This is a genomic window from Blastococcus sp. KM273129 (assembly GCF_021698995.1).
Lineage (GTDB): Bacteria > Actinomycetota > Actinomycetes > Mycobacteriales > Geodermatophilaceae > Blastococcus.
Genome location: NZ_SSXB01000012.1, coordinates 1 through 56,004, shown reverse-complemented (window position 1 = coordinate 56,004; position 56,004 = coordinate 1). Strand labels below are relative to the sequence as shown.

The following is a 56,004-nucleotide window of genomic DNA, read 5'->3' as shown; positions in this document are numbered from 1 at the left end:
ACCCTGGGGGCGGCGCTGGCCGGCAAGCTGGCCGCGCCGCTGGACGTCCGCCGGCTGACCCCGGTCCCGGCGGGGGAGCCGGGCAAGGGCGCTCTCTAGCCGCTCGCGCCCCTGCGGCAGGCGTGGTTGTGGTCGAGGTCGTCCTCGACCCACTGCACCATCGCCACCCGGCCGCCGGGGACCAGCGGGTCGGCGTCGCAGCGGTCCCGGGCGTCGGCCCGGTCGTCCGCGCCGGCGAGCCAGCTGTCGAGGTCGGCCAGGTTGCTCGCCGCGGGCACGTCGCCGACGATCCGGCCCCACTGGTAGCCCGTCGAGTACACGCCCACCCGGCCGTCCCGCTCGGTCAGGTACTCGGTCATCCCCTCCAGCGTCGCCCGGTTGCGCGCGCGGGCGTCGGCGGATCCCTGCTGCCAGGTGTTCATCGTCTCGACGTCGAGCCACCACGTGTAGTGCTCGGGGCGGCTGTCCAGCGGCACCGACCGCGCGGCGGGCCGGAAGAACCACTGGACGCTGGTGCGCGCCCGCTCCCAGCCGTACTGCCAGCTGCAGGCCATCGAGTTGGCGCCGTCGCACTCGCCGTAGGGGGTCTCGCCCGCGGAGGGCCAGGTGACGACCCGGTCGCGCACCTGGCCGGGGTTGGCGGTGTTGAGGTACAGCTGCAGCGGCGGCTGACCGGGCACCTCGCCCGACGAGCCGGCGCCCCACTCCAGCTGCTCGGCGAGGCAGGGGTTGGTGCGGGTGGCCAGCCCGCCGTTCACGCCGACGACGGCGAACGCCGCATCGTCGGGGAGGTCGTCGCCGCACTGCGGGTGGGAGACGTCGTAACCCGTGCTGATCCGCGGGGCCTCCCGCTCCACCGGCGCGGCCGAGGCCGCGGTGGGAAACCCGACCAGCCCGGCCACCGCGGTCACCGTGATCGCCCAGCGTGACCGACGTCTCATCCTCCTCGACGGTACACGCGCCGCCGGTGCCGGCCGGTGGGTTCAGGCGGCCTGGCAGACCGGGCACCAGTAGAGGTTGCGGCCGGCCATCACCTCGGTGCGGACAGGGGTGCCGCAGACCCGGCAGGGCAGCCCGGTGCGCCGGTAGACGTAGTGGGCGTCCTCCCGGGTCACCGCCCCGCTGCGGCGGGAGCGGTCCTCGAGGCGGGTGGTCACGATGCGGCCCATGCGGACCCCGGCCCGCATGAGGGTCACCAGGTCCCGCCACATGGCTGCCCACAGGTCGGCGCCGACGGCCTTGCCGGGGCGGAACGGCGAGACGCGGTGCCGGAACAGCAGTTCGGCGCGGTAGACGTTGCCGACGCCGGCGAGCACCGACTGGTCCATCAGCAGGGCACCCACCGCCGTGCGGCTGCCCGCGATCCGCCGGTGGGCGACCGCGCCGTCGGCACGCGGCCGCAACGGGTCGGGCCCCAGCCGGCCGAGGATCCGCTCGACCTCCGGGGTCGGGAGCACCTCGCACGCGGTCGGGCCGCGCAGGTCGGCCCACACCCCGGCGCCGTCGGGCCCGTCGGCCACCCAGCGCATCCGCAGCGCCCCCTTGGCCACCGGGGGCGTGCCGGTGCCGGTGAGGAAGGTGCCGTAGAGGCCCAGGTGCACGTGCAGGTGGTCGCCGCCGAAGCGGGCGAACAGGTGCTTGCCGTAGGAGAACACCTCGTCGAGCACCCGGCCGTCCAGCAGCGCGGCGCCGGCCGCGAACCGGCCCTGCGGGCTCGTCACGTGCACCGGGCGGCCGGCGAAGGGGAGCTGGAGGTGCCGCGCCAGGCGGAACAGCGTGTGGCCTTCGGGCACCCGGGCAGCCTAGGTGGCGCCCCGGACCGCCCGCCCGGCGGACGCCGGCTCAGCGCTCGGCGGGCTCCAGGCCGAAGTGCGGCCGGTCCTCGGCCGCGACGAGGTCGACCAGCTCGGGGTGCTGCTGGATGTAGTGGCGGACGAAGGAGCAGTAGGGGAGCACGGTCAGCCCGCGCTCGCGCGCCGCGTCGAGGACGCCGGCGACCAGCGCCGTGCCGATCCCCTGCCCGCCCACGGCAGGGTCCACCTCGGTGTGCGGGAGGGTCATCTGACCGTTGTCGACGTGGTAGCTGGCCAGTCCGACGACGCGCTCGCCCTGCCGGACCTCGAAGCGCCCCCGCTCGGGGACGTCGACCACCGTGGTCTCCATCGTTGCGACCCACCTTCCTGACCCCCGGCGACGCTGCCGGGGCTCGGCTCGTTCCCCAGCACCGTAACCCGCTGGAAGCGTCCGCTCTCTCTCCCGTACCGACGAGTCGGGTGCTGCGGTGGTTCCGCGGGGCCACCGGCTAGCCTCTGGGCGTCGGTCCGGCGCGGTGGTCCAGCGCGCCGTGGCCCCCGTAGCTCAGGGGATAGAGCATCGGTTTCCTAAACCGTGTGTCGCAGGTTCGAATCCTGCCGGGGGCACCGCGCGTCGCCGCCCGTTCCCGCGCCCCGCGTGACGTGGCAGTCTCGGTCGATGACGACGAGCCGGGAAGAGCACCCGCCCGGGCGCGGGCAGCCCTCGTCCCAGGGCACCGGCACGGCCGCGGGCGAGGGCGAGCTCGCCCGGCGGCTGGCCGATGCGGCACGCGACCTCCAGGAGCGGTCGGGCCCGCAGGAGGTGATGGACGAGATCGTGGCCCTGGCGGTGCGCATGGTGCCCGGCGCCGAGGAGTCGTCCATCAGCATGACGCGGAAGGCGCACGTCTACTCCGCGGCGGCCACGGGCGACCTGCCGCGGAGCTTCGACCGGCTGCAGGGGGAGACCGGCCAGGGGCCTTGCGTCGACGCCCTGCTGAGGGAGCGCACCGTCCGGGTCGACGACCTGGCCGGCGACGCGCGCTGGCCGTACCTCGCCGCTCGGGCGACCGACCTGGGCGTGCGCAGCCTGCTGTGCTTCCAATTGTTCGTGCACGGCGACAACCTGGGCGCGCTGAACCTCATGTCGGGCCGGGGAGCAGCGTTCGGCGACGAGTCCGAGCACGTCGGCCTGCTGCTGGCCAGCCACGCCGCGGTCGCCGTGGCCGATGCGCAGGAGCTCGAGCACGTGAGCGCGGCGCTGGTCCACCGGGACGTCATCGGGCAGGCCAAGGGCATCCTCATGGAGCGGTTCAAGATCACCGCGGACCAGGCGTTCGGCCTGCTCGCCAAGGTCAGCCAGGACAGCAACCGCAAGCTCCACGCGGTGGCCGAGGAGCTCACCCGCACCGGCACCCTGCGTCCCTGACCGGTGCGTACCGGGGGCGGGATCCCGGCAGGCCGCTCAAGCACCGCGTTCACCCGGCCGATGGAGTGCAGGTCAGGTCGTCGTCACCGAACGTGAGCGGAGCAACCAGCGTGTCCATCTCCACCGGCGTCACCCGGGTCCTCGTCCTCGCCGACGCGCCCGTCCTGCGTCGCGGCCTGGTCGGCATGATCGACGAGACCGCCGGCCTGCAGGTCGTCGGTGCGCCCGGCGAGCCGCGCCGAGCCCTCGTGCTCGCCGAGTCGGCCCGCCCCGACGCGGTGGTCGTCGAGCTCGGCTCCGGCCGCAGCGCCACGCTCACCGCCGTCCGCGACCTGCGCCGCCGCTTCCCGCGCACCGCCGTCGTCGCCGTGGCCACCTCGGAGGACCCGGCCGTGGTCAACGAGGCGCTCGCCGCCGGCATCCGCGGCTACCTGCTCATGAACACCTCCGCCACGCTGCTGGGGTGGGCCGTGCTGGCCGCCCGCGCCGGCCGCACCGTCGTCGACCCGCAGATCCGCCGGGTGGAGGCCGGGACGGCTGTGCCCGTCGCCCGCGAGCTCACCCCCGCGGTGCCGCTGACCCGCCGCGAGTCCGACGTGCTCGACGAGCTGGTCCAGGGGCAGTCGAACCGGCGGATCGGCGAGAACCTGTTCATCTCCGAGGACACGGTGAAGTCGCACGTCAAGGCGATCCTGCGCAAGCTCGGCGCCCGCGACCGCGCGCACGCCGTCTCGATGGTGCTGTCGGCCCGCAACGGCTGCACCTGCGGCTCGCACGACCTGACCGCCGCCCCGGTCGAGGTCTGACGGCAGGCCGCCGCCCGGCCCGCACGGGGTTACCGTGCTGGCATGGTCGGCCTCCTGACCGCGCTGCTGCTGGTCGTGCTGCTCGCCGGGATCGTCGTCTGGTGGGTCTCGGTGCCGCAGCCGGCCGGCCGGGCGCTGCCCGCGCGCGAGCGGGCGCTGCGGGAGCGGGCGGTCGCGGCCGCCCGCTGGCACGCCGCGCACGACGAGGTCGACGGCGTGACCCGGGTGCTGCTGCGGCGCAGCTGCCCCGGTCCGGACGGGCACCCGGAGGTGCTCGAGGAGCGGGTGTTCGAGACCTTCCCGGCGGACGACCCGCTCTGGGAGGCGCGCTTCACCGAGGCCATGGCCGGTGCCCGGTTCCGCTGCTCCTACCTCAACAACGAGGAGGGGCGGGCGTAGCCGCTCGGCCGGAGGGCAGGATGGGCGGCATGGGTCAGGTCGTCGCCACCACCGAACGTGTCCTGCGCGCCCCGGCGGACGTGGTCCGCGCCGCGCTCGCCGACTACGCCGTCACCCGGCCGAAGGTGCTCCCCGAGCAGTACAGCGAGTACCGCGTGGAGGCCGGCGGCCAGGGCGCCGGCACGAAGGTGCACTGGCGCCTGCAGGCCACCTCCAAGCGGGTGCGCGAGCAGGACGTCGTCGTCACCGAGACCCCGGACGGTGCGCTCGTGGAGACCGACACGAACTCCAGCATGGTGACCACCTGGACCGTCAGCCCCGCGGACGCCGGGGTGAGCACGGTGCGGGCGCGCACGACCTGGACCGGCGCGAGCGGCATCGGCGGGTTCTTCGAGCGCACCTTCGCCCCGAAGGGGCTGGCCCGCATCCAGGACGCGCTGCTCGACCGGCTCGAGCAGCAGGTCACCGCCGGCTGAGCCCGGAGGGCGTCAGGACGGCGAGCGCTCCCCGCCCGGCCAGCGGTAACCGGCCGCCTCGATCCGCCGGCACAGCTCGTCGCGCAGCCCGGCGCACTCCGCGGTGAGCGCGGCGAGCTGCCCGGTGTCGACCCGCAGCCCGGCCCGGCCGATGGCCCCGGGATCCAGGCCCGGCGCCGGACCGGCCTCCTCGCCCCCCGTCACGGGTGCGTGCTCGACGTACTGCTGGACGGCCGAGACCACCGAGCGGCGCAGGCCGGCCGGGAGCCGGTCGGCGGGGTCGGCCGCGGCCGAGAGGGCGAGGGTGGCGTCGAGCAGCACCGCGACCGCCGGTGCGGTGCCGAGATCGGCGTCCCGCGGGCGGTAGGCGTGCAGCAGCGGGTAGGCCCGGTGCTGCTGGCCCAGCGTCGACAGCGTCGACGACAGCGACGAGAGCGGCACCACCGCCGGGACCACCGAGCCCGGGGTGGTCAGGCCGGCGGCCATGTCCGCACCCGTCTGCCCGAAGCCGGTCACCTCCGCCGCGAAGCTGCGCTTGACGACCACCGCGGAGATCACCGAGGTCAGGTAGGAGACCCCGAGGGTGATCAGCAGCATCCCGCTCAGCGCGGCGGCCATCGTGGCCAGCTGGGAGCCGGCGCCGTCGGGCTGGTAGCCGCCGTTGCCCAGGGTGGCGATGCTGTACCCGGCGAAGTAGAAGCGCTCCCAGAGCGACGCCGGTGCCCCGGTCGAGGAGCCGACGACCGCGCGGCCGTCCCCGAGGAACACCAGCGACCAGCCGAGCCAGAGCAGGCTGAACCAGGCGCCGACCGTGAGCCCGACGAGGATGACGCCCGGGCCGCCCACGGCGCGCACCGCCGCGGCGTCGGCGACGGCAGGCCTCCGGGCCAGCCGCCACACCGCGCCGGTGACCAGCCGGGTCAGCGGACCGGGTCCGCTGGCGACGGCGAGCGTCGTCCGCACCTCGTCGACGACGGCGAAGGCCACGATCGCCAGCCCGAGGGCGTCCCACCACCACCCGCCGGTCACGTGGTTCCCCGGGATCGTGCGTGCGCGCGGCGGTCGATGGTCGGCCTCCTCGGGTGCGGGCGGGCGGTCCCGGGAGAGGGTGACCGGGGAGGCCGCGGGCTACACACGGCCGCCGGCGGCGCGCGCGCCGTCCGCCAGGGACGATGGGCGGGTGACCGCAGCGCCACCCGCCGTCGACGGGCTCTCCGGGCTGACCGACCTGCTCGCCGGGGGCGGGGCGCTCGTCCTCTCGGGTGCCGGGCTGTCCACCGACTCCGGCATCCCCGACTACCGGGGCGCCACCGGATCGCTCCGCCGGCACACGCCGATGACCTACCAGACGTTCACCCGCGACCCGCGGGGCCGGCACCGCTACTGGGCTCGCAGCTTCATCGGGTGGCGGCAGATCGCCGGGGCCCGGCCCAACGCCGGGCACCGGGCGGTCGCGGCCCTGCAGCGGGCCGGGGCGGTGGCCGAGGTCGTCACCCAGAACGTCGACGGGCTGCACCAGGCCGGCGGCGCGGTGGGCGTCCTGGAGCTGCACGGCGGCCTGGACCGGACCGTCTGCCTGGCCTGCGGTGACGTGGCCTCCCGGGCGGCGCTGGACCTCCGCCTGCGGGCGGCCAACCCGGGTTTCCGCCCGGAGCCGACCGACGAGGTCAACCCCGACGGCGACGTCAAGCTGCCCGAGGAGGCGCTCGACGGGTTCGTGATGGTCGACTGCCTCGCCTGCGGGGGCGGACCGCTCAAGCCCGACGTCGTCTTCTTCGGGGAGACCGTGCCCCGGGACCGGGTCGACGCCTGCTTCGCCCTGGTCGACGACGCCCGGGCGCTGCTGGTGCTCGGCTCGTCGTTGACCGTGATGAGCGGCTACCGGTTCGTCATCCACGCCGCCAAGCGGGGCATCCCGGTCGCCATCGTCAACTCCGGGGCCACCCGGGGCGACGCCAAGGCGTCGCTCAAGCTCGACGCGCCGCTGGGCGTCGTGCTGCCCGAGCTCGCCCGCCGGCTGGCGTGACGCGCGAGGTCGGGCGCACCGACGACGGCCGGTGGATCGTCGTCGACGGCCGCCGCTGGCGCGCCGCCGACCCCGCGCTGCCGGACGACGTCCGCGCCCGGCTGCTGCACCACCTCGGCGTGGCCCGCTCCGCCGTCCGGACCGGCCGGGGCGACGACGACGCGGTGGCCGCGGCCCGGGCCCGCGTGCAGCTGGCCAAGACGGGGCTGGGGGAGCGCGGCACCCCCTGGTGGGAGCAGGACGACGCCGCGCGGCGCGCGCGCTGGGAGGCGGCGCTGCGGGCGCTCGGGGGATGAGGCCCACCCGCGTCCGACGGTTCGCCCGCGCCGCGGCAGGGCAGGAAGCCCGGCGATGCAGACCTTCCTGCCGGTGGCGGACTTCGAGGAGAGCGCCCGGCTGCTGGACAACCCGCGCCTGGGCAAGCAGCGGGTCGAGACGCTCCAGATCCTGCGGGCCCTCGAGCTGCCCGACTACGGCTGGGCCAGCCACCCCGCCGTCCTGATGTGGAAGGGCCGGACGCCGGCCCTGGTGGCCTACGGGCTGGCGATGGCCCGGGTGTGGCGCGAGCGCGGCTTCGCCGACACCACCGAGGCCCAGATCGGGGAGTTCGCCCCCGAGGTCGTCGGCCGGTCGCAGGCGGAGCTGGCCGCGGCCGGCCTGCTGCCCTCCTGGGTGGGCGACGAGGAGCTGCACCGCTCGCACCGGTCCAACCTGGTCGCCAAGGACCCGGAGTTCTACCGCGGCCGGTTCACCGAGCTCTTCGGCCCCGAGCCCGACGACCTGCCCTACCTGTGGCCGGGGCCCGACGACGTCCCGCCCGCACCCGGGCCCGAGGGGGTGCCGGTGTGGGTGGTGCGGCCCCGGTCGCACAACGAGCTCGGCGCCTGCCTGGCTGCCGGCGTCGTGGGGCTGGGCACCCAGTCGGGCATCGACGTGGACGCGGGCGGGATGGCGCCGGCCGAGCTGCGGGCGCTGTCCCGGGAGATCTCCGGCCGCCGCCCCGCCAAGGACCTGCGCCAGCTCTCGGCCTTCCTCGACGATGTGCGACCCGGCGACCCGGTCGCCCTGCCGGTCGAGCACGGCGCCGGGCTGCTGCTGGGCGAGGTGGCGGGGGAGTACCTGTTCCAGGGGCGGGAGCTGCTGCCGCACCGCCGGCCGGCCCGCTGGGACCGGGTGGTGCCGCGGGCGGCCGCCCGGCCACCCGCGACCCTCCAGGACCCGCGCGCGCTGTTCCGGGTGACGCTGGACCCCGCCGTCCTGGGCTAGCCCGGCAACGGCACGTTCTGCAGCCGCACCTGCCCGCGGGCGACCAGCTTGCCGTCCTCCCGGGTGAGGGCCACCTGCCACAGCTGCTGGGTACGGCCCTGCTGCACCGGCTCGGCGACGACGTCGACCCGCCCCTCGGTGACGCTGCGGAGGAAGTCGGTGCTGTTGTTCACCCCGACGGCGAACTGGCCGCGGTCGCGCACCGCCAGGCTCGCCCCGATGCTCGCCGCGGACTCGACCACCGTGCAGTAGAGCCCGCCGTGCACCACCCCCCAGGGCGTGTGCTGCTCGGGGCCGAGCTGCACGTGCCCGGCCACGCGGGTGCCGGTGGCCTCGGTGACCTCGAACCCGGTCGCGGCGACGAACGCGCTCGCCGGGCGGTCGGGCCGGGTCACGCGTCCCACACCAGGCAGAAGGGGTGGCCCACCGGGTCGGCGTAGACGCGGAAGTCGCCCCCGCCGCCGGGCAGCTTCCGGGCGCCCAGCGCCAGCACCTTCGGCTCGGCCTCCTCGATGTCGGCGACCCGGATGTCGAGGTGGAACTGCTGCGGTCGGTCGGGGTCCGGCCAGTCCGGTGGCTGGAGATCCGGCGCCTGCTGGAAGGCCAGCCGGTAGCCGGCGCCGGTGACGACGACCCAGTCGTCGCCGGGCCCGCCCCGGCTGATCTCCATGCCGAGCAGGTCGGCGTAGAAACCGGCGAGGGCGTGCGCGTCGGGTGCGTCGAGCACGACGGAGTGGAGTTGACCGATCATGGCGCCATCCTGACGCGGTCCCCGGCCGGCCGACAGCCGGCTCACGGCCCCCGGTCGCGCGGATCCCGCCAGCAGGGCCGGTGGCCGCATACCGGAGGATCGGGGGCATGCCCGACCCCGCCGCGCCCGTCCTCGGTTCGCTGATCTGGTCGCCCGCCGCCGAGCGGCCCGAGCTGCTGGCCCCGCCGGTCGCCGCCGCGCTGCCGGTGCTGGCCGGCCCGGTGTGGGTCGCGGAGATCGCCGACGACCTCGCCGACACCGCCGCCTTCACCGAGGCCTACGGGGTGCCGCTGGCCGCGTCGGCCAACTGCGTCGTCGTCGCGGCCCGCCGGGGAGGGGAGACGACGCTGGCCGCCTGCCTGGTCCTCGCCACCACCCGGGCCGACGTCAACGGGCTGGTGCGGCGGCACCTGGGGGCCCGCAAGGCGTCGTTCGCCCCGCAGGACGTCGCCGTCGCCGGGAGCGGCATGGCCTACGGCGGCATCACCCCGGTCGGGCTGCCCGCCGCCTGGCCGGTGCTCGTCGACGCCGCCGTCGCCGATGCCGAGGTGGTCGTCATCGGCTCGGGCACCCGCGGCAGCAAGCTGGCCGTGCCCGGCGCGGTGCTGGCCGCGCTGCCCGCCGCGCAGGTGCTGGAGGGGCTGGGCCAGCCGCTGCCCCTCGAGGCGCCGCCGCCCGCGCAGCCGCTGCGGCTGGACCGGGCGCCGGACGACTCCGACGTCGGCTGGGGGGAGCGGCCCGCCGAGGGCTCCGACGACGACCGGCGCTACCACGAGGACCGGCCGCCGCACTGGGGCAGCGACTAACGGCCCTCGTGCAGGGTCCCGCCGCGAGCTTGCGAGTGGTGGGGGGCACGAGGGTCCTGCTGCTGCTGCGCACGGAGCAGGTCGCGGATCTCGACCAGCAGCTCGACCTGCGTGGGTGCCACCGGGCCGGGCTCCTCGCCCGTCGCGCGCCGTTCCAGCAGCCTCTTCATCGGGGTGACGACCACGAAGTAGACGACGGCCGCGGTCAGCACGAAGGTGATCACCTGGTTGACGAAGCTGCCCCAGGTGAACACCTGGCCGTCCACGGTGACGGTGCCCCCGTCCACCCCACCGCCGCCGACCAGGCCGATCAGCGGCTCGAGGAACGACTCGGTGAACGAGTTCACCACCGCGGTGAACGCGGCGCCGACGACGACGGCGACCGCGAGGTCGACGACGTTGCCGCGGAGCAGGAAGTCCTTGAATCCCTTGAGCATGGGGTTCATCCAACTCGCTCGCCCGGGCCTCCGGCGGGGGCCGCGCCGGGTCGTGGCGGCGGCAGGCTGACCGTCAGCGTGGCGCTGGCCGCTGCGGCGGCGAGCCGGGCCGCGGTGTCCCCGTCGACGGCGAGGACCAGCAGACCGGCGCCGTCGTCCCCGGCCGGGGCGGCCAGCACCAGCGCGCCGGCCGCCACCCGTTCGGCCGGCCCCGCGTCCGGGCCGGCCGCCAGCACGTCGACCCGGTCGCCGGCGCGCAGCAGCGCCGCGACCGCGAGATCGGCCAGCCGCACGGGAGCGGCGACCTGGCCCGCGGGCAGCAGGGCGGTCAGCCCCGCCCCGACCAGCCGCGCGTCGGTGAGCGGTTCGCCGCGGCGGACGTGCCCGGCGAGCACCCGCTCCGCCAGTTCCTCCGGGGTGGACGTCGCACCGTCGGGCACCGCCCCGGGCGGCAGCCGGACGAGCGCCAGGTGCTCGCTGCCCAGCGCGGTGCCGGCGGGCAGATCCGCGGCCGCCACGACGACCTCGGCACCGGGCGGTTCGGGGCCGCCGGTGGGGGCCGGTGCGGGACGCAGCGCCAGCCCGAGGGCGAGCGCGGCCAGCAGCGTGGCGCCCAGCCGGCGCGCGGTCAGCAGCGGGAAGCGGGGGCGGCGCGGGCGGAACACGCCTCCGACCCTGCCCGGCGCGGCCGGCGCGCGGAGCGATCGGGCGCGGGCTGTGGAACCGCGGTGGGGCTGTGGAAGGGCCCCACCGCCGTCGCGCTAGTTGGCGGCCTTGGCCGCGCTGCCGGAGGTCGCCGCCGGGGTCGCGGCGGGGGCGGGGGAGGAGCTCTCCTTGGCCGGCGTCGAGGAGGTGCCCGACGAGCCGTTGCTGCCCGCCTTCTCCGAGGTCTTGCCGGTGGAGCGGCTGTCGGTGCGGTAGAAGCCCGAGCCCTTGAAGACCACGCCGACCGAGCCGTAGACCTTGCGCACCGCGGCGCCGCACTCGGGGCACTCGGTCACCGGGGCGTCGGTGAAGGACTGCACGACCTCGAACTCGTGCTTGCCCTCGGCGTTGGCGCAGGCGTACTGGTACGTGGGCACGGCGTGGCTCTCCCTGGTCGAGCGGAGTGAGGGGTCCGGGTTGGCACTCGCACCCGGAGACTGCCAATGATGCGCCATGCGGTGACCCGTCGTCCACGTCTGCCGGCGAGCATCACGTCCGCGTCGCGCCGGCGGGGGCGACCGCGCCCACGGTCGTGCGGTCCGCGGCCCTGGCCGGCACGCGGCCGCGGTACCAGGCGGTGAAGAGGGCGATGGCCAGCAGCAGCTCGGCGACGTCCCCTCCGTGGTACATCCACCGGGCGGCCAGCTCGTCCCGCGACACGGCGTGCGCCGCCCCGGGCGGGAACAGCGCGGCGTGGGCGTAGAGGAGCTTGGCGAGGTAGCTGTGCGCGGCGGTGGACGCGAGCAGGGCGACCAGCCGCGTTCCCATGCCCGGCCGCCCCGGAGCCGGGTCGGGGCCCGCGATCGCCCAGACGAAGAGGCTGCCGGCGAGCACGAAGTGGACGTTCACCAGGGCGTGCAGCAGCGCGCTGCCCGTCGTCGCGGCGTAGAGGGGCGTGAGGTACAGCAGGTAGAGGGTGCCGGTGGCGAGCGCCGCCGCGGTGAACGGGTGGCCGAGCACGTGCAGGTACCGGCTGCCGAGGACCGTGCCGATGCGCCGGCGCACCGGTGTCGAGGACGCACCCAGCAGCAGCGTGACCGGCGCCGCCAGGACGAGCCCGAGCGGCGCGAACATGCCCAGCAGCAGGTGCTGCGCCATGTGCCCGGTCGGGTCCCGGTGCGCGAAGGCCGCCACGGGCGGGGAGACCGCGGCGGCGACGAGGCCGACGCCCGCCGTCCAGCCGGCGGTCCGCGCCGACGGCCACGGCCGCTGCAGCCGACGCTGCGCGCGGCCGGTCGCGGCCAGGTAGACCGCGACCGCCGCGCCCGCCAGGAGGATCGTGGCGATCCAGTGGCCGGTGGCGACGCCGGCCGCCGGGCGTGCTCGTGCGGCACGTCAGCCGGCCCGGCCGGCAGCTCCCGCGGTGCGCCCCTCGTCCCGGCTGCGGACGGCCAGCACGACGCCGACCAGGAGCAGCACGCCGCCGGCGGCGTTCCAGGCCAGGTCGTAGGGCAGCAGGTCGACGCCGTAGCGGACCTGGTGCACGCGCAGCACCTTGTGGTCGACCAGGCCGTCGAACAGCTGGAAGCCGCCGAGCCCCAGGAACAGCCCGGCCCAGGCGGAGCGCGGCGCGAGCGCGTGCCGTCGTCGCAGGTCGGCGAAGAGGAAGAAGCCGGCGACCAGCAGGACGAGCTCGGCGGCGTGCAGCAGCCCGTCGGACATCAGGGCCACGCTGCTGGTCGACCGGTCGTAGAAGTGGTGCCAGGCGAGCACCTGGTGGAAGACGATCTCGTCGACGGCGGCCATCAGGCCGATCCCGATGACCGCTGCCACGAGCAGCGACCGGCGACGGTCCGGGCGGGCCGCGTCCGTGCGGGTCCGGCCGGGGTCCGCTGCCATGCTGCCCGCCTCCCCGGATGCTCCTGCTGCCCGGACCCATCCTGTACCGCGCACGCGGCGCCCGCCTCCCCGCGGGACGGGCAGGCGCACCCCGGCCGCGTGCCGCCGCGCCTACCGGGTGGCGAGCCGGAGCCGGGTCAGCCGGTAGGCGGCGCCCACGGCGACCACGATCGCGCCGCCGACCACCGCCTCCACGGGCAGCGACACGACCAGCACCAGGCAGCCGACCACGCCGAGCACCTGCAACGGCCGGGGGAAGCGGCGGTGCGGGCGGTCCTGGGTGAAGGCGGCCGCGTTGGCGACGGAGTAGTACAGCAGGACGCCGAAGGAGGAGAAGCCGATCGCGCCGCGCAGGTCGACGGTGAGCACCAGGAGGCAGACGACCGCGGCCAGGGCGAGCTCGGCGTGGTGCGGCACGGAGGACCGCGGGTGCACCGCCGCCAGGAAGCGGGGGAGGTCGCCCTGCCGGGCCATCGCCAGGCCGGTGCGGCCGATGCCGGCGACCAGCGCCAGCAGCGCACCCAGCGAGGCGGCGGCGGCGCCGATCCGCACGACCGGCTCCGCCCACGTCCACCCGCCGCCGTCCACCGCCGCGGCCAGGGGCGCCGCGGTGGCGGCGACGCCGTCCGGACCGAGGGCCACCAGCACCGCCACGGCGACCACCGCGTAGACGGCGACGGCGATGCCCAGCGCCAGCGGGATGGCCCGCGGGATGGTCCGCGCCGGGTCGCGCACCTCCTCGCCCATCGTCGCGATCCGCGCGAAACCCGCGAAGGCGAAGAACAGCAGGCCGGCCGACTGCAGGACGCCGTGCACCCCGCCCTCGCCGAGCGTCCACCCGCTCAGCCCGTCCGTCGTCGCCCCGCCGCCGAGCAGGCTCGCGGTGACCGCGACCGCCAGCGCGAGCAGGACGACGCTGACGATGACGCGGGTCAGCCCCGCGGTGCGGGTGATGCCGCGGTAGTTGACCGCCGTCAGGCCCAGCACCGCGGCCACGGCGACCGGCCGCTCCCAGCCGGCCGGCGCCGCGTACGCGGCGAAGGTGAGCGCCATCGCCGCGCAGCTCGCGGTCTTGCCGACGACGAAGCCCCATCCGGCGAGGAACCCCCACCACGGGCCGAGCCGCTCGCGGCCGTAGACGTAGGTGCCGCCCGAGGTGGGGTACTGCGCGGCCAGCTGCGCCGACGCCGTGGCGTTGCAGTAGGCGACCACCGCCGCCAGCGCCAGCCCGATCAGCAGGCCGGCGCCGGCGGCCTGCGCGGCGGGGGAGAAGGCGGCGAACACCCCGGCGCCGACCATCGAGCCGAGCCCGATGACCACCGCGTCCGTGGTGCCCAGCCGCCGGACCAGGGCGGGACCTGTGCTCACGGTGCTCCTCGCTCGCGACGGCGTCGGCCGACGATAGCGGGGCGGTCAGCGGTGGGCGGCGGGCTCGTGGTGGGCGTGCGCGGCGGTCTCGAGCTGGAAGGTGGAGTGCTCGATGCTCAGCGGGAAGTGCTCGGCGAGGCAGGCCTGGAGCTGGTCGAGGACCTGCGGGGCGTGCCCGTCGTGGAAGCAGCCGTCCTCGACGACGACGTGCGCCGAGAGGACCGGCAGCCCGCTGGTGATCTGGGAGGCGTGCAGGTCGTGCACCCCGACCACGTGCGGCAGCGACAGCAGGTGGCTGCGCACGGCGTCGAGGTCCAGCCCCGGCGGGGTGCTCTCCAGCAGCACCGACACCGTCTCGCGGAGCAGCTTGATCGTGCGCGGCACGATCAGCGCGACGATCACCAGCGAGGCGACGGCGTCGGCCTGCAGCCACCCGGTCAGCGCGACGACGGCCGCCGCCACCAGCACCGCGACCGAGCCGAGCGCGTCGTTGACCACCTCGAGTAGCGCGGCCCGCATGTTCACGTTGCCGCCGTGCCCGCCGCGGGTGAGCACCGCGATGCCCGCGAGGTTGGCGGCCAGCCCGATGCCGCCGAACACCAGCACGGTGGTGGCGGCGACGGGCGGCGGGTCGGCCAGCCGGGCGAACGCCTCCACCGCGATGTAGCCGCCGACGGCCAGCAGCACGGCGGCCTGGAGCGTCGCGCCCAGCACCTCCGCGCGCCGGTAGCCCCACGTGCGCCGGGACGTGGCAGGCCGCGCGGCGAGGGTGGCCGCGACCAGCGCGATGACCAGCCCGGCGGCGTCGGTCGCGGCGTGCGCGGAGTCGGCGAGCAGCGCCAGCGAACCCGAGAGGAGCGCGCCGACCAGCTGGACGACGAGCACGCTCGCGGTCAGGGCGAGCACCACCGCCAGGCGCCGCCGGTTCCCGGCCGCGGCGGCGTGCCCGTGGTCGTGCGCGCCGCTCACCGCGATGTCCGCGCGGACGCACCGCAGCTGTCGCCCGAGGTCGCGCAGCAGGTGTCCACCCCGGCGCCCGGAGCCGGGCGGCCGGGCGCGCAGCAGCCCTCGCCGCGCCACGCCTCGACCGCCTCGCGCAGCGCGACGGCGGCGATGACCAGGCCCGCGACCGGGTCGGCCCAGCTCCAGCCCAGCCACGCGTTGAGCACCAGCCCGGCGAGGACGGCGGCGCTCAGGTAGGTGCAGAGCAGCGTCTGGGTGGAGTCCGCGACGACGGCGCCGGAGCCGAGCGCCCGGCCGGTGCGGCGCTGGGCCCAGGAGAGGAACGGCATGACGACCAGGGAGACCGCGGCGAGCGCGATGCCCACGGGCGAGGCGTCCGGGTCGCCGCCGGTGGCCAGCGCGCGCACCGACTCGAACGTCACGTAGGCGGCCAGGGCGAAGAAGGAGACGGCCATCAGCCGCAGCGCCTGCCGCTCCCGCGACTCCGGGAGGTGGTGCCGGAACTGCCACAGGATGATCAGCCCGCTGGACACCTCGACGACGGAGTCCAGCCCGAAGCCGATCAGCGCGACCGACCCGGCGGCCAGCCCGGCGGCGATGGCGATGACCGCCTCGACGACGTTGTAGGCGACGGCGGTGCCCGTGAGCAGCTGCGCGCGGCGGCCGAGGCGCGCGCGCTCCTCGGCGGCCGGGGGAGTGGTGGTCGCGGCGCTCACCGGGCCGGCTCCTCGCCGTAGGCCGGGCACAGCGTCACCGCATCGCCGGTGGCGGCGAGCAGCTGCTCGGCGGCGGCGAGCAGCCCGAGCACCTCCGGGGTCGCCGCCAGCGACCACAGCGACGCACGTCCCCGCGGACGGGAGGTGACCAGGCCGCAGTCCCGGAGGCACGCCAGGTGCGCCGAGACGGTGGACTGGGCGAGCCCGAGGTGGCGGGTCAGCTCCACCACCTTGTGCTCGCCGAGGGCGAGGTGGCGGACGATCGCCAGCCGGCTGGGGTCCCCGAGACTGCGGAACAGGCAGGCGGCGGCCGACAGCGCCGCCGCTTCGTCGACCGGTACGTCGGCGGGGCGGGCGGCCCGCGCGATCATCGTCACCCGGCGATGATAGCGCCGGACCCCGGCTGCTCAGCCGGCGACGTACTCGGCGAGGTGCTCCCCGGTGAGGGTGGACCGGGCGGCGACCAGATCGGCCGGGGCGCCCTCGAACACCACGCGGCCGCCCCGGGACCCCGCGCCGGGACCGAGGTCGACGATCCAGTCGGCGTGCGCCATGACCGCCTGGTGGTGCTCGATGACGATCACCGTCGTGCCCGAGTCGACCAGCCGGTCGAGCAGGCCCAGCAGGTTCTCCACGTCGGCCAGGTGCAGGCCGGTGGTCGGCTCGTCGAGGACGTAGACGCCGCCCTTCTCGGCCATGCGGGTGGCCAGCTTCAGCCGCTGGCGCTCGCCGCCGGAGAGGGTGGTGAGCGGCTGGCCCAGCGTCAGGTAGCCCAGCCCCACGTCGGCCATCCGGTCGAGGATGGCGTGCGCGGCTGGGGTGCGCGCCTCCCCGCCGCCGAAGAACCCCTCGGCCTCGGCCACGCTCATGGCCAGCACCTGGGCGATGTCCTTGCCGCCCAGCCGGTACTCGAGGACCGCGGCCTGGAAGCGCCTGCCCTCGCACTCCTCGCAGGTCGACTCCACCGTCGCCATGACGCCGAGGTCGGTGTAGATGACCCCGGCGCCGTTGCAGGTCGGGCAGGCGCCCTCGGAGTTGGCGCTGAAGAGCGCGGGCTTCACGCCGTTGGCCTTGGCGAACGCCTTGCGGATCGGCTCGAGCAGGCCGGTGTAGGTGGCGGGGTTGGACCGGCGGGACCCCCGGATCGCGGACTGGTCGACGACCACCACGCCCTCCCTGCCGGCGAGGTTGCCGTGGACCAGCGAGCTCTTGCCCGACCCGGCGACGCCGGTGACCACGGTCAGCACGCCGGTGGGGATGTCGACGTCGACGCCCTGCAGGTTGTTCTGCCGCGCCCCGCGGATCTGCAGCGCACCGGTGGCCTGCCGCACCTCCGCCTTGAGTGCGACGCGGTCGCCGAGGTGCCGGCCGGTGAGGGTGCCGCAGCGCCGCAGCTCCTCGACGCTGCCCTCGAACACGACCTCGCCGCCCTCGGTGCCGGCGCCCGGGCCGAGGTCGACGACGTGGTCGGCGATCGCGATCGCCTCCGGCTTGTGCTCGACGACCAGCACGGTGTTGCCCTTGTCGCGCAGCCGGAGGAGCAGGTCGTTCATCCGCTGGATGTCGTGCGGGTGCAGCCCGATGGTGGGCTCGTCGAAGACGTAGGTGACGTCGGTCAGCGACGAGCCGAGGTGGCGGATCATCTTGGTGCGCTGCGCCTCGCCGCCCGACAGCGTGCCCGCCGGGCGCTCCAGGGAGAGGTAGCCCAGCCCGATCTCGACGAAGGAGTCCAGGGTGTGCTGCAGCCCGGCCAGCAGCGGCGCCACCGAGGGGTCGTCGAGGTCGCGCAGCCAGGTGGCGAGGTCGCTGATCTGCATGCGGCACAGGTCGGCGATGTTCTTGCCCCGGATCCTCGACGACAGCGCCTCGGCGCTCAGCCGCGTGCCGTCGCAGTCCGGGCAGGTCGTGAAGGTGACCGCCCGCTCGACGAAGCGGCGGACGTGCGGCTGCATCGCCTCGACGTCCTTGCTGAGCATCGACTTCTGGATCTTCGGGATCAGCCCCTCGTAGGTGAGGTTGACCCCCTCGACCTTCACCTTGGTCGGGCCGGCGTGGAGCAGGGTGTGCAGTTCCTTCTTCGTGTACTTCGCGATGGGCTTGTCCATGGGCAGCCCGGCGCCGGCGAAGATGCGGCCGTACCAGCCGTCCATGCTGTAGCCGGGCACCGTCAGGGCGCCCTCGGCGAGCGACTTCGCGTCGTCGTAGAGCGCCGTCAGGTCGATGTCGTTGACCGAGCCCATGCCCTCGCAGCGCGGGCACATGCCGCCGAGGCGGGTGAACGTCACCTTCTCGGCCTTGGCGCCGGCGCCGCGCTCGACGGTGATCGCCCCGCTGGCCGAGATCGACGGCATGTTGAACGAGTAGGCGTTCGGCGAGCCGAGGGCGGGTTCCCCGCGCCGGCTGAACAGGATCCGCAGCATCGCGTTGACGTCGGTGGCGGTGCCCACGGTGGAGCGCGGGTTGGCCCCCATGCGCTCCTGGTCGACGATGATCGCCGTCGTCAGGCCCTCGAGGACGTCGACGTCGGGGCGCGCCAGGGAGGGCATGAAGCCCTGCACGAAGGCGCTGTAGGTCTCGTTGATCATCCGCTGCGACTCGGCGGCGATCGTGCCGAAGACCAGCGAGCTCTTGCCCGACCCGGAGACCCCCGTGAACGCGGTGAGCCGCCGCTTGGGGATCTCGACGGAGACGTCCTTCAGGTTGTTCTGCCGCGCCCCGACCACCCGGATCAGGTCGTGGGCGTCGGCGGCGTGCACCGAGATCGGCTCGGTCAGCGTGCTCATCGTCTCTCCGTCCGTCCGGGCCCCCGCCCGTGTGGCGAGGGCCCGGTGTCTACCAGGGGTGTCCGACAGGGATGACCGTCCGGGCGGCCGGATCTCAGCGCAGCTCCTGGATGCGGACGGTGTTGCCCGCGGGATCGCGGAACGCGCAGTCGCGCACCCCGTAGGGCTGGTCGGTCGGCTCCTGCATCACCTCCGCGCCGGTGGCCTGGATGCGGTCGAAGGCGGCGTCGACGTCCTTGGTGGCGAGGACGACGGAGGCGTAGGTGCCCTTGGCCATCATCTCGGCGATGGTGCGCTTCTCGTCCTCGGTGATCCCGGGGTCGGCGGCCGGCGGGTGCAGCACGATCGAGGTCGCCGAACCGTCGGCCGGGCCGACGGTGAGCCAGCGCATGCCCTCGTAGCCGACGTCGTTGCGCAGCTCGAAGCCGAGGGCGTCGCGGTAGAAGGCCAGCGAGGCCTCGGGGTCGTCGTGCGGGAGGAAGGTGTGGTGGATGGTGAGGTCCATGCCGGTCACGCTAGGGACGGCGCCGGTGCCGGCGCTTCTCGATTCCTGACCGGTCTGGTGACCTGCTTGGCGGTGCACGGGGGGATGCCCACCGTGGCCGCCGCGGCCTCCCGCCGGTAGGTGCTCGGCGGCACCCCGACCAGCTCGGTGAAGCGGGTGCTGAAGGTGCCCAGCGACGAGCAGCCCACCGCGAAGCAGACCTCGGTGACCGTCAGGTCGCCGCGCCGCAGCAGCGCCATCGCGCGCTCGATGCGCCGCGTCATCAGGTAGGCGTAGGGGGACTCGCCGTAGGCGCGCCTGAACTCCCGGCTCAGGTGCCCGGCCGACAGGTGGGCGCCCCGGGCGAGTGCTGCGACGTCCAGCGGCCGGGCGTACTCGCGGTCGATCCGGTCCTTGACGCGGCGCAGCCGCGCGAGGTCGCGCAGGTGCGGGTCGGCGGCGGCTCCGCTGGTCACGGGCAGGATGCTGCCACCCCGCCGCCCCGGCGTCAGCGGCCCTGGCGCTCCCGGTAACGGGCGGCCCGGCGGGCGGCGGCGACGCGCTTGCGCTCGCTCTCGGCCTGCTGGCCGGCCAGGCCGGCGCGCTCCCGGGCGGCGGTCGCGGTGCCGGCGGGGTAACCGGCCTTCACCACCCGGTTCTCGGTGGTCTCGGGCATGTAGGCCAGGGAGTAGATGAGCGCCAGGAAGATGCCGCCGCCCGCGACCGCCAGCCGCAGCTCCCACGAGGCGGGCAGGAAGGCCACGACCAGCGCGATGGGGATCGAGAGCTGGACCATCGTCCGGAGGAGGTGACGGGCCCACCAGGTGCCGGTCGTCGTGTCGTGCAGCACCCAGCCGCGGTGCCGCGCGGGCAGCCCGCCACCGAGCGCGTACCAGAACCACCGGTGCGGGGCCGGGCGCACCACGGGGTCCGGCGTCCGCTCCGCGTCGCTGTCCACCGGTCCATGGTCCCACTGCCGCCCGCCGTGGGGGTGTTCACCCCAGGTGGCGCAGGAAGGAGCCCGGATCGGTCAGGAACTGCTGCCAGTGGGCCGTCAGCTCGAGCTCCTCCCAGGTGGTCTCCCGCAGGCCCCACGGGCCGACCTCGAGCAGCCGGGCACCCGGCAGGGCGGCCAGCACGGGGGAGTGGGTGGCGACGACGACCTGCGCGCCCCGCGCGACCAGATCGCCGAGCCGGGCGACGAGGGAGAGCACGCCGGTGAAGGAGAGGGCGGCGTCGGGCTCGTCGAGCACGTACAGGCCCGGACCGCGGGCCCGGTCGCCGAAGAGGGACAGGAACGCCTCCCCGTGGGAGAGCTCGTGGAACGCCGTCTCGGCGCGCTGGGGGTTCCGGTTCTCCTCCAGGTAGCTGTAGAGGCCGTGCAGCGTCTCGTCCCGCAGGAAGTACGCCCAGCGGGGAGCCCCGGGGCTGCGCTCCACGACGAGGTCGAGACCGCCCGGCTCGCTGCTCCGGGTGCGGTGCCGGGCGGCGGCCGACCCGCCCTCGGAGTTGAGCCCCAGCGCCGCGGCCAGCACCTCCAGGACCGTCGACTTGCCCGAGCCGTTCTCGCCGACGAGCACCGTCGCGCCCGGCCCGAGCTCCAGCCCCTCGCAGAGGACCTGCGCGATGGCCGGCACGGTCGCCGGCCACGCGTCCACCGGGTGCGGCGGTGCGGCCGGGTCGGGCCTGAGCCGGCGCACGGGTCGGCGGTCCACGCGGCCATCCTGGCTCAGCTGGTGCGGTCCTGGCTCACCTTCCACCGTGAGCCAGGACCCCTGACGACCAGGACACCTGATCGTCCCGGCAGCTCAGCGGCCGAGGTGGCGGTAGCGGTGCAGCCGGGTGCGGAAGCGCTCGGTGTCGTCGCGGCCGAGCAGCCCGGCCAGCTCCTCGCCCAGCACCCGGCCCAGCCGCAGGCAGAACTCGGCCGGCTCGTCGGCTGCGTCGGGCCGCTCGGGGACCACCCGGTCGACGATCCCCGCCCGCCACAGGTCGGTGGCCCGCACGCCCTGGTGCGCGGCCATCTCGCCGGCCCGGTCGACGGTGCGGTGCACGATCGCGCTGGCGCCCTCCGGCGGCAGCGGGCCCAGCCACCCGTTCGCGGCGGCGAGGACGCGGTCGGCCGGCACCAGCGCCAGCGCGCCCCCGCCGGTGCCCTGGCCCAGCAGCACCGCGAGGGTCGGCGCCTTGAGCACGACCAGGTCGTGCAGGCAGCGGGCGATCTCGCCGGCCAGGCCGCCCTCCTCGGCCTCACGGGAGAGCGCCGCGCCGGGGGTGTCGATGAGCGTCACCAGCGGCAGCCGCAGCTGCTCGGCCAGGTGCATGCCGCGTCGCGCCTCGCGCAGCGCCGCCGGCCCCAGGGGCGCCGACAGCGACTGCCCGCGCCGGTCCTGCCCCAGCACCACGCACGGCGCCCCGCCGAAGCGGGCCAGCGCCAGCAGCAGCCCGGGGTCCTTCTCACCGGCGCCGGTGCCGGACAGCCCGACGACGTCGGTCGCCGCCGTCCGCAGCAGCCGCCGCACGCCGGGGCGGTCCTCCCGCCGCGACGCCGTGACGACCTGCCAGGCGCTGCGACCGTCCTCCGGGTCGTCCGTGTCCGTGCCGTCCTCCGCCGTCGGCCGTTCGGCGTCCCGGACGTCGAGGTGCCACGTCTGGCGGGCCGAGAGCACCCGCAGCGCGCGGTCGGCGACCTCCGCGATCTGCTCGGGCGGGACGACGGCGTCGATGAGGCCGTGCTCGGCCAGGTTCTCGGCGGTCTGCACGTCGGCCGGGAACGGCTCGCCGTACAGCGCCTCGAACACCCGCGGGCCGAGGAAGCCGATCGAGGCGCCGGGCTCGGCGATGGTCACGTGCCCGAGCGACCCCCACGAGGCGAGCACGCCGCCGAAGGTGGGGTGGCGCAGGTACACGAGGTAGGGCAGGCCCGCCTCCTTGTGCCGGGCGATGGCGGCGGTGATGCCGATCATCTGCAGGAAGGCGACGGTGCCCTCCTGCATCCGGGTGCCGCCCGAGACCGGCGCCGCCAGCAGCGGCAGCCCCTCCTCGGTGGCCCGTTCCACCGCCGCGATCAGCCGCTCGGCGGCGGCGACCCCGATCGACCCGGCGAGGAAGCCGAACTCCCCGGCCACGACGGCCACCCGGCGCCCGCGCAGCCGGCCCTCGCCGGTGATCACCGACTCGTCCTGCCGCGACCGCTCCGCCGCGCGGGCGAGGTCGGCGGCGTAGTCGGCCGGGACGTCGCGGGTCGGGACGGGGGAGTCCCAGGACTGCCACGACCCGGGGTCGAGGACCAGGTCGCGCAGGGTGCGGGCGTCCGGGCGGCCGCTCACGCGTCGGACCCGTCCAGCCAGGCGCGGATGGCGTCCCCGTCGGCGCCCAGCACCGGGGGAGCCGTGTGCTCGCGGCGGGTCGTCTCGGTCTCGCCGTCGGCACCCGGGGAGAAGAAGCGCAGCGGCGGCCCGGGCAGCTGCAGCCGGCCGAGGGTGGCGTGGTCGACGTCGACCAGCAGCCCCTGGGAGAGCGCCTGGTCCCACCCGTACACCTCGTCGATCGACCGCACCTTGCCCGAGGGGATGCCGACCTTCGCCAGCCGGGCCAGCAGCTCCTCGGCGGGGATGTCCGCGAACGCCCCCTCGAGCAGCGCGATGACCTCGGCGCGGTGCTCCACCCGGTCGCCGTTGGTCACCATGCCGGGGGCCTCGGGGTCGAAGCCGAACTCGGCGCACAGCTTCCGCCACAGCGAGTCGTTGGCGCAGGCGACCTGGACGCTGCCGCCCTGGCAGCGGAACAGCCCGTAGGGGGCGATCGAGGGGTGGTGGTTGCCCTGCGCGGCGCCGACCTCGCCGGCGACGGTCCACCGGGTGCCCTGGAAGGCGTGCACGCCGACGATCGCGGCGAGCAGCGAGGTGCGCACCACCTGGCCGCGGCCGGTCCGGTCCCGCTCGATCAGCGCGGCGAGCACGCCGTAGGCGCCGTACATGCCGGCCAGCAGGTCGCCGATCGGGACGCCGACCCGCTGGGGGTCCTCCGGCCCGGACCCGGTGAGCGACATCAGCCCGCCCTCGCCCTGGGCGATCTGGTCGTAGCCCGCGCGGCCGCCCTCGGGGCCGTCGTGCCCGAAGCCGCTGATCGCGAGGGTCACCAGCCGCGGGTTGAGCTCGGCCAGCACGTCGGTGCCGAAGCCCAGCCGGGCCAGCGTGCCGGGCCGGAAGTTCTCCATCAGCACGTCGGCGCGCTGCAGCAGGCGGGTCAGCACCGCCTTGTCGGCGTCGTCCTTGAGGTCGAGGGTGATCGACTCCTTGTTCCGGTTCGTCGAGAGGAAGTACGTCGACTCCCGGTCACCGCTGTCCGGCTGCACGAACGGCGGCCCCCAGCTGCGGGTGTCGTCGCCGGTTCCCGGCGTCTCCACCTTGATCACCCGCGCGCCCAGGTCGCCGAGCATCATGGCGGCGTGCGGCCCGGCGAGGGCGCGGGTCAGGTCGACGACGAGGACGCCGTCCAGCGGTCCGGGCATGGTTGCTCCCTCGGTCGGGGGGCGCGGCTCCGGTGGCTGCGCTCCGGAAGTGTCTCAGCGCTGAGGTATCTCTGGCCAGCCGGGTCACAGCCAGCCGGGGACGACGAACACCAGCCACGACAGCAGCGGTCCGACGGCGACCACGATCCCCGCGTAGGCCAGGATCTGCTTGTAGAACCGGTCCCGGTCGACGTCCTGCGCGTTGGCCAGGACCAGCGCGCCGTTGGTGGAGAACGGGCTCACGTCGACGATGGTCGAGGCGACCGAGAGGGCGACCACCACGCCGACGGCGCTGATCGAGCCCTCCTCGAGGAACGGCACCGCGAGCAGGATGGCGACCCCGATGATCGCCGTCGACGACGCGAAGGCGGACACGACGCCGCCGATGTAGGCCAGCAGCAGCGCGATCAGCAGCGGCACCCCGAGGCCGATGACGGCGTCGCCGACGTAGTCGATGGTGCCGGCCTCCTCGAGGACGAACACGAAGGTCAGCACGCCGGCGATGAGCAGGATCGTCGACCAGCTGATCTGGGTGACCGCGCCCTTGTGCTGCTGGGCGGAGAAGAGCGCCAGGACGACGGCGACGGTGATCGCGACGAACCCGATGTCCAGGTCGAAGGCGAGCGCCAGCACGGCGAGGACGAGCAGGCCGACGAGCGTGAGCACCTGCTCGAAGCGGACGGGCGCCGGGCGCTCGGGGTGGATGTGCTCGTCGTCGTCCCCGCCGACCGCGGGGCCGGGTGCCGCGCCGTGGCCGCGCACGAGCGTGCCGTGGGCGTGCTCGGTGCGGGCGAGGGGCTCCGCGGCAACCTTGCGGCCCAGCAGCTTGCGCCCGCCGAGGGCGAAGAACAGGACCAGCGCGATGGCGATGTTGAAGAACAGCGCCCCGAGGAAGACCGCCAGCGGGCTGCCGGGCAGGCCCTCGCGCTCGACGATCGAGTTGACGGTGACGCCGTAGACGCTGATGGGGGAGAAGCCCCCGCCCTGCGCGCCGTGGATGACCATCATCCCCATCAGCAGCGGGCTGATGTCGTGCCGGGCGGCGAAGGTGAGCGCGATCGGCGCGATGATCGCCACCGCCGCCGGGGAGAGCGCGCCGATGGCGGTGAGCACGGCCGTGACGGCGAACATGATCCACGGGATGGCGGCGACGTGGCCGCCGACCAGCCGGACCGCCCCCCGGACCAGCAGGTCCACCGTGCCGTTGTTCTGCGCGATCGCGAAGAGGTACGTGACCCCGATCAGCGTCAGCACCAGCCCGGCGGGGAAGCCGGCGATGATGTCGTCGGTCGAGAGCCCGACCGAGAGGGTGCCGACGACGAAGGCGGCGACGAAGGCCAGCGCACCCATGTTGATCGGCAGGACGGTCGCGATCGCGAAGATCACGACGAGGGCCACGATGGTGACGATCTCGGGTGACACGGTCACTCCACGGAGTCGGGGGCTGGGTGCGCCCACTGTGTCAGTGACCCGCCGGTAGCGCCTGCCAGCCGCCGGAAGGCGTCACCACGGCGGTCACCCGGACGTCGTGCGGCTCGGTGGGGAGCCGGTCCACCAGCTCGTCGTCGAACACCACGGCGACGAGCACCGCGCCGGCCGGGGCGTGCCGCAGGGCGCGGTCGTAGTAACCGCCGCCGCGGCCCAGCCGTGCGCCGTCCCGGGCGACCGCCGTGGCCGGCACGACGACGGCGCCGGCCGCGGCCAGCGCGCCGGGGCCCAGCCGCGGGCCGACCGGTTCGAGCAGCGCGAACCGGCCCGGGGTGAGCTCCCCGGTGTGCACCGCCCAGTCCAGCTCCCGGCCGCGGGCGGGCACCACCGGCAGCAGCACGCGGGCGCCCGTCCCGGCCAGGGCGCCCGGCAGGCGGCCGTGGCCCGCCTCGGTCGGATCGGGGACGAACGCGGCCACCGTCGGGATCCCGGCCAGCCGCGCGGCCAGGGTCGCGGCGACCGACCGGGCGGCCGCCGCCCGGTCCTCGCCGGGGCGTTCCGCGCGGCGGCGCAGCAGCTCGGCGCGGAGCGCGGCCTTGGCGGTGACCCCGTCGGGCGAGGTGCTCACCGGCGCAGCCTAGATAGGCTGCCCGGCATGTCGATGCCTCCCACCCGTCCGGCCCGGAAGGCGGTCATCCCCGTCGCAGGCATGGGCACCCGCTTCCTGCCGGCCACCAAGGCCGTCCCCAAGGAGCTGCTCCCGGTCGTCGACCGGCCCGCCCTCCAGTACATCGTCGAGGAGGCCGCCCGCGCCGGGCTGCCCGAGGTGCTCATGGTGACCGGTCGCGGCAAGGCGGCCATCGAGGACTTCTTCGACCGCACCCCCGAGCTCGAGACCGCCCTGGAGAAGAAGGGCGACGAGGGGCGGCTGTCCGCCGTGCACGAGTCCACCGACGTCGCGCAGGTGCACTTCGTGCGCCAGGGCGAGGCCCGGGGGCTGGGCCACGCCGTGCTGCAGGCGGCCGCCTTCGTCGGTGACGAGCCGTTCGCGGTGCTGCTGGGCGACGACCTGATCGACGCCCGCGACCACCTGCTGGAGCAGATGCTCGCCGTCCAGGCCGAGCACGGCGGCTCGGTGATCGCGCTGCTCGACGTCGGGCGGGAGAACATCGACAAGTACGGCGCCGTGGCGGTCGAGCCGACCGGCGACGGCAGCGACGTCGTGGCCGTCACCGGGCTGGTGGAGAAGCCCCCCGTCGACGAGGCGCCCAGCAGCCTGGCGATCATCGGCCGCTACGTGCTCGCGCCGGAGGTCTTCGACGTGCTGCGGGAGACCGCGCCCGGGCGCGGCGGGGAGATCCAGCTGACCGACGCGCTGGCCACCCTCGTCGAGCGCGGCGAGCCGGTCCACGGCGTCGTCTTCGGCGGCCGCCGCTACGACACCGGCGACAAGCTCGACTACCTCAAGGCCGTGATCCGGCTGGCCTCGGAGCGGGACGACCTCGGCCCGTCGCTGCGCGGCTGGCTGCGCGACTTCGTCACCGAGCTGCCCCCCGAGGGCGCGTCGCCGTCCTGACCGGCGGCCGCGAGGGCACGATCGCACCTGCGGCCCGGCGCCGGCCCCGTCCGGGGGCGGTGCCGCCGCGGGGTGCGGTGCCGGCCCACGGCACGGCGGGACGACGGTGGTGAGGATGCTCGGGCAGAGCGAGGACGGCAGCAACGGAGGCGAGTTCCGGGGGTACCGGGACACCGCCCAGGTCGACGTGCCCGCGGCCCCACCCCGGCGGACCGGCCCGGTCGGGGGCCTGCCGGCCTCCGCGTCCGGCCCGTCGCCGAACTCGGCACCCGGCCCGTCGGCGGCGCAGCGGGGGCTCACCGGCCCGGTGCCGCTGCCGGCCGACGGGCGCTCCGACGCCTCGCCGCTCGTGCGCACCGTGGAGCGGCACCTCGACGAGATCCTCGCCGCCGTGCCGCAGCCCGACCCGATCGAGCTCGCCGTCCTCGACGCCCAGGGGCTGCTCTGCGCCGAGGACGTCGTCAGCCAGCGGGCGCTGCCCGCGTTCGACCAGGCCGCCCTCGACGGCTACGCGGTGCGGGCGGAGGACGTCGAGGGGGCGACCGTCGCCGGCCCGGTGGAGCTGCCCGTCGTGGGCGAGAGCGTGGCCGGGGCCGGCGAGCCGTCGTCGATCGGCCCGGGGCTGGCGATGCGGGTCGCCACGGGGGCGATGCTGCCGGCCGGCGCCGACGTCGTCGTCCCGGCCGTGTGGACCGACGGCGGCGCCGCGCGGGTCGCCGTGCAGGCCGCGCCCCCGGTCGGCAGCTACCTGCGCCGGACCGGTGACGACGTCGCCCCGGGGCACCCGGCCGTGCAGGTCGGCACCCCGATCGGCCCCGCGCAGATCAGCCTGCTGGCCGCCGTCGGCCGCGACCGGGTCTCCGTCCGCCCCCGCCCGCGCGTGGCGGTGCTCAGCGCCGGAACCGAGCTGGTGGAGATCACCTCGCCGCCGGCGCCGGGCCAGGTGGTGGACGTGAACAGCTACGCGCTGGCCGCGGCCGCCCGGGACGCCGGGGCCGACGCCTACCGCTGGGGCATCCTCCCCGGCGACCAGCGGCGGCTGGCCGAGGTGCTCGAGAGCCAGTTGCTGCGCAGTGACCTGGTGCTGCTCTCCGGCACCTTCAGCGGCCCGGCCTTCGACATGGTGCAGGAGGCGCTGGCCGCGCTCGGGGGCATGCGCGTCAGCCAGGTCGCCATGCACCCCGGCCCCGCGCAGGGCTTCGGCCGGCTGGGGCGCGACGAGGTGCCGGTGATCTTCGTCCCGGGGGAGCCGGTCGCCGCCCTGGTCGCCTTCGAGGTGTTCGTCCGGCCGGCCATCCGCCTGATGCTCGGCAAGCGGCAGCTCTTCCGGCGCACGGTCCAGGCGATCTCCGGCCAGCACCTGCTCTCGCCGCTGGGGTACCGCCAGTACCTGCACGGCACGGTCATGCGCCACCCCGACGGTGGCTACGTCGTCGAGCCCGTGGGGGAGGCCACCGACGCCCTGCTGGCCCGGATGGCGCGGGCGAACTGCCTGATCGTCATCGACGAGGACGTCACCGAGGTGGCCGCCGGCGGGCTGGTCACCGTCATGCCGCTGCTGCTCGGCGGCTGACCGCGCTCGCCGTGACCGATCCGCTGCTGCACCCCGGCTGGCCCGCCCGGCTCGTCCGGGGACCGGTGGAGCTGCACCCGCTGCGCCGCCGGGACGCCGCGGAGTGGAGCCGGCTGCGGCTGGCCAACGAGGACTGGCTGCGGCCCTGGGAGCCCACGGCCGCCGTCTCCTGGCAGGCGCGGCACACCCCCGCGAGCTACCGGGCGATGCGCCGGGTCATGGCCCGCCGCGCCAGCCTGGGCACCTCCCTGCCGTTCGCGATCCGCGTCGACGGCCGCCTCGCCGGTCAGGTGACCGTGGACAACATCGTCCGCGGGGCCCTGCGCGCCGGCTACCTCGGCTACTGGATCGACCGCGCGGTGGCCGGGCGCGGGATCGCCTCCCTGGCCGTGGCGCTGGCGTGCGACCACGCCTTCGGCCCGGCCGGCCTGCACCGGCTCCAGGCCGACATCCGCCCGGAGAACGGGCCGAGCCGGCGGCTGGTCGAGCGGCTGGGCTTCCAGCGCGAGGGACTGCTGCGCCGCTACCTCGACATCGACGGCGACTGGCGCGACCACGTGAGCTACGCGCTGCTCGCCGAGGACCTGCCGGCCGGGGTGCTGGACCGCTGGGAGCGGTCGGCGCCGGGTCGACCCGTCGACTGACCGGCTCGTCGGCATAGCACGCACGGTGGCCGGCGGCGTGGCGGGCGCGGGGGACACGCCGTCTCCCGTCACACCGGTCCCACAACACATCGGCGACACGCCCGCGCGCCTCCCCGACGCCACCCCCCGCCGTGCATAACCTCGCCCGGCGAGTGACTGATGTGACAGGTGGTGTCGTATGGGATCGGGTGTGCTGCTGGCCGCTCTGGTCGTGCTGTGGTTCGTCGTGCTGGTGCCCATGGTGGTGACCCGCGGCGACGGGCAGGACGGCCGCGTCGAGGCCGCCGACTCGGGTCGGACCCTGCAGCGGCGGCGCGCGGTGGACCCGGTCCGGCACGCGGAGACCGAGCGGGTGTCGATCGACCGCGAGGTGCTGCGCAGCTCCGGCGAGCTCAAGGTGGACGTGCACGCGGTGCGCCGCCGGGTGCTGGGCGGCCTGGTGCTGCTCACCCTCGCCTCCCTGGCCGGCGCGCTGCTGCTCACCCCGTGGCTGTGGGCCCTCCAGGCGGTCGCCACGCTCGCGACCGTCGGCTACGTGCTGGTGCTGCGCAAGGTGGCCCGCCGCGAGCGGTTGGCCGCCCGGCGCGCCGCCCGCGCCGCGGCGCGCCAGGCCCTCCGCACGCCGGCCCGCCCGGCCGCCCGGCCCGCGCCGGCGCCCGCGCAGCGCACCGCCCCGGAGCTGCACGAGACCGTCGCCCAGGAGGCGCTGCCGCTGCTGTCGCACCCGAGCGTCCCGCTGGCGCCGGTGCACGCGCTGCGTCCCGGCCGCGTGGTCGCCGCGCGCACCCCGGCACCGGCCGGTTGGCAGAACAGCGCGGTCGTCGGGCTGGACGACGACGACATCGGCTTCGCCGACATCGACGAGTACCCGGCCGCCCGGGTGGTCAACGGCTGAGAGGACCACCCCTGCTCCCGCCGCTCGCGTGCTCGCGGCGGGCCACTGCAGGGGGTGCCCGCCCCGGTGGCGGGGCCGGAGGGTGCGGGCGGTAGTCTTCTCTCCGCACAAGGGGCTGTGGCGCAGACCGGTAGCGCACCTCGTTCGCATCGAGGGGGTCAGGGGTTCAAATCCCCTCAGCTCCACCACACGACGCACCGGCGCCGTCGGGGAACTCTCCCCGGCGGCGCCGTCGTCGTCTGCGGTGCCGGTCCGGCGGTCGGGCCCCCGCGGTCCGGTGGCACCCGGGCACGCATCCCCCTCACCCGGCCGGCGGTCACGCCCGGGCTGCACTCCGCCGTCCTCCACCGGTAGCCCCCTGAGCGAGCCGCCCGCCGCTCAGAACCAGGAGGGGAACCACATCCGCTGCACCCACTCGGCGTACGAGAGGGGCTGGCCGGTGAGGACCGGCCAGAAGAAGGCGAAGGTGGCCGCCACGATCGCCACGTACCCGCACGCGGCGACCAGCCCCGCTCGGCGGCGCCACTCACCGGCACCCGGCCGGCCGACGACGTCCTGGAGCAGCAGGGCGACCGCCAGCACGAAGAAGGGCAGCACCGGCGCCATGTAGAAGATGAACATGGTGCGCTCGGGGTTGAGGAACCAGGTCAGCCAGCCGGCCGCGATGCCGACCGCCACGGGGACCACGGCCGGGTCCCGCCGGGCGGCGATCCGCCAGACCAGCCAGATCGTGGCCGGGGCGAAGAGGAACCAGAGCGTCGGCGTCCCGACCATCAGGATGTAGCGGATGACCTGCTCGCCGTCGGCGTCGGTCAGGCCCTGGGGGTTCCACAGCAGGATCGGCCGGCCGGTGACCAGCCACGACCACGGCCCGGACTCCCACGGGTGCGGGCTGGACAGACTGCTGTGGAAGCGCAGCCACTCCGCGTGCTCGTGCCACAGCGAGCGCAGCGCGTCGGGTACCCACGGGAACGCCGTCTCCGGGTTCCGCTGGGCCCACGAGCGCCCCTGCGAGGTCTCGCCGAGGAACCAGCCGGTGAAGCTCGCCAGGTAGGTGAGCACCGGCACGGCGGCCAGCGCCCACAGCGCCCCGGGCAGCCCGCGCCGGGCCGCGGTCCGCGTCGGCCGGGGGACGCCGGCCGCGCGCCAGGCCGACCGGTCCCAGAACAGCGAGAGGACGGCGAAGAACGCGAGGAACCAGACGCCGCTCCACTTCACCGCGCAGGCGCAGCCGAACAGCACGCCGGCCGCGATCCGCCAGCCGCGCGGGCCGAGCCGGAACCCGGTCGCGCCGACGTCGCCGGCCGCCCGCACCCGGGCGCGCACCACGTCCCGGTCGACGACGAGGCAGGCGACGGCGGCCAGCACGAACACCTGGAGGAACACGTCGAGCAGGCCGATCCGCGACAGCGTGAACTGCAGGCCGTCGACGAGCAGCAGCACCCCGGCGAACAGGCCGACCAGCGTGGAGCCGGTCAGCCGCCGGGCCAGCCGGAACAGCAGGACGACGGCGATCGACCCGGCCACGGCCGAGGGGAAGCGCCAGCCGAAGGAGTTGTAGCCGAACAGCTGCTCGCCGACCGCGATCAGCCACTTGCCCAGCGGCGGGTGGACGATGAAGGAGTAGCCGCGGTTGTACTCGAAGCCCCAGGTCAGCAGCTCGCGGGCCTCGGGCGGGTAGTAGGCCTCGTCGAACACCAGGTCCCGCGGGTAGCCGATGCCCCAGAGCCGGAGGGTCAGCGCCAGGGCGCCCAGCGCCGCGGCGATCGTCCACGCCGTCCGCCGGTCGTCCGGCAGTGGCGGGACGACGTCGAGACGGCGGGCGGGGAACGGCGGGCGGCGTCGTCGGGGCACCGGCCGCCTCGGCACCCGCGGGTCGTGCTCCGCCCGCCCGGGTGCCAGCACCGCCATGCGGCCAGCGTAGTGAACGGGCCCGTCCGTCCCCGGCGCCCGCAGGCCCGCGCCGGGCCCCTGCAGGCAGGCCGCGGGGGCCGGCCGTGACAGGCTCGGCGGGTGAGCGGACGGCTGGTGCTGGGTGGGGCGCCCCTCGGGCAGCCCGGGGACGTCGGCCCGCGGCTGCGCGCCGCCATGGCCGGCGCCGACGTCCTGGCGTGCGAGGACACCCGCCGCCTGCACCGGCTGGCCGCCGACCTGGAGGTCACCCTGACCGGCCGGGTGGTCACCTTCCACGAGTCGGTGGAGCGGGCCCGGCTGCCCGGGCTGCTCGACGCGCTGCGCTCGGGTGCCACGGTGCTGCTGCTCACCGACGCGGGCATGCCCTCGGTGTCCGACCCCGGGTACTCGCTGGTGCGGGCGGCGATCGACGCGGGGATCGACGTCACCTCCGTGCCCGGGCCCTCGGCGGTGACGACGGCGCTGGCGGTCTCCGGCCTGCCGGTGGACCGCTTCTGCTTCGAGGGGTTCCTGCCGCGGAAGGCGGGGGAGCGGCGCTCGGTGTTCGCGGCGCTGGCCGGCGAGCGGCGGACGATGGTGTTCTTCGAGTCGCCGCACCGGCTGGCCGACGCGCTGGCCGACGCCGCGGCGGCGCTGGGGGCGGACCGGCCGGCCGCGGTGTGCCGCGAGCTGACCAAGACCTACGAGGAGATCCGGCGCGGCGGGCTGGCGGAGCTGGCTGCGTGGGCGGGCGAGGGCGTCAAGGGCGAGATCACGCTGGTCGTGGCCGGGGCGCCGGCGCGCGCGGTGGAGCTGACCGGGCCGGAGCTCGCCGCCGCCGTCGCCGACGAGGAGGCCGCGGGCGCCACCCGCAAGGACGCCATCCGGGCGGTCGTGGAGCGGACCGGGCTGCCCAAGCGGACCGTCTTCGACGCCGTCGTCGCCGCCAAGCACACCTGACGCCGCGGCGATTGCGGCCGAGAGCACCCTCGGGCGCCGGTGAGGCGTGCTCCGGCGCGCACTCGCCTCGGGGGCTGTGGACGGCGTCGGCGCAGGTGCGCCCGATGCGGCACGGTGCGGCGATGCCCACGGCCGCGCACGTCCCCTCCGGCACGCCGAGCCGGTCAGTTCGCACGGGACCGGCAGCGTCTCAACCGGCTGCGGGAGGCAGGCTGGACCGTCGTCCTCGTGACCGCGGCGGACCTCCGAGATCCGCTGGCGCTGGTCGGCCGCGTCGCCCGCGCCCTCGGCCGTGCGCGGTGAAGCACCCCTCGGGCGCCGGGAGGGGTGCCGCCGCGCGCAACTGACCGGCGAGGGCAGCGTCCGGGCCGGCTAGAGCCAGCCGTTGCGCTTGAAGCCGCGGTACAGCAGCGTGATCACCGTCGCGATGAGGAGCAGCACCGCCGGGTAGGCCCACCGCTCGTCGAGCTCGGGCATGTGCTCGAAGTTCATGCCGTAGATGCCGGCGATCGCGGTCGGGACGGCGATGATGCCGGCGTAGGCCGAGATCTTCCGCATGTCCTCGTTGTCGGCCATGGTCGTCCGGGCGAGCGAGGCCTGGAGGATCGAGGTCAGCAGCTCGTCCATCCCGCCGACCTGGTCCCGCACGCGGATGGCGTGGTCGAGCACGTCGCGGAAGTAGGAGCGCATCGCGTCCGGGACGACGTCGACCGGCCGCTCGGCCAGCTTCTGCAGCGGGACCTCCAGCGGGGAGACCGCCCGACGCAGCGCCATCAGCTCCCGCTTGAGCTGGTACAGCCGCCCGATGTCGTCGGTGCGCTCGGGGCTGAACACCGACGCCTCGAGCTCCTCGACGTCCTCCTCGACGGCCGCGGCGACCTCCACGAAGGTGTCGACGACGAGGTCGGCGACCGCGTACAGCACCGCCGCCGGGCCCAGGCACAGCAGGTCGCGCTGCTCCTCCAGCCGCTGGCGCAAACCGGTCAGCCCGCCGTGCTCGCCGTGCCGCACCGTGATCACGTACCGGGGGCCGAGGAAGACCATCACCTCGCCGGTGTCGACCACCTCGCTGGTGGCGGTCAGCTCCTCGTGCTCCACGTAGGTCGCGGTCTTCAGGACCATGAACAGCGCGTCGTCGTAGGGCTCCAGCTTCGGGCGCTGGTGGGCGAAGACGGCGTCCTCGACGGCGAGCGGGTGGAGGTCGTAGCGCTCGGCGATCTCGCCCAGCTCCGCCTCGCTGGGGGAGTAGAGCCCCAGCCACACGAAGCCGTCGCGCTCCTCGGCGAGGCGCAGCGCGTCGGCGGGAGCCACCGCCTCCTGCCGCTGCCCGTCGACGTAGACCGCGCAGTCGACGACGGCGCCCTCGGCGGGGCGGTGCGCGGCGCGGCGCTGCTGCGGGCCGGCCGGCTGCGGGCGCGGCGTCGGAGGCGTGCGCGGGCCGAGGGGCGCGGGCGGGGGCTCCTCCCGGGTGGTCATCGCGGGTGCCGCCTTCCTCGCGGGTCGTCGTCCGGGACCAGCAGCCTAGGCGTCCCGGGGGCACGCGGAGCCGTCCCACCCCATGGGGTGAGACCGCCCGGCGCGGTGCTCCAGCCGCCCGCCGGGCCGGCCGTCGGGACGGGAGACAACCCCCGACCGGTCAGGGAGAGACTCCTCGTGGCGAGCACCGTCCTCGACGTCCGCGGCACCGTCGAGGCGCCCGGCCTCCGTCCGGAGCACCCGGCCGCCCACGGGCCGCGCCGGGTCCCGGTGCCGGCGCTGGCCGCCGGCGTCATCTCCGTGCTGGAGGCCGTGGCGCTGCTGGCCCTCGGGCTGACCCGGGCCGACGTCGTGCTCGCCGCACCGGTGCGCCCGGCCGGCTGGGTCGTCGCCGTCTCGCTGCTCCTGCTCGCCGGGTGGGTGGTGCTCACCGCGGGTGCCGGTGCGGCGGTGGTCGACGGCTCCACCCGCACGCTGCTCGTGGTCACCTCGGCGGTGGAGCTGGGGGCGGTGTCGGTGCTCGGCGGCTTCGCCGTCCTGCTCCCGCTGCCGGCCGCGCTCACCGGCGGGCTGCCGCTGCCCCTGCTCTTCGCCGCCGCCGTCGCCCTGCCGATCGGCAAGCTGCTGCTGGTGGACGCGCCCTCCGCCCGCGCGTGGGTGCTGCAGGGGCCGCGGGTCCGCGAGCGCCGGCCCGACCCGGTGGCCACGCACCGGCCGCTGTGCGCGCTCACCCTCGGCGGGATCGCCCTCCTGCTCACCGGCTTCGCCGTGCTGAACCCGGTCCAGGGGGAGCCGGTCGGCCCGGTCGCCGGGGTGGTCTCCCAGCCGTAGGCGACCGGCCCGGCCCAGCGGCCTAGTCTCTCCACGTGAGTGATCGGCACATCCTGACCGCCGTCGCGTGGCCCTACGCCAACGGCCCGCGGCACATCGGCCACGTCTCCGGCTTCGGCGTCCCCTCCGACGTCTTCAGCCGCTACCACCGGATGGCCGGTGACCGGGTGCTCATGGTGAGCGGCACCGACGAGCACGGCACCCCGATCACGGTCGCGGCCGACGCCGAGGGCATCACGCCCCGGCAGATCGCCGACCGGAACAACCGGATCATCGTGGGCGACCTGCAGTCCCTCGGGCTCTCCTACGACCTGTTCACCCGGACGACGACGGCCAACCACGCGCAGATCAGCCAGGAGATCTTCCTCGGCCTGCTGAAGAACGGCTACGTCTTCCCGAAGACGACGCTCGGCGCGATCAGCCCGTCGACCGGCCGCACCCTGCCCGACCGCTACATCGAGGGCACCTGCCCGATCTGCGGCTACGACGGCGCCCGCGGCGACCAGTGCGACAACTGCGGCAACCAGCTGGACCCGGTCGACCTGATCAACCCGGTGAGCCGGATCAACGGCGAGACCCCGAAGTTCGTCGAGGAGGAGCACTACTTCCTCGACCTGCCCGCCTTCACCCGTGCGCTGGGCGACTGGCTGGCCACCCGCAAGAGCTGGCGGCCCAACGTCCTCAACTTCAGCGTCAACCTGCTCGAGGACCTCAAGCCGCGCAGCTACACCCGCGACATCGACTGGGGCGTGCCGGTGCCGCTGGACGGCTGGCGCGACCGGCCCGACAAGCGCATCTACGTCTGGTTCGACGCCGTCGTCGGCTACCTGTCGGCGTCGATCGAGTGGGCGCGCCGGTCCGGGGACCCGGAGGCCTGGCGGCAGTGGTGGCAGACGCCGGACGCCGACGCCTACTACTTCATGGGCAAGGACAACATCGTCTTCCACTCCGAGATCTGGCCGGCGCAGCTGCTCGGCTACAACGGCGAGGGCGACAAGGGCGGGACGCCGGGCCCGCTGGGCCGGCTGAACCTGCCGACCGAGGTGGTCTCCAGCGAGTTCCTGACCATGGAGGGCCGCAAGTTCTCCAGCAGCCGCCAGGTGGTCATCTACGTCCGCGACTTCCTGGCCCGGTACGACGCCGACGCGCTGCGCTACTTCATCGCCGTCGCCGGCCCGGAGAACCAGGACACCGACTTCACCTGGGCCGAGTTCCGCCGCCGCAACAACGACGAGCTCGTCGCCGGCTGGGGCAACCTGGTCAACCGCAGCGTCTCGATGGCGGCGAAGAACGTGGGCGCCGTGCCGACGCCGGGCGAGCTCACCGACGCCGACCGCGCCCTGCTGGCGACGACGGGGGACGCGTTCGGCCCCGTGGGCGAGCTGCTGTCGCGCAACCGCCAGAAGGCCGCCATCGCCGAGGCGATGCGGGTGGTCGGCGAGGCCAACAAGTACCTCTCGGACCAGGCGCCGTGGAAGCTCAAGGAGGACCCCGCCCGCCGGGACACCGTGCTGCACACCGCGCTGCAGGCCATCAAGGACTGCAACGGCCTGCTCACCCCGTTCCTCCCGCACTCGGCGCAGAAGGTGCACGAGCTGCTCGGTGGCGAGGGCGTGTGGTCGGTGGCGCCGGAGATCCAGGAGGTCACCGACCTCGACGACGGGTCGCCTTACCCGGTCATCACCGGCTCCTACGACCAGGGGCAGGCCGTCTGGGCGTCCACCCCGCTGGCCGCGCCGGGGACCCCGCTGGCCCCGCCCACGCCGATCTTCACCAAGCTCGACGAGTCGGTCGTCGCCGACGAGCTGCGGCGGCTGGAAGAGGGGGAATGAGCCGGAGCGCCGCGTCGCGCGCCAACCGGCGGGGGGAGCCGCCGCCGTCCCCGGAGCCGTTGCCGGCGCCGGCGGTCGACAGCCACACGCACCTCGACATCGTGCTCGACGGCTTCCGGCCCGAGGGCGGCCCGACGTCGACCGACGCCGACGTCGACGCGGAGATCGCCGCCGCGGTGGCCGTGACCGTGCCGCGGTTGGTGCAGGTGGGTGTCGACGTCGCCTCCTCCCGGTGGTCCGCGGAGCTCGCTGCCCGGCACGCCAACGTCCTGGCCGCGGTGGCCGTGCACCCCAACGAGGCCGGAGCGGGGGAGGCCGACGACGCCGCGCTCGCCGAGATCGACCGGCTGGCGGCGCTGCCGCGGGTGCGGGCGGTGGGGGAGACCGGGCTGGACCGGTACCGCACCGGCCCCGAGGGCTGGGCGGCGCAGGAGGCCTCGTTCCGCGAGCACATCCGCATCGCCAAGCGGCACGGGGTGGCGCTGGTCGTCCACGACCGGGACGCGCACGACGAGGTCCTGCGGGTCGTGGACGACGAGGGCGCGCCCGGGCACGTCGTCATGCACTGCTTCTCGGGCGACGCGGCGTTCGCCCGGGCCTGCGTGGAGCGCGGCTTCGTGCTCTCCTTCGCCGGCACGCTGACGTTCGGCAACGCCGGCTACCTGCGCGAGGCCGCGGCGCTGACCCCGCTGGACCAGCTGCTCGTGGAGACCGACTCGCCGTTCCTCACCCCCGCACCGCACCGCGGCCGGCCGAACGCCTCGCGGCTGGTGCCGCACACCGTGCGCGCCCTCGCCGAGGTCACCGGCACCGACCTCACCCGGCTCTGCGACGCCCTCACCACCACCGCCGAGCGCGTCTTCGGCCCCTGGCAGGAGTAGCCGAGCCCGGCTGATCGCGCCGAGCGGGGCCCGGAGGGCTCCCCGGGGAGGGGCGGGAAGGGCTCCGCGCAAATCGGGACGGCAATTGGTGGCGGTGTCGTCCGGTAGGACGACAATCAACACCGTGGGTCGTCTCATCGCCGTCGTGCTCTTCGTGGCTCTCCTCGTGCCGGGCGTGCTGCTGGCCCGTGCCTGGGGGCTGGCGGCGGGACGGCGGGCGGTCGCCGGGGCCGCGGTGGAGCTGGCCACCCCGACGCCGGAGGGGGCGGCGACGCTGCAGCGCCAGGCGCAGCACGGCCGGCGCTGGCGGTGGCTGGGCCTGCTGCTGGGCATCGCGGGGGTCGTGGCGAGCGTGGTCGCGCTCGCCGAGGCGTCGGTGTTCCTCTGGGTGCCGCTGCTCGCGCTCGGCTCCCTGGCGGGCGTGCTGCTCGCCGAGGTCACCCGGCCGCGGCCGCGCTGGCAGCTGAGCGCGCCGCCGCGCCGCCCGCGCCAGGGGGAGCAGATCTCGGGCTGGCTGGTGTGGTCCATGCGTGCCGTGGTCGCGGCCGAGCTGGTGCTCGCGGGGTGGTCGTGGTCCTCGGGTGACCTGGACGGGCCGGTGGCCTGGGCACTGGTGGTCGTGCCGCTGGTGGCGTGGCTGCTGGCCGAGGTGACGCTGCTGCGCGCCCTCGTCCGTCCGATGCCCGCCGACGGCGCCGACGTGCCCGTCGACGAGGCGCTGCGGACGTGGTCGGTGCACCTCGTCGTCGCGGCGGCGAGCGTGAGCGCCCTCCTCCCGCTGGGCTCGCTGCTGCTGCGGGTCGGGCTCGACCTCGGCGAGCGCGTCGGCGAGGGGTTCGACGTGCTGCCCGTCGCCTTCGTGGCCGGGGGGTTCTCCGCGCTGGCCGCAGGGGTCGCGGTGGCCGCGTTCCTGGTGCGCTGGCTGCGGCCGGTGCCCGCGAGCGCCCCGGCGCTGGCCGGCTGAGCGCTGCGGCGCCGTGCGGTTGGTCACGACCGGCCGCACCTGCCGGTGCCCCGCGCGAGGGACGGTCCCGGCGTGGCCATGACGCGACGTGTCGGCGAGTCGACACAGCGCAGCCGGCGGGCTCTGCTTCACTCGTGTGCGCCGTAGCCAAGCGCAGAGTGTTCGTTATCGTGTCGTGACCGACAGCCGGGGTGGAGCGACGACCCGGGTGACGCCGCGCCGGGGGAACCTGGCCGCAGCCGCCCGAGCCGCCGATGCGACCGGGCCGCTCCGGCGGTCCCGCCGCTCTCCTGCCCGGGTTCTGTGACCCCTGGAAGTGTCGTGCGCCGCTCCCTGCAGCTCAGCCTCTTCGCCCTCGTCCTGCTCGGACTGGTGGGCGGGACGCTGGCCTTCTTCCTCGCCGAGAAGTCCGTCTCGCTGACCGTGGACGGTCAGACGCGGGACGTCGGCACCTACGCCGGCACGGTCGCCGAGGTGCTCGAGGAGGAGGGGCTGGCCCTGGCGGCGCACGACGTCGTGCTGCCGGCGCCCGACCAGGCGGTGGCCGACGGCGACGCCGTCGTCCTCACCCGGGCGCGGCCGCTGGAGCTCACCGTCGACGGCGTCTCGCGCCAGGTGCAGGTGACGGCGCTCTCGGTCGAGGAGGCGCTGGAGCAGCTCGGCTTCCGCACCGACGGCCTGGTCGTCTCGGCCAGCCGCAGCGAGCGCCTGCCGCTGGAGGGCATGCGGCTGAGCATCACCACGCCCAAGGAGGTCGTGCTCCTCGCCGACGGCCAGGAGCGGGTGGTCACCACGACCGCCGCCACCGCCGGCGACCTGCTCGCCGAGCAGGGCATCGCGCTCAGCAGCACCGACCGCACGAGCCTCCGCCTGGAGCAGGCGCTGCTCAACCGGATGCGCCTGCAGGTCTTCCGGGTGCAGGTCTCGGAGGTCACCGAGACCACCCCGGTGCCGCACGGCCGCGTGGAGACGCAGGACCCCGAGGCGTTCCAGGGCGAGGAGACGGTCACCGTGGCGGGGGTCGACGGCGAGCAGGTCACCACCTACCGCGTGACGGTCGTCGACGGTGCCGAGACCAGCCGCGAGAAGCTGTCGACCTCGGTCACCCGCGAGCCGGTCGACGAGCAGGTCGCCGTGGGCACCCAGGCCCGCCCGGTGAACCGGCCGTCCGCCGACGGCCTGAACTGGGCGGCGCTGGCGGCGTGCGAGTCCGGCGGCCGCCCGACCGCGGTCAGCGGGACCGGCAAGTACCGCGGCATGTACCAGTTCTCGCAGGCGACCTGGAACTCCGTGGGCGGCAGCGGTGACCCCGCGGCCGCATCGGCCGACGAGCAGACCTACCGGGCCCAGCTGCTGTACCAGCGCTCCGGTGCCGGTCAGTGGCCGCACTGCGGCCCGCGCCTGTTCAGCTGATCCGCTGAGCACCGAACCCGAGCAGGCCGACGGGCTGCTGGGCCCGGCCGCCATCCGCGAGCTGGCCCAGCGGCTCGACCTGCGTCCCACCAAGACGCTCGGGCAGAACTTCCTGCACGACGCGAACACCATCCGGCGGATCGTCCGCACCGCCGGGGTGCGGCCGGACGACGTCGTGCTGGAGGTGGGCCCGGGGCTGGGGTCGCTCACCCTCGGGTTGCTGCCGGCCGCCGCGCGGGTGACGGCGGTGGAGATCGACCCGCGGCTGGCCGAGCTGCTGCCGGAGACGGTCGCCGCGCGCCGGCCGGACCTGGCCGACCGGCTGACCGTCGTCCGGGAGGACGCCCTCCGGGTCCGCGAGCTGCCGGGGTCGCCGCCCACCGCGCTGGTGGCCAACCTGCCCTACAACGTCGCCGTCCCGGTGCTGCTGCACCTGCTCGAGCTGCTGCCCACCCTGGACCGGGCGCTGGTGCTGGTGCAGGCCGAGGTGGCCGAGCGGCTGGCGGCCGCGCCGGGGACCCCCGCCTACGGTGTGCCGTCGGTCAAGGCCGCCTGGTACGGCGAGGTGCGCCGCGCCGGCAACGTCGGCCGCCGGGTCTTCTGGCCCGAGCCGAACGTCGACTCCGGCCTCGTTGCCCTCGTCCGCCGGCCGCCGCCGGAGGGGGACCGGCCGGCGACCTTCGCCGCCGTGGACGCCGCCTTCGGCATGCGCCGCAAGGGCCTGCGCGCGGCGCTGGCCCGCTGGGCGGGCAGCCCCGCCGCTGCCGAGCAGCGCCTCCGGGCCGCGGGCATCGACCCCACCGCCCGCGGCGAGCAGCTCTCGGTCACCGACTTCGCCCGGCTGGCCGCCACCGAGGCGGTGCAGCCGTGAGCGGTCGTGACGCGGTGGTGGTCCGCGCGCCGGCGAAGATCAACGTGCACCTGGGCGTCGGCCCGCTGCGCGCCGACGGGTTCCACGCGCTCACCACCGTCTACCTCGCGGTCTCGCTGCACGACACCGTGACGGCGCGGCCGGGCGAGGGCCTCTCCCTGCGGGTGACCGGTGAGGGCGCCGGCGCCGCCGCGGGGCCGGGCCTGGTGCCCGCCGACCGCACCAACCTGGTGTGGCGGGCCGCTGAGCTGCTCGCCGAGCACGCCGGCGTCCGCGCCGACGCCGACCTGGAGGTCGCCAAGAGCATCCCGGTGGCCGCCGGGCTGGCCGGGGGCAGCGCCGACGCCGCGGCGACCCTCGTCGCGCTGGACGCGCTGTGGGGCACCCGCGCCGCGCGCGAGGACCTGCTGCGGCTGGCCGCCGAGCTCGGCAGCGACGTCCCCTTCGGCCTGGTCGGCGGGGTCGCGCTGGGCACCGGCCGGGGCGAGCAGGTCTCCCCGGTGCTGGCGACCGGCCGGTGGCACTGGGTGCTCGGCATCGCCGGCGAGGGCCTCTCGACGCCCGCCGTCTACGGCGAGCTGGACCGGATGCGGGCCGACGGCCGGGTGCCGGACGTGACCGGGCCGACCCCGGCCGAGCCGGTGCTCGCCGCGCTGCGCGGCGGCTCGACCGCGGAGCTCGCCGCCGCCCTGTCCAACGACCTGCAGCCGGCCGCCCTGGCGCTGCGGCCCGACCTGCGCCGGGCGCTGCGCGCGGCCGGCGACGCCGGTGCCCGGGCCGCGCTGGTGAGCGGCTCGGGACCGACGGTGGCCGCGCTGGCCGACGACGAGCAGTCCGCCGTCCGGCTCGCGGCGGAGCTGGCCGGTGCCGGGGTCTTCCGCACGGTGCGGGCGGTCAGCGGCCCGGTGCCGGGGGCGCGGCCCGCCGGCTGACGCCGCCGGGCCCCGCCCGCGGTGGTCAGGCGGTGGTGGCCGCGGGCACGCGGCGCTTGGCGGCCAGGCGCACCGGGTCGGGCCACTTCACGCCCCAGGCCCAGCCGAGCTTCTCGAACACCCAGATCACCCGGGCGCTGATGTCGACCTGCCCGGGCAGCACGCCGTGGCGGGCGCAGGTCGGGTCGGCGTGGTGCAGGTTGTGCCAGGACTCGCCCGCGCTGAGGATCGCCAGCGGCCAGAAGTTGGTCGCCCGGTCGCGACCCGGGGAGACGAACGGGCGGTCGCCGACCACGTGGCAGACCGAGTTGATCGACCAGGTCACGTGGTGCAGCAGGGCGATGCGCACCAGGCCCGCCCAGAAGAAGGCCGACCAGGCCCCGGCCCAGCTGCCGGTGACCACCCCGCCGACCAGCGCGGGCAGGAAGACGCTGACCGCAGCCCAGACCACGAACAGCCGGCCGGTCATCACCAGGGCAGGGTCCTTGAGCAGGTCGGGCGCGTAGCGCTCGGCGTTGGTCTTGCGCCGCTCGAACAGCCAGCCGAGGTGGGCGTGGAACATGCCCTTGAGCAGGGCGCCGGCGCCGGTGCCGTAGCGCCACGGCGAGTGCGGGTCGCCCTCGCGGTCGGAGAAGGCGTGGTGCCGGCGGTGGTCGGCCACCCACTGCACGACCGGACCCTGGATGGCCATGGACCCGGCGACGGCGAGCGCGAGGCGCAGCGGCCGCTTGGCCTTGAACGAGCCGTGCGTGAAGTAGCGGTGGTACCCCACCGTCACGCCGAGCAGCGTGACGGAGTAGAAGCCGACCGCCAGGCCCACGTCCAGCCAGGAGAGCCCCCAGCCCCACACCGCCGGGACGACCGCGGCCAGGGCGAGGAACGGCACCACCACGAAGACGTAGAGGGTGACGATCTCCAGGGCGCTCTTCTGCCGGCCGATCGCGTTGGCCGGGAGCCCGGCGTGCGGGTCCGCGGGGCGCGGGGGGGCCATGGGCCGGGTGCGGGCAGGAGCGGACAAGGGGCCTCCGAGGGCGACCGGTGGGGGGAGAGGGCCGGTGCGCGCTGGGCCCGGCTGCTGCGCCGTAACGTACGCCACCCCCGGGGAGGCGGCGACCGGGCCGGGCTGGGCCCGGCGCCCGCGCGCGTGCTCCCGCGACGGCCGACGCCCTAGGCTCGCGGGGGGCGCCGCTCCACCCGGCGTCCCCCGGGCCGGTACCGGCCCGGGGATGGGGGATGGGGTAATCGGCAGCCCGCCGGCCTTTGGAGCCGGGAAGTCTCGGTTCGAGTCCGAGTCCCCCAGCGCAAGCAGCCATCGCCTCCCGAGGAGTTCCGTGACCCACGTGCAGCCGGTCAACGCCCCCGCCGCGCCGACGGTGGCCGCCGTCGTGGTCCTGGCCGCCGGGCAGGGCACGCGGATGCGCTCGTCCACGCCCAAGGTGCTGCACCCGCTGGGGGGCCGGAGCATGCTCGGGCACGTCCTCGCGGCGGCGGCGCCGCTGGGGGCGGGCCGGACGGTCGTCGTCGTCGGGTCCGGCCGGGAGCAGGTGGCCTCCCACCTCGCGGAGATCGCCCCCGACGCCCTCGCGGTGGTGCAGGAGGAGCAGCTCGGCTCGGGGCACGCGGCCGGGGTGGCCCTGGCCGCCGTGCCCGACCTCGAGGGCTCCGTCCTCGTGGTCAACGGCGACTCGCCGTTGCTGACCAGCCGGACGCTCACCGGGCTCGTGGCCGCGCACGACGCCGCGGGCAGCGTCTTCACCGTCCTCACCGCCGAGGTCGAGGACCCCACCGGCCTGGGTCGCATCGTCCGCGACGACCGCGGCGCGCCGCGGGCGATCGTGGAGGAGCGGGACGCCACCGACGAGCAGCGCGCCCTCCGCGAGGTGAACGCCGGCGTCTACGTCGCCCACGCCGCGACCCTGCGCCGGGTCCTGGCCGGCCTCGGGACGTCGAACGCGCAGGGCGAGCAGTACCTCACCGACGCGCTGGCGCCGCTCGTGGAGGGCGGGGCGCCGACGGCCGCCGTCCGGGCCGACGACCCCGACGACGTGCTGGGCTGCAACGACCGCGTGGAGCTCGCCGCCCGCCGCCGCACCCTCAACGACCGCGTGCTCGACGCGCTGATGCGCAGCGGCGTCACGGTCGTCGACCCGGCGACCACCTGGGTCGACGTCACCGCGTCGGTGGGGCGGGACGCCGTCCTGGAGCCCGGCACCCACCTCCGCGGGGCGACCTCGGTGGGTGACGCTGCCCACGTGGGCCCCGACACCACGCTCGAGGACACCGTGGTGGGGGAGGGGGCCACCGTGGTGCGGGCGCACGCGGTGGGGGCGCGGATCGGTGCGCGGGTCTCCGTCGGGCCCTACGCCTACCTGCGGCCGGGCACCGACCTGGCCGCCGGGGCGAAGGTCGGCACCTTCGTGGAGACGAAGAACGCGCAGGTCGGAGAGGGGGCGAAGATCCCGCACCTGTCCTACGTGGGCGACGCGACGATCGGTCGCGGCACCAACATCGGGGCGGCCACGGTGTTCGTCAACTACGACGGCGTGGCCAAGCACCGCACCACGATCGGCGAGCACGCGCGCACCGGCGCCGACAACATGTTCGTGGCGCCGGTCACCGTCGGGGACGGTGCGTACACCGCCGCGGGATCGGTGATCACCTCCGACGTGCCCCCCGGGGCCATGGCCGTCGCGCGGGCACCCCAGCGGAATGTGGCAGGCTGGGTCCGTCGCCGACGGTCCGGAACGCCCGCTGCGGAGGCCGCGGCAGCGGCCGAGGGCCGGACCCAGGCACCCGGGGCGGGCCCGTCCGCGCCCTCCCGTGCGGCCCACGACAGCTAGGGACACCGAGCCGATGAGTGCGATCCGGCAGACGACGAACAAGAGCATGATGCTCTTCTCCGGCCGGGCCTACCCCGCGCTGGCCGACGAGATCGCGGGGCACCTGGGCGTGACGCCGACCCCCACGGCCGCCTACGAGTTCGCCAACGGCGAGCTGTTCGTGCGGTTCGAGGAGTCGGTGCGCGGGTGCGACGCCTTCGTGGTGCAGAGCCACACCGCACCGATCAACACCTGGCTCATGGAGCAGCTGATCATGGTCGACGCGCTCAAGCGCGCCTCGGCCAAGCGGATCACCGTCGTCGCGCCCTTCTTCCCCTACGCCCGGCAGGACAAGAAGCACCGCGGCCGCGAGCCCATCTCGGCCCGCCTGGTCGCCGACATGTTCAAGACCGCGGGCGCCGACCGGCTGATGACCGTCGACCTGCACACCGCGCAGATCCAGGGCTTCTTCGACGGGCCGGTGGACCACCTCTTCGCCCTCGACCTGCTGGTCAACCACGTCTGCGAGCGCTGGGGCGACCGCGACATCACCGTCGTCTCGCCCGACTCCGGCCGCGTCCGGGTGTCCGAGCGGTGGAGCGACAAGTTGGGCGGCACCCCGCTGGCCTTCATCCACAAGACCCGCGACCCGCTGGTTGCCAACGAGGTCGTCGCCAACCGCGTCGTCGGCGAGGTCGAGGGCCGGGTCTGCATCCTGGTCGACGACATGATCGACACCGGCGGCACGATCGTGAAGGCCGCCGAGACGCTGTTCGACGCCGGCGCCGCGGACGTCATCGTCACCGCCACGCACGGCGTGCTGTCCGGGCCGGCCGTCGAGCGGCTGTCCAACAGCAAGATCAGCGAGGTCATCGTGACCAACACGCTGCCGATCGAGCCGGCCCGCCAGTTCGACAAGCTCACCGTCCTCTCGATCGCCCCGCTGCTCGCGCGGGCGATCAAGGAGGTCTTCGAGGACGGCTCGGTCACCAGCCTCTTCGACGGCGCCAGCTGACGTCCCGGCCCGCGCGGCCGGGCGCCTGCTGCGAGGATGACCGGCGTGCCGGCCAGATCCCGACTCGGTGACGCGCAGGTCGCCGCCGTCGCCCGTTACCACTTCGGCCTGGCCGACGCCGCGCCGGAACTGCCCCCGGCCGAGGAGTACGAGGACGCCCAGGGCGTGCTCGTGGCCACCTCGGACGGCGAGGACCTGACCATCGCGGAGGTCCCGCGCTGGGAGGCGCCGGCCGAGGTCGCCGCCGATCTGCGCGAGCGCGGCTGGGAGTTCCCGGCCGCCTGGTTCGGTGCGCCGCCGGCCGACGTCTCCGGCCTGCCCTCGCGGGTGCTCGCCCTGCTGCCCGCAGCCGGGCTGCCGCCGGACTCCGCCGCGCTGGCCCGGCGCGCCGCGGCGTGGGGCGCGGTGCGGGCCACCGGGCGGGAGGTCGCCGTCCTGCCCGTACCGGTGACGCCGGAGGCCCCCGAGGTGCCGGCCGCCGACCTCGCGGCCGCCTACGGCGCGGAACTGCTCGGCGGGGACCTCGGCGGTGGTCCGCTCGCGACCGGCGGGCGGGTCGTCTTCTGCACCGGGCTCTCGGGCGCCGGGAAGTCGACGATCGCCGCCCGCCTGGTGGAGCTCCTGGTCGAGGAGGGGCGCACCGTCACGCTGCTGGACGGCGACGAGGTCCGCCACCACCTGTCGGCCGGGCTGGGCTTCTCCCGCGCCGACCGCAACACCAACGTGCTGCGGATCGGCTGGGTCGCCGCGCAGATCGCCAAGCACGGGGGGACGGCGGTGTGCGCCCCGATCGCCCCCTACGCCGACGTGCGCGCGCACGTGCGCCGGGAGGTCGAGCGGCAGGCCGGGCCCGGCAGCTTCGTGCTGGTGCACGTGGCGACGTCGCTGGCCGAGTGCGAGGCGCGCGACCGCAAGGGCCTGTACGCCCGCGCCCGGCGGGGGGAGATCCCCGCCTTCACCGGGATCAGCGACCCCTACGAGGCGCCGGTCGACGCCGAGGTGACCGTGGAGACCAGCGGGCGGTCGGTCGACGAGTGCGCCCGGCAGGTCCTCGACGCGGTGCTCGGCCGCTGACCGGGCTGGGGTAGCCTGTTCGGCGTTGCCCGGCGAGGGAGACGGTCCACCCGTACTCCGTGATCGACGTGCGTGTGCCCCGTGGGGTGTGCCGCGCCCGGTCGCCGGCCCGCAGACCGATCCACTCCCGAGGAGCACACCACCGTGGCTGACTTCCGTCTCGAGGCCGAGACCCGTACCGAGTTCGGCAAGGGCAGCGCCCGCCGCACCCGGCGCGCCGGCCGCGTCCCCGCCGTCCTGTACGGGCACGGCCAGGACGTCGTCCACCTGTCCCTGCCGGCCCGCGAGTTCGCCGCGGCGCTGCGCAACGGCGGCAGCAACGTGCTGCTGACCGTCGTCCTGGAGGGCAAGGAGCAGCTCGCCCTCACCAAGGCCGTGCAGCGCGACCCGCTGACCCGCGTGCACGAGCACGTCGACCTGCTGGTCGTCCGCCGCGGCGAGAAGGTCACCGTCGACGTCCCGGTGCACGTCACCGGCGACGCCGCCCCCGAGACGCTGGTGAGCATCGAGCTCAACACGGTCTCGGTCGAGGTGCCCGCCACCGCGATCCCGGAGGCCGTCGAGGTCGACGTCACCGGCCGCGAGGCCGGCCAGGGCGTGCACGCGAACGAGCTGACCCTCCCGCGGGGCGCCACCCTGCTCACCGACGCCGAGGCGCTCGTCGTCAACGTGATGGCCGCCCCGACCGCCGAGGCCCTCGAGGCCGAGCTCGCCGAGGCCGAGGCCGAGGTCGGCATCGAGCGCGAGGAGTCCGCGGAGGCCGCCGAGGGCGCCGGCGAGGGCGACGTCGTGCCCGAGCCGCTCGACCAGGGCAGCGGCGAGTCGATGGACGCCGCCGAGAACAGCAAGAACGACTGAGGCTCCCGCTGAGCGAGAGCACCGACCGCAGGGGCGCCGGCACCGCCGGCGCCCCTGCGGCGTCCCCGCCGCCCGAGGGTCCCTTCCTGGTCGTCGGGCTGGGCAACCCCGGCCCGGCCTACGCCGGGAACCGGCACAACGTGGGCGCGATGGTCCTCGAGGAGCTGGCGCGCCGGGCCGGGATCCGGCTGGCCCCCGGCAAGGGTGCCCGGGCCCGGGCGGTCTCCGGCGAGGGGCGGCTGGCGGGACGGCGGGTGGTGCTGGCCCAGCCGACCACCTACATGAACGAGTCCGGCGGGCCGGTGCGCGGGCTGCTCGACTACCACAAGCTGCCGGCCGAGCAGCTCGTCGTCGTCCACGACGAGCTGGACATCGACTTCGGGGTCGTGCGGCTCAAGCGCGGCGGCGGGGAAGGCGGCCACAACGGCCTGCGCTCGATCACCCGCTCGACCGGGACCAAGGAGTACCTGCGCGTCCGCGTGGGCATCGGCCGCCCGCCCGGCCGGCAGGACCCGGCCGACTTCGTGCTCAGGGACTTCTCGGCGACCGAGCGCAAGGAGCTCGACCTCCTCCTCGTGGAGGCCGCGGACGCCACCGAGCTGCTGCTCACCGCGGGTCTGGAAGCCGCGCAGAACCAGGTGCACCCCCGCACCTGACGGGTCTCGCCCGCGGCCCTATCGGGTGACAGCGTGACGCTCCGTGTTGACGGTCCGGTCGGCCCGCTGTGAGTGTTGCCCAGGAATCGACACCGTCGCGCCCCGGTGGGCCGCTGCCCGGCCTCCGGCACCCGCGCTCGCGGTGTGCTGACCCGGCTACGGTGAGTGATGTCTGGGGGACGGATGCTGCTGGACCGCGACCAGGCGAGGGCCGGGGGGCTGACGCTGCCGGGAGCCGCCGGCGGATCCGCCGCGGCCGCCCCGCGAGCCCGGCTGCTCGCCCGGCGCGGCGCGCCCACCTGGGTGCGGACCTACACCCGGACGCTGGTCGTGGTGGAGACCGCGACGGCCGCCGCCGCGGGCACCACCGTGCTGGCGGCCCGCACCGAGCCGGCCGGCCCCGGCACCGCCCTCTTCTGGGCCGCGCTCGCCCTAGTGGTGGCCTGGCCGGTCCTGCTCGGGTGCACCGGCGCCTACTCCGAGCGGGTGTACGGCACCGGGAGCGACGAGTACCGCCGCGTCGGCCGCGCCGGCCTGCTCCTCCTGGGCATCACCAGCTTCCTGTCCTACGCCGCCGACCTCGAGCTGAGCCGCGCGCTGGTCGTCGTCGCCCTGCCGGCGCTCACCGTGGCCACCCTGCTGGGCCGCTACGCCGCGCGCACCCGCCTGCGCGGGCTGCGGGCGCAGGGGCGGTGCACGAAGAAGGTCGTGGTCGTGGGCCGCGGCGGGGCGGTGCTGGAGCTGGCCACCCGGCTGCAGCGGGAACGCTTCGGGGGCCTGGAGGTGGTCGCCGCCGCCGTCACGCCCGACGACCGGGTGCGGGTCGCCGAGCGGGCCGGCGTGCCGGTCGGCGGCCTCGACGACGTGCTGCTCCTCGCCGAGACCTACGACGCCGACACGATCGCCGTCACCTCCGCCAGCGAGACCGCTGCCCAGTACCTCCGCCGGCTGTCCTGGCAGCTCGAGGGCACCGGCATCGAGCTGCTCGTGGCGCCGGGGCTGATCGAGGTGGCCGGCCCGCGGCTGCACATCCGGCCTTTCGAGGGGCTGCCGCTGCTGGCCGTCGAGGAGCCCTGCTTCGAGGGGTGGCGGCGCGTCGTCAAGGGCGGCATGGACCGCGCGGTGGCGGCGCTGGCGCTGCTCGTCCTCGCGCCGCTGCTGCTCGCCATCGCCGTCGCCGTGCGGTGCACCAGCCCCGGGCCGGTGCTCTACCGCCAGGAGCGGGTGGGCCTGGGCGGGCGCACCTTCACGATGCTGAAGTTCCGCAGCATGGTCGTCGACGCCGACCGGCAGCTCGAGCAGCTGCGCGCGGACAACATCTCCGACGGCCCGCTGTTCAAGATCCGGGCCGACCCGCGGGTCACGCCGGTCGGGCGGCTGCTCCGCCGGCTCTCGCTCGACGAGCTGCCCCAGCTGCTCAACGTCCTCGGTGGCGGCATGTCGCTGGTGGGCCCGCGCCCGCCGCTGCCCGCGGAGGTGGCGCGCTACGACTCCTCGGTGAGCCGGCGGCTGCTGGTGAAGCCCGGCCTCACCGGCCTGTGGCAGATCTCCGGTCGCAGCGACCTCTCCTGGGAGGAGTCGGTGCGCCTGGACCTCCGCTACGTGGAGAACTGGTCGCTGGCGCTCGACGCGGTGATCCTCTGGAAGACCGGGCGTGCCGTGCTCTCCCGCTCCGGCGCCTACTGACCTCCCCCTCGCGCGCGTCACCCGCAGGGGTCACGCCTCCCCCCGGAACCGTCCACCACGGCCACCCGCTCGGCGAAGCTCCTGGTGAGGACATCGCGGCGGCACCGGCAGGTGGCCGGCCCGCGCACCCGGAGACGGACGGAGGGACCATGCGGATCGCCATGGTCGGCACGCGCGGGGTACCCGCCCGGTACGGCGGGTTCGAGACCGCCGTCGAGGAGGTCGGCCGCCGGCTCGCGGACCGGGGGCACCGCGTGGTCGTGTACTGCCGGACCACCCCCGGGCAGACCGAGCGCCCGGCCGAGCACCTCGGCATGGAGCTGGTCCACCTGCCCGCCGCCCGGAAGCGGGCGCTGGAGACGCTGAGCCACTCCGCCCTCTCCGTGGCGCACCTCGTCGCGCACCGCACGGATGCGGCCTTCGTCTTCAACGCGGCCAACGCCCCGCTGCTCCCGGCGCTGCGCGCGGCCCGCGTCCCGGTCGCCACGCACGTGGACGGGCTGGAGTGGAAGCGGGCCAAGTGGGGGCCGGTCGGGCAGCGCTACTACCGGCTGGCCGAGGCGCTCGCCGTCCGCTGGTCCGACGCCCTCATCGCCGACGCCCAGGGCATCGCCGACTACTACCGCTCGGAGTTCGGGGTGCCCACCACCCTGCTCACCTACGGCGCCCCGATCATCGAGCCGGGCACCGGAAAGCTCGCCGAGCTCGGCCTCACCCCGGGCGGTTACCACCTGGCCGTCGCCCGCTTCGAGCCGGAGAACCACGTCGACGTCATCGTCGACGGCTACCGGCGCAGCGGGGCGCGCAAGCCGCTGGTGGTCGTCGGCTCGGCCCCGTACTCGGACGGGTACACCGCCCGCGTGCACCGGCTGGCCGACGAGCGGGTGCGCTTCCTCGGGGGAGTCTGGGACCAGGAGCAGCTCGACCAGCTCTACGCCCACGCCTACACCTACCTGCACGGTCACTCGGTGGGCGGCACGAACCCCTCGTTGCTGCGCGCCATCGGCGCCGGTACCGCGGTCCTCGCCTACGACGTGGACTTCAACCGCGAGGTGGTCGAGGACTCCGGCCGGTTCTTCTCCAGCCCGGCGGACGTCGCCGCGCTCGTCGACGCCGCTGAGGCCGGTCCGGTCGCGGTCCGGCGGGCCGGGGCGCGGGCCCGCGAGCTCGCCCGCGGCTACGACTGGGACGTGGTCGCCACCGGCTACGAGCAGCTCGCCCACCGGCTGGCCCGGCGGCAGGTGCCGAGCCGGCGGCCCTCCGGCCGCAGGTTCCCGGCCCTGGAGAGCGGTCCCGCGCCGCTGCCCTTCCCGCGGCCGGCAGCGGAGTCGGGGGCGGACGTGCCACGGTCGATCGCTTCCGGCTCGGACGTCGTCCGGTTCCGGGGGGCCCAGCAGTGAACGGCGGGAGCGACCGCATCGGAGGACCCCGGACGGGGCCCGGAGAAGGAGGCACCGTGGAGGTCCGGGAGCGCACAGCGCCTGCGCCGGCGAGGTCACGCCCGTGGCAGGTCGTCGCGGGAGCGGCGCTGCTGGTGGCACTGGCGGCTCTCGTGGCGATCCTGCTGACCCGCGGCGGGGGCGGGGGCGGTGCGGCCGCCGCGGACGAGCCGGCGGCTGCGCAGACGTCTGCCGCAGCGGACGAGACGATCGCCCCTCTCCCGCCCACGCCCACCCCTACCGGGCCGACCGAGGACGTCGACGAACCGCCGCCGTCGCTCCCGGAGGTCGCGCTCGATGCGCCGGCCGCCGTCGGCAACGGGGTCGTCGCCACCGTCGCCTCCGTGGAGGCGATCGAGGGCACGGGGGTCGGCCCGGGCAACATCGCCGGGCCGGCGCTACGGGTGACGGTCCGCATCGAGAACGGCACGCCCGAGGCGGTGTCGCTCGACGGTGTGGCGGTCAACCTGGCCTACGGCGACGACCGCACGCCGGCGTCCCCGCTGGACGACCCGTCGCGGCGACCGTTCACCGGGATGGTCGAGCCCGGCGGGTCGGGGGAGGGCGTCTACGTCTTCAGCGTGCCGACAGACGTCCGGGAGCTGGTCACCGTCGAGGTCGGCTACCAGGCCGGCGCGCCACTCCTGCTGTTCACCGGCTCGGCGGCCTGACCCCCGCCGGGTCCCCGCCCCGACGACCCGCCACCGCACCGCGGTGGCGGGTCGTCGTGCGTCCGGGACCGGGGTGGCTACCGGTCGGGGCAGCCGATCGCCGCCCGCGCCTTCTGGTCGAGGGGCTCGCCTGGTCGCCGAGGTGCAGGTGCCCCATCACCCGCTGTGACGGTCTGTCACCGTCACGGGTGAAGCCGCCCGTCCAACCACCTGATCAGGTGGCGACGCGCCCCTTGTCCCGCCTCCTGCGGTCACGCAGAGTATCCAGCGCTCGGCCTAAGCGGACGGGTGCGTACTGGAACTGGAGCGGGGGGCTCTCGTGGGATCTGCGGGAACGGGCGTGCGCACGCGCGCCGTGGCGGCGATGCTGGCCATGGTGGTTGCAGCCGGTAGCTGGGCGCTGGCCGCGCCAGGAGCTGCTCGGGCGGACTCGGCCCCGGCGACCGTGACGGCCACGGACCCCGTGACGGTGTCGGCCGACGCGCTGCCCACGGTGCAGATCGACGGCGTGGCGTGGTCGCAGGTCGTCGTCGGCACCACGGTGTACGTCGCCGGCTCCTTCACGCGCGCCCGTCCCGCCGGCGCGTCGGCCGGCACCGGCGAGACCGTGCGCAACAACCTGCTCGCCTACGACATCCGGACCGGTGAGCTCATCACCTCGTTCGCGCCGAGCCTCAACGCCCAGGCCCGGGCGGTGGCGGCGTCCCCGGACGGCACCCGGCTGTACGTCGGCGGTGACTTCACCGTCGCCGACGGGCAGCCCCGCAACCGGATCGCCGCGTACGACACCCGCACGGGCGGGCTGGTCGGCACGTTCCGGCCCAGCGTGAACGGCACGGTCCGCGCGCTGGCCGCCACCGACACGACCGTCTACCTGGGTGGCAGCCTGAGCGCGGTCGGCGGCGTGAGCCGTACCCGCCTGGCGGCGGTGCGCGCGTCCGACGGCGGCCTGCTGCCCTGGGCGCCGGCACCGGGGGCCGGGCCCACGACCGGCAACTGGCTGCCCCTCTTCGACGCGGCCGGCAAGCCGATCGCGGGTACGCGCGACGCCGCGCGCAACGCGCAGACCTCGGTCGACGTCACCTCGCTGGTCCTGACCGGGCAGGGCGCCCAGGTGGTGGCCGGTGGCCGCTTCCACTCGATGAACGGGGCCAAGGCCACCGGGGTCGCGGCACTCGACCCGGTCAGTGCCGCCAACCGGCCGTTCGCGATCAACCAGATCGTCACGAACCAGGGCGTGAACTCCGCCATCTGGAGCCTGTCCACGGACGGGACCACGGTGTACGGCACCGGCTACGACTACTACGGTCCCGGCAACCTCGAGGGCTCCTTCGCCGCGACGGCCGACGGTGGGCAGGTGAGGTGGATCGGCGACTGCCGGGGGGACACCTACAGCAGCTTCGCGACGGGTGGCGCCGTGTACCTCGCGTCGCACGCCCACTCGTGCATCAACATCGGCGGCTTCCCGGAGCAGAGCCCGCAGGTGTGGAAGTTCGCGACCGCCCTGAGCGGTGCCCCCAACGGCCGGGTCGGCACGGCGACGCAGGCCAACGCCAACTTCGCCGGGCAGCCGGCGCCGGCGCTGCTCAACTGGTTCCCGGCCTTCTCCCAGGGGGCCGTCACCGGCCAGTACCAGGCGGGATGGAGCGTCACGGGCAACGAGCAGTACGTTGTCTACGGCGGTGAGTTCCCGCGGGTCAACGGTCAGGCGCAGCAAGGGCTCGTCCGCTTCTCGAGGCCCGCTGCGGCGCAGAACGCAGTGGGCCCGGCCGTGACCCCCGGAGTCACGGTGGCCGCGACCAGTGGCGGGCTCCGCGTCAGCTGGCAGGGCAGCACGGACCAGGACAACCGGGTGCTCACCTACCGGGTCTACCGGGACAACGGTGCCCAGCCGGTGATCGCGTTCAGCCGGTCGTCGCTGTGGTGGCAGGCGGCCCCTGTCGCCTGGACCGATCGCACGGCGGTAGCAGGTCCGCACACCTACCGGGTCACGGTGAGCGACCCCTTCGGCAACGAGTCCGTCATCGGCACCGCGACGGGTACCTCGCCCGGCCCGGCACCGGCGCGGACGTACGCCCAGGCAGTGCATGCCGACGGTGCGACCGGTCACTGGTCGCTCGGCGAGCGCACGGGGACGGCCGCCTCCGACCTGTCCGGTGTCAGCGACATGGTCGGCAGCGGTGGACTCCGCCGCGGCTGGGCCGGTGCCCTGCGAGGTGATGCGGACGCGTCCACGTGGTTCGACGGGGTGGGTGGCTACTTCTCGACCCAGACCCCGAGCCGCGGGCTGCACACCTTCACCGTCGAAGCCTGGTTCGAGACCCGCAGCACGGCAGGCGGGAAGATCCTCGGCTTCGGTGACCAGCGCACCGGGTTGAGCAGCAACCACGACCGCCAGCTGTGGCTCGACCCGTCGGGCAAGCTGCACTTCGCGGTGTTCCCCGGCTTCGGCGCCCAGCTCAGCACGCCGGCGACGTACAACAACGGGCAGTGGCACCACGTCGTGGCGTCGGTCGGCTCGACCGGCATGCACCTGTACGTCGACGGCCGCCTGGCGGCGAGCCGGTCCGACGTGGTGATGGCCCAGGAGATCACCGGTTACTGGCGCATCGGCGGGGACCGCACGTGGTCCGGGGCGCCCTACTTCAACGGTCTCATCGACGAGGTGGCCGTGTACCCGACCGTGCTCAGCGCCGAGCAGGTGGCGCGCCACCACGCCATCGGCACGACCGGTACGGGGCCGAACCCCGCTCCTGCGGCATCGTTCGCGTTCGAAACCCAGGGCCTGACCGCCTCCTTCGACGGTCGGCTCTCCGTGGACCCGGACGGGGGATCCATCAGCCGGTACGTGTGGGACTTCGGTGACGGGACCACCGGCACCGGTGCCACCGCGACGCACACCTACGGCCGGACGGGCACCTTCACCGTCCGGCTCACCGTGACCGACGCCTCCGGGGCGACGGCGAGCACGGTGCGCGAGGTCGCCGTCGTGGCTCCGGCCAACCAGCCGCCGACCGCGTCGTTCTCCGCGTCGTCCTCGGGCCTGGTGGCGTCGGTGGACGCGGGCGCCTCGGCCGACGCCGACGGCCGCGTCGCCTCCTACACCTGGGTGTGGGGTGACTCGACACCGGACGGCTCGGGGGCCACGGCCGGGCACACCTATGCCGAGCCCGGCACCTACCAGGTGACGCTCACGGTGACCGACGACGACGGCGCGACGGCATCGGTGACGCGCGCGGTCGCGGTGACCGCACCCGGGGCGGCGCAGCCGGTGGCCCGTGACGGTTTCGAGCGATCGGTCACCGGTGGGCTCGGGACGGCGGACCTCGGCGGCCCGTGGAAGGTTGCGGTGGGGGCCACCCGGCAGGCGGTGAGCGGCGGGGCGGCGGTGCTCAGCGTGGGGCCGGGCAACAACGCCGGTTCCTACCTGGGTGAGGTCGCTGCCGGCGACGTGGAGGTCCGCACCACGGTGGCGTTCTCGCGGACGCCGGCCAACGGCACCGGGGCCTACGCCTTCGTGACCGGTCGCCGTGTCGGCACCGCGGTGTACAACGCGCGCATCCGCGTGCTGCCCGGTGGCGACGTCGGGGTGTCGCTCGTCCGGCAGGTGGACGGGGTGGAGACCACCCTGAGCTCCGCGACCCTCGCCGGGGTCACGTACACCGACGGCGCACCCCTGAAGGTCCATCTCCGCGTAACCGGTACGGGGACGACCGAGCTGCAGCTGTCCGTGTGGCCGGCCGGGTCCACCGAGCCGACCACACCCATGCTGGTCCGCACCGACACCACTGCGGCGCTGCAGGCCCCCGGTGCTGTCGGCCTGGCCGCCTACCTCTCCGGCAGCTCGTCGAGCCCGGTCACTGTCCGCTTCGACGACCTGGCCGTCACCACGCCGGGTGCCGAGCCGGAGCCGGCGCCCGAGCCCGAGCCGGAGCCGGAGCCCGCGGTGAACCAGCCGCCGGCGGCGTCCTTCACCGCGCAGGTGGCGGGTCTGTCGGTGGCGGTGGACGGCAGCGGCTCGACCGATTCCGACGGTGCCGTCGCCGGGCACGCCTGG

General features: G+C 75.5%; 57 protein-coding genes and 3 tRNA genes (1 of these 60 only partly in view). 33 read left to right on the top strand and 27 right to left on the bottom strand.

Going from position 1 to position 56,004, the window contains the following annotated elements; all coding sequences use genetic code 11:
* On the top strand, window positions 1–99 hold the 3' portion of the coding sequence (locus E9565_RS05640) for an antibiotic biosynthesis monooxygenase family protein (protein ID WP_236824839.1). The gene continues 210 nt to the left of window position 1, outside the view; the window shows 99 of its 309 coding nt (coding positions 211–309); the start codon falls outside the window, past its left edge; the stop codon is at window positions 97–99.
* Here the strand turns inward: E9565_RS05640 and E9565_RS05635 are convergent.
* The 3 genes from E9565_RS05635 to E9565_RS05625 are packed head-to-tail and all read right to left on the bottom strand — an operon-like array spanning window position 96 to window position 2,163.
* Window positions 96–941, bottom strand: a complete 846-nt coding sequence (locus E9565_RS05635) for a hypothetical protein (RefSeq protein ID WP_236834296.1) — start codon at window positions 939–941, stop codon at window positions 96–98. The genes E9565_RS05640 and E9565_RS05635 overlap by 4 nt on opposite strands.
* A gap of 42 nt (window positions 942–983) precedes the next feature.
* Window positions 984–1,793: a zinc finger domain-containing protein gene (locus E9565_RS05630; RefSeq protein ID WP_236824837.1), complete on the bottom strand. Its 810-nt coding sequence runs from the start codon at window positions 1,791–1,793 to the stop codon at window positions 984–986.
* Between the two features lie 49 nt (window positions 1,794–1,842).
* Window positions 1,843–2,163, bottom strand: a complete 321-nt coding sequence (locus E9565_RS05625; RefSeq protein ID WP_236824836.1) for a GNAT family N-acetyltransferase — start codon at window positions 2,161–2,163, stop codon at window positions 1,843–1,845.
* A 184-nt stretch (window positions 2,164–2,347) separates the two neighbouring features.
* Here E9565_RS05625 and E9565_RS05620 point away from each other — a divergent pair.
* The 5 genes from E9565_RS05620 to E9565_RS05600 all read left to right on the top strand — a co-directional run bounded on the left by E9565_RS05620 (window position 2,348) and on the right by E9565_RS05600 (window position 4,903).
* A tRNA-Arg gene (locus tag E9565_RS05620) sits at window positions 2,348–2,420 on the top strand.
* 52 nt (window positions 2,421–2,472) lie between these two features.
* Window positions 2,473–3,222 (top strand): GAF and ANTAR domain-containing protein, encoded by a 750-nt coding sequence (locus tag E9565_RS05615; protein WP_236834295.1) that lies wholly within the window; start codon window positions 2,473–2,475, stop codon window positions 3,220–3,222.
* A gap of 110 nt (window positions 3,223–3,332) precedes the next feature.
* Window positions 3,333–4,028, top strand: coding sequence for a response regulator transcription factor (locus tag E9565_RS05610; protein ID WP_236824828.1), 696 nt, complete (start codon window positions 3,333–3,335; stop codon window positions 4,026–4,028).
* Window positions 4,029–4,070: 42 nt separating this feature from the next.
* A complete protein-coding gene (locus tag E9565_RS05605) occupies window positions 4,071–4,427 on the top strand; it encodes a hypothetical protein (protein ID WP_236824827.1) in 357 nt (118 codons plus the stop codon).
* A gap of 29 nt (window positions 4,428–4,456) precedes the next feature.
* Complete coding sequence (locus tag E9565_RS05600; protein WP_236824826.1) at window positions 4,457–4,903, top strand: SRPBCC family protein; 447 nt, start codon at window positions 4,457–4,459, stop codon at window positions 4,901–4,903.
* Window positions 4,904–4,915: 12 nt separating this feature from the next.
* Here E9565_RS05600 and E9565_RS05595 read toward each other — a convergent pair whose 3' ends face one another.
* A complete protein-coding gene (locus E9565_RS05595) occupies window positions 4,916–5,932 on the bottom strand; it encodes a potassium channel family protein (RefSeq protein ID WP_236824825.1) in 1,017 nt (338 codons plus the stop codon).
* A gap of 151 nt (window positions 5,933–6,083) precedes the next feature.
* On the opposite strand from E9565_RS05595, the gene E9565_RS05590 reads away from it, so the two are divergent.
* From E9565_RS05590 to E9565_RS05580, 3 genes are read left to right on the top strand one after another with little or no spacing between them, the layout of a single operon-like run.
* Window positions 6,084–6,929, top strand: a complete 846-nt coding sequence (locus E9565_RS05590; RefSeq protein ID WP_236834294.1) for an NAD-dependent protein deacetylase — start codon at window positions 6,084–6,086, stop codon at window positions 6,927–6,929.
* Window positions 6,926–7,225, top strand: coding sequence for a biopolymer transporter Tol (locus tag E9565_RS05585; protein WP_236834293.1), 300 nt, complete (start codon window positions 6,926–6,928; stop codon window positions 7,223–7,225). The genes E9565_RS05590 and E9565_RS05585 overlap by 4 nt, the downstream gene beginning before the upstream one ends.
* Before the next feature lie 55 nt (window positions 7,226–7,280).
* A complete protein-coding gene (locus E9565_RS05580; protein WP_236834292.1) occupies window positions 7,281–8,195 on the top strand; it encodes an MSMEG_6728 family protein in 915 nt (304 codons plus the stop codon).
* Here E9565_RS05580 and E9565_RS05575 read toward each other — a convergent pair.
* Together E9565_RS05575 and E9565_RS05570 are read right to left on the bottom strand one after the other, a co-directional pair.
* Window positions 8,192–8,590 carry a PaaI family thioesterase gene (locus E9565_RS05575; RefSeq protein WP_236834291.1) on the bottom strand — a complete coding sequence of 133 codons (399 nt, stop codon included), beginning with the start codon at window positions 8,588–8,590 and terminating at the stop codon, window positions 8,192–8,194. The genes E9565_RS05580 and E9565_RS05575 overlap by 4 nt on opposite strands.
* Window positions 8,587–8,946 (bottom strand): VOC family protein, encoded by a 360-nt coding sequence (locus E9565_RS05570; RefSeq protein ID WP_236824820.1) that lies wholly within the window; start codon window positions 8,944–8,946, stop codon window positions 8,587–8,589. Before E9565_RS05570 ends, E9565_RS05575 begins: the two co-directional genes overlap by 4 nt.
* 107 nt (window positions 8,947–9,053) lie before the next feature.
* Between E9565_RS05570 and E9565_RS05565 the strand changes: the two genes are divergently transcribed.
* A complete protein-coding gene (locus tag E9565_RS05565; RefSeq protein WP_236834290.1) occupies window positions 9,054–9,752 on the top strand; it encodes a YbaK/EbsC family protein in 699 nt (232 codons plus the stop codon).
* On the opposite strand, the gene mscL is transcribed toward E9565_RS05565, so the two are convergent.
* The 18 genes from mscL to E9565_RS05475 all read right to left on the bottom strand — a co-directional run bounded on the left by mscL (window position 9,749) and on the right by E9565_RS05475 (window position 25,616).
* Window positions 9,749–10,189, bottom strand: a complete 441-nt coding sequence (gene mscL / locus E9565_RS05560) for a large conductance mechanosensitive channel protein MscL (RefSeq protein ID WP_236824818.1) — start codon at window positions 10,187–10,189, stop codon at window positions 9,749–9,751. The genes E9565_RS05565 and mscL overlap by 4 nt on opposite strands.
* 5 nt (window positions 10,190–10,194) lie before the next feature.
* Window positions 10,195–10,854, bottom strand: coding sequence for a Flp pilus assembly protein CpaB (cpaB, locus tag E9565_RS05555; protein ID WP_236824817.1), 660 nt, complete (start codon window positions 10,852–10,854; stop codon window positions 10,195–10,197).
* A 96-nt stretch (window positions 10,855–10,950) separates the two neighbouring features.
* Window positions 10,951–11,271: an FmdB family zinc ribbon protein gene (locus E9565_RS05550; protein ID WP_236824816.1), complete on the bottom strand. Its 321-nt coding sequence runs from the start codon at window positions 11,269–11,271 to the stop codon at window positions 10,951–10,953.
* Between the two features lie 112 nt (window positions 11,272–11,383).
* Window positions 11,384–12,139: a cytochrome c oxidase assembly protein gene (locus E9565_RS05545; protein ID WP_255714364.1), complete on the bottom strand. Its 756-nt coding sequence runs from the start codon at window positions 12,137–12,139 to the stop codon at window positions 11,384–11,386.
* Between the two features lie 90 nt (window positions 12,140–12,229).
* Window positions 12,230–12,733 (bottom strand): DUF2243 domain-containing protein, encoded by a 504-nt coding sequence (locus E9565_RS05540; protein ID WP_236834289.1) that lies wholly within the window; start codon window positions 12,731–12,733, stop codon window positions 12,230–12,232.
* A 111-nt stretch (window positions 12,734–12,844) separates the two neighbouring features.
* Complete coding sequence (locus tag E9565_RS05535; protein ID WP_236824813.1) at window positions 12,845–14,101, bottom strand: APC family permease; 1,257 nt, start codon at window positions 14,099–14,101, stop codon at window positions 12,845–12,847.
* Between the two features lie 45 nt (window positions 14,102–14,146).
* Entirely contained in the window at window positions 14,147–15,070 is a 924-nt protein-coding gene (locus E9565_RS05530) for a cation diffusion facilitator family transporter (protein WP_236834288.1), read from the bottom strand.
* Window positions 15,067–15,780 (bottom strand): cation diffusion facilitator family transporter, encoded by a 714-nt coding sequence (locus E9565_RS23130; protein WP_236824811.1) that lies wholly within the window; start codon window positions 15,778–15,780, stop codon window positions 15,067–15,069. Before E9565_RS23130 ends, E9565_RS05530 begins: the two co-directional genes overlap by 4 nt.
* Window positions 15,777–16,151 carry a helix-turn-helix transcriptional regulator gene (locus E9565_RS05520; protein ID WP_236824966.1) on the bottom strand — a complete coding sequence of 125 codons (375 nt, stop codon included), beginning with the start codon at window positions 16,149–16,151 and terminating at the stop codon, window positions 15,777–15,779. The genes E9565_RS23130 and E9565_RS05520 overlap by 4 nt, the downstream gene beginning before the upstream one ends.
* Window positions 16,152–16,187: 36 nt before the next feature.
* Window positions 16,188–18,563 (bottom strand): excinuclease ABC subunit UvrA, encoded by a 2,376-nt coding sequence (locus tag E9565_RS05515; RefSeq protein WP_236834287.1) that lies wholly within the window; start codon window positions 18,561–18,563, stop codon window positions 16,188–16,190.
* Between the two features lie 94 nt (window positions 18,564–18,657).
* The gene (locus E9565_RS05510; protein WP_236824809.1) at window positions 18,658–19,068 is read right to left on the bottom strand and encodes a VOC family protein; all 411 of its coding nucleotides are present in this window, start codon (window positions 19,066–19,068) and stop codon (window positions 18,658–18,660) included.
* A 5-nt stretch (window positions 19,069–19,073) separates the two neighbouring features.
* Window positions 19,074–19,523 (bottom strand): helix-turn-helix transcriptional regulator, encoded by a 450-nt coding sequence (locus E9565_RS05505; RefSeq protein ID WP_236824808.1) that lies wholly within the window; start codon window positions 19,521–19,523, stop codon window positions 19,074–19,076.
* A 32-nt stretch (window positions 19,524–19,555) separates the two neighbouring features.
* Entirely contained in the window at window positions 19,556–20,005 is a 450-nt protein-coding gene (locus E9565_RS05500) for a DUF5313 family protein (RefSeq protein WP_236824807.1), read from the bottom strand.
* A 37-nt stretch (window positions 20,006–20,042) separates the two neighbouring features.
* Window positions 20,043–20,762 carry an AAA family ATPase gene (locus E9565_RS05495; RefSeq protein ID WP_236824806.1) on the bottom strand — a complete coding sequence of 240 codons (720 nt, stop codon included), beginning with the start codon at window positions 20,760–20,762 and terminating at the stop codon, window positions 20,043–20,045.
* Window positions 20,763–20,855: 93 nt separating this feature from the next.
* Window positions 20,856–22,376 carry an acetyl-CoA carboxylase carboxyltransferase subunit alpha/beta gene (locus tag E9565_RS05490; RefSeq protein ID WP_236824805.1) on the bottom strand — a complete coding sequence of 507 codons (1,521 nt, stop codon included), beginning with the start codon at window positions 22,374–22,376 and terminating at the stop codon, window positions 20,856–20,858.
* The gene (locus E9565_RS05485; RefSeq protein WP_236824804.1) at window positions 22,373–23,560 is read right to left on the bottom strand and encodes a CaiB/BaiF CoA-transferase family protein; all 1,188 of its coding nucleotides are present in this window, start codon (window positions 23,558–23,560) and stop codon (window positions 22,373–22,375) included. The genes E9565_RS05490 and E9565_RS05485 overlap by 4 nt, the downstream gene beginning before the upstream one ends.
* Window positions 23,561–23,644: 84 nt before the next feature.
* Complete coding sequence (locus E9565_RS05480; protein WP_236834286.1) at window positions 23,645–24,982, bottom strand: SLC13 family permease; 1,338 nt, start codon at window positions 24,980–24,982, stop codon at window positions 23,645–23,647.
* 40 nt (window positions 24,983–25,022) lie between these two features.
* Window positions 25,023–25,616, bottom strand: a complete 594-nt coding sequence (locus tag E9565_RS05475; RefSeq protein ID WP_308196091.1) for a 5-formyltetrahydrofolate cyclo-ligase — start codon at window positions 25,614–25,616, stop codon at window positions 25,023–25,025.
* A 27-nt stretch (window positions 25,617–25,643) separates the two neighbouring features.
* Here E9565_RS05475 and galU point away from each other — a divergent pair, with 27 nt between their 5' ends.
* From galU to E9565_RS05450, 5 genes are all read left to right on the top strand, one after another.
* On the top strand, window positions 25,644–26,564 hold the full coding sequence (gene galU, locus E9565_RS05470; RefSeq protein WP_236834285.1) for a UTP--glucose-1-phosphate uridylyltransferase GalU: 921 nt from the start codon (window positions 25,644–25,646) through the stop codon (window positions 26,562–26,564).
* A 115-nt stretch (window positions 26,565–26,679) separates the two neighbouring features.
* Window positions 26,680–28,137, top strand: a complete 1,458-nt coding sequence (gene glp, locus E9565_RS05465) for a gephyrin-like molybdotransferase Glp (protein ID WP_236824801.1) — start codon at window positions 26,680–26,682, stop codon at window positions 28,135–28,137.
* A gap of 11 nt (window positions 28,138–28,148) precedes the next feature.
* Window positions 28,149–28,781 (top strand): GNAT family N-acetyltransferase, encoded by a 633-nt coding sequence (locus E9565_RS05460; protein WP_236824800.1) that lies wholly within the window; start codon window positions 28,149–28,151, stop codon window positions 28,779–28,781.
* Window positions 28,782–28,959: 178 nt separating this feature from the next.
* Entirely contained in the window at window positions 28,960–29,676 is a 717-nt protein-coding gene (locus E9565_RS05455; protein ID WP_236827751.1) for a hypothetical protein, read from the top strand.
* A 111-nt stretch (window positions 29,677–29,787) separates the two neighbouring features.
* Window positions 29,788–29,864: transfer RNA gene (locus E9565_RS05450), tRNA-Ala, on the top strand.
* Between the two features lie 190 nt (window positions 29,865–30,054).
* On the opposite strand, the gene E9565_RS05445 is transcribed toward E9565_RS05450, so the two are convergent.
* Window positions 30,055–31,587, bottom strand: coding sequence for a dolichyl-phosphate-mannose--protein mannosyltransferase (locus E9565_RS05445; protein WP_236834284.1), 1,533 nt, complete (start codon window positions 31,585–31,587; stop codon window positions 30,055–30,057).
* Window positions 31,588–31,689: 102 nt separating this feature from the next.
* Here E9565_RS05445 and rsmI point away from each other — a divergent pair, with 102 nt between their 5' ends.
* On the top strand, window positions 31,690–32,529 hold the full coding sequence (rsmI, locus tag E9565_RS05440; protein ID WP_236834283.1) for a 16S rRNA (cytidine(1402)-2'-O)-methyltransferase: 840 nt from the start codon (window positions 31,690–31,692) through the stop codon (window positions 32,527–32,529).
* 372 nt (window positions 32,530–32,901) lie between these two features.
* Here rsmI and E9565_RS05435 read toward each other — a convergent pair whose 3' ends face one another.
* Complete coding sequence (locus E9565_RS05435) at window positions 32,902–34,005, bottom strand: magnesium and cobalt transport protein CorA (protein WP_236827748.1); 1,104 nt, start codon at window positions 34,003–34,005, stop codon at window positions 32,902–32,904.
* Between the two features lie 177 nt (window positions 34,006–34,182).
* Here E9565_RS05435 and E9565_RS05430 point away from each other — a divergent pair, with 177 nt between their 5' ends.
* From E9565_RS05430 to E9565_RS05400, 7 genes are all read left to right on the top strand, one after another.
* Window positions 34,183–34,836 carry a hypothetical protein gene (locus E9565_RS05430; protein WP_236834282.1) on the top strand — a complete coding sequence of 218 codons (654 nt, stop codon included), beginning with the start codon at window positions 34,183–34,185 and terminating at the stop codon, window positions 34,834–34,836.
* A gap of 35 nt (window positions 34,837–34,871) precedes the next feature.
* Window positions 34,872–36,668, top strand: coding sequence for a methionine--tRNA ligase (gene metG, locus E9565_RS05425; RefSeq protein ID WP_236834281.1), 1,797 nt, complete (start codon window positions 34,872–34,874; stop codon window positions 36,666–36,668).
* On the top strand, window positions 36,665–37,549 hold the full coding sequence (locus E9565_RS05420) for a TatD family hydrolase (protein WP_236827745.1): 885 nt from the start codon (window positions 36,665–36,667) through the stop codon (window positions 37,547–37,549). Before metG ends, E9565_RS05420 begins: the two co-directional genes overlap by 4 nt.
* A 124-nt stretch (window positions 37,550–37,673) precedes the next feature.
* Entirely contained in the window at window positions 37,674–38,513 is an 840-nt protein-coding gene (locus tag E9565_RS05415; RefSeq protein WP_236827744.1) for a hypothetical protein, read from the top strand.
* 321 nt (window positions 38,514–38,834) lie between these two features.
* A complete protein-coding gene (locus E9565_RS05410; protein ID WP_236827743.1) occupies window positions 38,835–39,926 on the top strand; it encodes a resuscitation-promoting factor in 1,092 nt (363 codons plus the stop codon).
* Window positions 39,883–40,797, top strand: coding sequence for a 16S rRNA (adenine(1518)-N(6)/adenine(1519)-N(6))-dimethyltransferase RsmA (gene rsmA, locus E9565_RS05405; RefSeq protein ID WP_236827742.1), 915 nt, complete (start codon window positions 39,883–39,885; stop codon window positions 40,795–40,797). The genes E9565_RS05410 and rsmA overlap by 44 nt, the downstream gene beginning before the upstream one ends.
* The gene (locus E9565_RS05400) at window positions 40,794–41,729 is read left to right on the top strand and encodes a 4-(cytidine 5'-diphospho)-2-C-methyl-D-erythritol kinase (protein ID WP_236834280.1); all 936 of its coding nucleotides are present in this window, start codon (window positions 40,794–40,796) and stop codon (window positions 41,727–41,729) included. Before rsmA ends, E9565_RS05400 begins: the two co-directional genes overlap by 4 nt.
* Before the next feature lie 25 nt (window positions 41,730–41,754).
* On the opposite strand, the gene E9565_RS05395 is transcribed toward E9565_RS05400, so the two are convergent.
* Window positions 41,755–42,720, bottom strand: coding sequence for an acyl-CoA desaturase (locus E9565_RS05395; protein ID WP_236834279.1), 966 nt, complete (start codon window positions 42,718–42,720; stop codon window positions 41,755–41,757).
* A gap of 236 nt (window positions 42,721–42,956) precedes the next feature.
* Here E9565_RS05395 and E9565_RS05390 point away from each other — a divergent pair.
* The 10 genes from E9565_RS05390 to E9565_RS23125 all read left to right on the top strand — a co-directional run.
* Window positions 42,957–43,029 (top strand) — tRNA-Gln (locus E9565_RS05390).
* A 31-nt stretch (window positions 43,030–43,060) separates the two neighbouring features.
* Window positions 43,061–44,569, top strand: a complete 1,509-nt coding sequence (gene glmU, locus E9565_RS05385) for a bifunctional UDP-N-acetylglucosamine diphosphorylase/glucosamine-1-phosphate N-acetyltransferase GlmU (RefSeq protein WP_236827739.1) — start codon at window positions 43,061–43,063, stop codon at window positions 44,567–44,569.
* Between the two features lie 13 nt (window positions 44,570–44,582).
* A complete protein-coding gene (locus E9565_RS05380; RefSeq protein WP_236827738.1) occupies window positions 44,583–45,563 on the top strand; it encodes a ribose-phosphate diphosphokinase in 981 nt (326 codons plus the stop codon).
* A gap of 45 nt (window positions 45,564–45,608) precedes the next feature.
* Window positions 45,609–46,637, top strand: a complete 1,029-nt coding sequence (gene cysC / locus E9565_RS05375) for an adenylyl-sulfate kinase (RefSeq protein WP_236834278.1) — start codon at window positions 45,609–45,611, stop codon at window positions 46,635–46,637.
* Window positions 46,638–46,781: 144 nt separating this feature from the next.
* On the top strand, window positions 46,782–47,495 hold the full coding sequence (locus tag E9565_RS05370) for a 50S ribosomal protein L25/general stress protein Ctc (protein ID WP_236827736.1): 714 nt from the start codon (window positions 46,782–46,784) through the stop codon (window positions 47,493–47,495).
* Between the two features lie 86 nt (window positions 47,496–47,581).
* The gene (gene pth / locus E9565_RS05365; protein ID WP_236827752.1) at window positions 47,582–48,151 is read left to right on the top strand and encodes an aminoacyl-tRNA hydrolase; all 570 of its coding nucleotides are present in this window, start codon (window positions 47,582–47,584) and stop codon (window positions 48,149–48,151) included.
* 168 nt (window positions 48,152–48,319) lie between these two features.
* Window positions 48,320–49,837 carry a sugar transferase gene (locus E9565_RS05360; RefSeq protein WP_236834277.1) on the top strand — a complete coding sequence of 506 codons (1,518 nt, stop codon included), beginning with the start codon at window positions 48,320–48,322 and terminating at the stop codon, window positions 49,835–49,837.
* A 149-nt stretch (window positions 49,838–49,986) separates the two neighbouring features.
* The gene (locus E9565_RS05355; protein ID WP_236834276.1) at window positions 49,987–51,237 is read left to right on the top strand and encodes a DUF1972 domain-containing protein; all 1,251 of its coding nucleotides are present in this window, start codon (window positions 49,987–49,989) and stop codon (window positions 51,235–51,237) included.
* A gap of 56 nt (window positions 51,238–51,293) precedes the next feature.
* Window positions 51,294–51,947 carry a hypothetical protein gene (locus E9565_RS05350; RefSeq protein ID WP_236827733.1) on the top strand — a complete coding sequence of 218 codons (654 nt, stop codon included), beginning with the start codon at window positions 51,294–51,296 and terminating at the stop codon, window positions 51,945–51,947.
* A gap of 340 nt (window positions 51,948–52,287) precedes the next feature.
* A partial coding sequence (locus E9565_RS23125; RefSeq protein WP_236834275.1) for a PKD domain-containing protein occupies window positions 52,288–56,004 on the top strand: 3,717 nt, incomplete at its 3' end.

Excerpts from the sequence above, each read along its gene's own strand:
- E9565_RS05540 (WP_236834289.1), bottom strand. The coding sequence starts at position 12,733 with ATGGCAGCGGACCCCGGCCGGACCCGCACGGACGCGGCCCGCCCGGAC.
- E9565_RS05605 (WP_236824827.1), top strand. The coding sequence starts at position 4,071 with ATGGTCGGCCTCCTGACCGCGCTGCTGCTGGTCGTGCTGCTCGCCGGG.
- E9565_RS05355 (WP_236834276.1), top strand. The coding sequence starts at position 49,987 with ATGCGGATCGCCATGGTCGGCACGCGCGGGGTACCCGCCCGGTACGGC.
- glp (WP_236824801.1), top strand. The coding sequence starts at position 26,680 with ATGCTCGGGCAGAGCGAGGACGGCAGCAACGGAGGCGAGTTCCGGGGG.
- E9565_RS05435 (WP_236827748.1), bottom strand. The coding sequence starts at position 34,005 with ATGACCACCCGGGAGGAGCCCCCGCCCGCGCCCCTCGGCCCGCGCACG.
- E9565_RS05600 (WP_236824826.1), top strand. The coding sequence starts at position 4,457 with ATGGGTCAGGTCGTCGCCACCACCGAACGTGTCCTGCGCGCCCCGGCG.
- E9565_RS05570 (WP_236824820.1), bottom strand. The coding sequence starts at position 8,946 with ATGATCGGTCAACTCCACTCCGTCGTGCTCGACGCACCCGACGCGCAC.
- E9565_RS05580 (WP_236834292.1), top strand. The coding sequence starts at position 7,281 with ATGCAGACCTTCCTGCCGGTGGCGGACTTCGAGGAGAGCGCCCGGCTG.
- E9565_RS05420 (WP_236827745.1), top strand. The coding sequence starts at position 36,665 with ATGAGCCGGAGCGCCGCGTCGCGCGCCAACCGGCGGGGGGAGCCGCCG.
- E9565_RS05380 (WP_236827738.1), top strand. The coding sequence starts at position 44,583 with ATGAGTGCGATCCGGCAGACGACGAACAAGAGCATGATGCTCTTCTCC.
- E9565_RS05625 (WP_236824836.1), bottom strand. The coding sequence starts at position 2,163 with ATGGAGACCACGGTGGTCGACGTCCCCGAGCGGGGGCGCTTCGAGGTC.
- mscL (WP_236824818.1), bottom strand. The coding sequence starts at position 10,189 with ATGCTCAAGGGATTCAAGGACTTCCTGCTCCGCGGCAACGTCGTCGAC.
- E9565_RS05485 (WP_236824804.1), bottom strand. The coding sequence starts at position 23,560 with ATGCCCGGACCGCTGGACGGCGTCCTCGTCGTCGACCTGACCCGCGCC.
- E9565_RS05455 (WP_236827751.1), top strand. The coding sequence starts at position 28,960 with ATGGGATCGGGTGTGCTGCTGGCCGCTCTGGTCGTGCTGTGGTTCGTC.
- E9565_RS05395 (WP_236834279.1), bottom strand. The coding sequence starts at position 42,720 with ATGGCCCCCCCGCGCCCCGCGGACCCGCACGCCGGGCTCCCGGCCAAC.
- galU (WP_236834285.1), top strand. The coding sequence starts at position 25,644 with ATGTCGATGCCTCCCACCCGTCCGGCCCGGAAGGCGGTCATCCCCGTC.
- E9565_RS05565 (WP_236834290.1), top strand. The coding sequence starts at position 9,054 with ATGCCCGACCCCGCCGCGCCCGTCCTCGGTTCGCTGATCTGGTCGCCC.
- E9565_RS05360 (WP_236834277.1), top strand. The coding sequence starts at position 48,320 with ATGTCTGGGGGACGGATGCTGCTGGACCGCGACCAGGCGAGGGCCGGG.
- E9565_RS05445 (WP_236834284.1), bottom strand. The coding sequence starts at position 31,587 with ATGGCGGTGCTGGCACCCGGGCGGGCGGAGCACGACCCGCGGGTGCCG.
- E9565_RS05515 (WP_236834287.1), bottom strand. The coding sequence starts at position 18,563 with ATGAGCACGCTGACCGAGCCGATCTCGGTGCACGCCGCCGACGCCCAC.
- E9565_RS05510 (WP_236824809.1), bottom strand. The coding sequence starts at position 19,068 with ATGGACCTCACCATCCACCACACCTTCCTCCCGCACGACGACCCCGAG.
- E9565_RS05520 (WP_236824966.1), bottom strand. The coding sequence starts at position 16,151 with ATGATCGCGCGGGCCGCCCGCCCCGCCGACGTACCGGTCGACGAAGCG.
- E9565_RS05615 (WP_236834295.1), top strand. The coding sequence starts at position 2,473 with ATGACGACGAGCCGGGAAGAGCACCCGCCCGGGCGCGGGCAGCCCTCG.
- E9565_RS05635 (WP_236834296.1), bottom strand. The coding sequence starts at position 941 with ATGAGACGTCGGTCACGCTGGGCGATCACGGTGACCGCGGTGGCCGGG.